Origin of the sequence: Nostoc sp. UHCC 0870, from assembly GCF_022063185.1 — a bacterium.
In the GTDB taxonomy this organism is placed as follows: domain Bacteria; phylum Cyanobacteriota; class Cyanobacteriia; order Cyanobacteriales; family Nostocaceae; genus Trichormus.
Window position 1 is genome coordinate 1,643,244 of record NZ_CP091913.1, and the last position, 57,671, is coordinate 1,700,914.

A 57,671-nucleotide genomic window follows, 5' to 3' on the forward strand; every position below is an offset into this window, starting at 1 on the left:
AAACCAATGAATATTCTGATTATGGGGATTGAGCCAGTCAAAGGTGCTGTAGATGGCTCACCGGAAAGTTTTTCTGGCAATAGCGATACTATGCTTCTAACCAGAATCAACCCCAGCAGTAAAACCATGCGGGTACTGTCAATTCCTAGCGATACCATGATTGCTATCCCAGAACAGGGATTAAATAGGGTGTCTGAAGCTAATACTAAAGGAGGGCCAGTTTTAGCAGCACGGACAGTCAGCCGCACTCTAAATAATGCCCGCATTGACCGCTATATCCGCATTTCTACTAGTGGCTTAAGGCAATTAGTTGATCAGTTGGGTGGGGTAGAAGTTTTCGTCCCCACAGCCATGTCATATCAAGACCCCAGCAGTGGCTCAACGATAAGTTTAGTTAGTGGCTGGCAAACTCTCAACGGCGAACAAGCAGAAGTGTTTGCTCGTTACCGAGAAGAAGGTTTAGGGGATTTACCCAGGGTACAACGACAACAAGTCCTAGTGACAGCTTTGTTGCGAAGGCTTACTAGTCCTACAGTATTACCCAGATTGCCCCAATTAACCCGGCTGATGCGGAAATATTTTGATACAAATCTGAAGATAGAAGAAATGATGGCTTTGGTGAATTTTTCCGTGAACTTAGAACGGGATAATTTCCAAATGGCTATGTTACCCGGTACATTTAGCAGATTTAGTAAAGATCCCAATAGCTATTGGCTGAATTTGAACGGTCAGCAAAATTTATTGAATAATTATGTAGGCGTAGATATACCTAGTCTGAAGCCAGATTCACGACCAGTTTCTAAGCTCAAAATTGCTATTCAAAATGCTTCTAATCAACCTCAGCTAACTGAAAAAGTTATTGCTTACTTGAAACAGAAAGGCTTTACAAATATTTACACCGTTCCTGCTTGGCCTGATACCCAACGCCAAACCCAAATTATCGTGCAAAGAGGCGATCGCTCGGCAGCAATTGACCTCCAAAAAATCTTAGGATTGGGTTTAGTTGAAGTCAAATCCACAGGGGATTTAGAATCAGACATCACAATCCGCATTGGGAAGGATTGGAAGTAGTGAGTAGTGCTGAGTAATGAGTAATGAGTAATGAGTAATGAGTGCTGAGTAGGAAGAAATTTCCTATAATTCACTCATTACTCTTAATTTTTTAGTCATAACTTAGGGCTAATACTGTTTCTTAATGAAGATCCACTTTATTCTGCACTGTAGAGACTTTGCATACAACGTCTCTAAATCATTTATTTGAGGCAACTTTATAGATAATTGCTATAAAATTCGTAAATTTATGAAGAAGATTTGGCTGAGATTGTTTAGTTTAATTGTAATTTTACTGCTGGCTTGGTTTTGGATCATCATCAATCCCAAGCCGGCTTTTGCTCAAGTTAATACAATTAATTACAGCAATACCAATCTGGAAAATCGTGATTTTACTAACACTGATTTAACAGGTGTAACTTTTGTAGCGGCAGAAATGCGGGGTACAAATTTCCAAGGTGCAAATTTAACTAACGCTACTCTGACTAAGGGTGTGTTGTTAAAGGCTAATTTAGAAGGCGCGAATTTAACAGGTGCTTTGGTAGATCGGGTGACTTTAGATGGTGCAAATTTGAAAAATGCCATTTTCACGGAAGCTACTTTAATTCGCAGCCGTTTCTATGATGCTGATATTACTGGGGCTGATTTTACAGATGCTATTATTGATCGCTATCAAGTATCTTTGATGTGTCAAAGAGCAGATGGTGTAAATTCTGTGACTGGTATTTCTACACGCGAAAGTTTAGGTTGTCGCTGATACCAATTCAAAATACCCGATGGGTGATCGCAGTAGTGTCTCTTTTTCGTAGCAATTGTGTAAGTTCTACTAATATGGTCGTTTTTATTGGTGTTTCCTTAAACCCCAATAATCAGTACGCCATGTTCGTCATGATCACTTAAAATTAGCCTGACAGACTGCAAGATTTCCGGTTTAATTTAGTCAGATATGCAGTCTGCAAGAGTTGTCGGGTATTATTTGTGAGCAATCAAGACCAAAAACCCTCTCGTTCTTTCGCTGGGATTGCGGGCATTGTTGCCGCAGCCACATTAATTAGTAAAGTATTCGGTTTAATCAGACAGCAAGCGATCGCAGCTACTTTTGGTGTAGGTGCAGCTGCTACGGCTTATAGTTACGCCTATGTCATCCCCGGATTTTTATTGGTATTACTAGGGGGTGTGAACGGGCCGTTACATAGTGCCATTATCAGTGTTTTAGCCAAGCGTAAAAAAGAGGAAGCAGCCCCCCTGGTGGAAACGGTGACGACTTTGGTGGGGGGTGTGTTATTGCTGGTAACGGTGGCGCAGATTTTCTTGGCAGATAATATTGTTGATATTGTCGGTTATGGTTTGGATGCCAAAACTAGAGCGATCGCCATTGAACAGCTAAAAATTATGGCCCCAATGGCTTTATTTGCTGGATTGATTGGCATTGGTTTTGGTACTCTCAACGCTGCTAATCAATACTGGTTACTTTCCATTAGTCCACTGTTATCTAGTGTGACGGTAGTGATTGGTATTGGTGTATTAGCTTTACAGTACGGCAAAGACATCATTAAGCCAGAATACGCCCTCATCGGTGGGATGGTATTAGCTTGGGGAACTTTAGCTGGGGCTATTCTTCAGTGGGTGGTGCAGTTAATTGTACAGTGGCGGCTAGGACTCGGTACATTAAAGCTCAGGTTTGATTTCAAATCCCCTGGAGTTCAAGAAGTGATTAGAATCATGACTCCAGCAACGGTTTCTTCCGGGATGATGCCGATTAATGTGGCGACTGACTTGTATTTTGCCAGTCCCATTCAGGGGGCGGCGGCTGGTTTTAACTATGCCAATTTATTAGTACAGACTCCCTTGGGGATTATTTCTAATATAATTTTGTTGCCCCTATTACCCATTTTCGCCAAACTTGCCGAACCAGAAAACTGGCCAGACTTAAAGTTACGCATTCGTCAGGGCTTATTACTAACTGCTGTGACAATGTTACCTTTGGGGGCGTTAATGGTGGCGTTGTCTGTGCCGATTGTGCAGGTGGTTTATGAACGTGGTGCTTTTAAACAAGAGGCTACGCAGTTAGTTTCATCACTGCTGATCTCCTACGGGATTGGGATGTTTGCGTATTTGGGGCGTGATGTTTTGGTACGGGTATTTTATGCTTTGGGTGATGGACAGACACCATTCCGTATCAGCACCTTTAATATCATCTTGAATGCTTCCCTAGACTGGATTTTGGTCAAGCCTTTTGGTGCGCCTGGTTTAGTGTTAGCTACAGTCGGTGTAAATTGTAGCTCAATGTTAATGTTGTTATGGTTGCTTGACCGTCGCCTCAATGGTTTACCGTTACGTGAGTGGAGTGTGCCAATTTTAGGGTTGACGGCTGGTAGTATCGTGGCGGGAGTGGCTAGCTTTGCTACCTTGGTGGGGACACAGAAGTTATTGGGTACGCAGGGTTTAATCATTCAACTATTGCAGTTATGCGTATCTGGGTTAGTGGGGATTTTGGTATTTGCGGCGATCGTTTCAGTTATGAAAATACCAGAGGTGAATAGTTTCGCCGTGCGGATGCGTCAGCGATTTTTGAAGAGATAAATATAAATTGTTCACGTTCGCATCTTGCAAGAAAGGATGAGGTCTTCCGCATTACGTTAAACTGAAGTCAGCCTTTGTAATGTAGCGGTTGTGTCCCACATCAGTAAGAGTGCGGTTCACGCAGTTCACTGCATAAATCCCGACTGTCAACGTCCCTATCCCCAACCTTGGGGAAACAAGTTTTGTAACAGCTGTGGCGCAGTGCTACAGATGTTAGATCGTTATGTGCCAATACAACCCTTGGGTTCGGGGGGATTCGCCCAAATTTACACAGTCTGGGATGAAGTGACACAAAGCGAAAAAGTGCTGAAAGTTTTGGTGGAAGAGTCACCCAAGGCACTAGAATTATTTACACAAGAGGCGGCGGTTTTGGTGAGTTTGCGGCATCCGGGAGTGCCGAAGGTGGAAGCAGATGGAAATTTTCAGATAAATTTGACCAATCCCAAACCGCGCCAGTTAGCTTGTCTGGTGATGGAAAAAATCAACGGGCCGACTCTGGCAGAGATTTTAGAAAATTATCCCCAAGGTTGTCCAGAGGATGTTGTTGTCAACTGGTTGATCCAAGCACTAAAAATTTTACAGGAATTGCATAAGCGTCAAATTATTCACCGCGATATTAAACCTTCAAATTTGATGTTGCGGACTCCTGTATCAACAACATTACCAAATCAAGGCGGGACTGGCTGGGAACAATTGGTGCTAATTGATTTTGGTGGGGCAAAACACGTTAAAGCGGCAAGGCTGCGTCATGAATCTAGTTCTACAAGGTTATTTTCTTCTGGTTACAGTCCACCAGAACAGGTGAGTGGGGGAAACGTCGGGCCAGAAGCTGATTTTTATGCCCTTGGTCGAACTATGATTGAATTGCTGACAGGGAAGTATCCCGCAGATTTGGAAGATCCGCAAACAGGGGTTTTGCAGTGGCGTAACCGGGTGAATGTAAATCCTAAGTTGGCAGATTTATTAGATGAGATGGTAAATGAGGATGTGCGATCGCGCCCCACCAATGCTGCTATCATCCAAAAACGGCTAGCCAAAATTACTCACCCATCGTCATCATCACTAGAAACTAGTATCCAGCGAGTTTTAAGCCAAATTGCTCACCAATTTCAACTCTTACTGCAAGGGACTGAACAAGCATTAGGCGACTTTGGTCAAACTGTTCGCAAAATATGTTTGTGGATAGTTAAGACAATATTTCAAATTTTCACAGCTTGTGTGGCGACAATTTGGGCGATGCTACTGACTGGTTTGGGTGCTGGTGCAGGCACAATCACCGGGTTTATTTTGGCATATCAGACCAGCTTAGGCGATCGCTTTGTTGAATTGATCTCTACTCAGCTACCCGAATTAGCGACTAAATCTCAACCTGCTGTAGGTGCAGAAATCTTAGTATTTGCCGCCGCAGGCTTAGGGACAGCCTGGGGACTAACAATTTCCGGTTGCTTTGGTCAACGGCGGCGGTTTTTAACAGCATCATTAATGGGTACAACCAGCTACGTCTTCGGCTGGTTATTATGGCAAGTTATCACATCTACTAGCGATCGCGGTGAAGGTTTAGTAGCAGCAACTGCGATCGCTGTTTTTTTGTTAGCACTGAGTACCGGTTTTCGTAGTCATCACATAGTTTATGCCGTAATCGGAGGCTTTGGTGCAGCAATGGGTTTTGCCGCGTTGCTAATTTTAGGATTTCCCACCACTGTCTTACAATTTTCTAGTCGTCCCCTGTGGTCGGAATTATCCTTACCCATAGCCTTTTTTAGTTCCGTCGGTATCTTTACTAGCTTTTGGTTAGCAGTAAGTTATTACCTAATTGTCCCCAGTTTAAAGTTTTTAGGCTGGCGATAGAGTGAGTAACTGGGGATAAATCAAGTCAAAAGTCAAAAATAAATTGCATCTGATGACCATAGATTCATTTCTATGACCAGAAACACTACCAGCCCAGAACGATTCGCACTTGCACGTATCTCGTCCATACCCATTCACAGCTTATACAGAGAGAGCTTTTTTACCTCCGTCCCGACTTTTCAAACATCCTCTCAAAGTCAAAGCATATGACTATAGTGTTGCATATATGTTGCGATCGAGTATCTCATTTGCATAATATGAATTTCAACTGCAAAGGGATGAAATAGCAAATAGTTGAAAATAACCAGTTATATCAACTTTTAATGCTAACTTTGTCCATCGTTGCAAGAGTGAGCAAATACATCAAATAATGTGCTTTAACGCTTTTATCAGGTGTTAGATAATCCTGGGAATATAGCCTTTTCATTTTATATGGAACATCAGGTTATATCGAACAAAAATTAATTTCTTTTATATCCTATGCTTAACAATCACAATTAAATGTGATTATTTAACGGTGGTCATTAAATGCCATTTTGACACTTAACTAGTCAATAGCTGTCAGTCTAATTTTTGCTGAAAATTTAGTGATGGCACATTGATTATCTGAAAACAAGGCTTTTTCAACATTAGTAAATTTAGGAGATACGGATGACAACACTCAAAGGGAAGACAGTTCTTTTAACTGGTGCTTCACGCGGTCTGGGAGTATATATTGCCCGTACCCTGGCAAAAGAGCAAGCAACTATAGTTGGTGTTTCTCGTTCAAAATCAGAGCTAGATCAAGTATGTTCTCAAATCAATGATTTTGGTGGCAAAGGGATCGGTATTCCCTTTGACATGACAAACGTGACAGAACTTTCTACTTTAGTACAGCAGGTTGATAGAATTGTAGGTCCAGTTGATATTTTAATTAATAATGCTGGCATAGAAGTTTATCGTGTTTTTGTAAACTATTCTCTAGAAGAAATACAGTCAATAGTGACAACTAATCTACTATCTGCGATTGAACTAACTCGTTTATTACTACCAAGTATGTTAGAACGAGGTAGTGGAAAAATTATTAATGTTGCCTCCATAGCAGGTAAAAAAGGCGTTGCCTACAACAGCATTTATTCTGCAAGTAAAGCTGGTTTAATTCTGTGGACTGATGCCATACGACAAGAATTAGCTGGCACTGATGTAAATATATCGGCAATCTGTCCAGGATATGTAAGTAAAGTCGGAATGACTGTTAACAGTCATGTACCAATACCCAGATTAGCGGGTATCTCCACACCAACATATATAGCAAATGCCATCCTCAAATCTCTGCAAAAAAAACAACCGGAGTTAATAGTTAATGAAAATATTTTAACCGAAATTATGACAAAATTTTTGTTTGCGTTCGGACAGATTTATCCCGAATTTGTAGACAAAGTTTATCGACTCATTGGCGTAGTCAAACTTAATCAAAGGCGTGCAGATAAATTGAACGATATGGCAATTATGTCTAATAAAATACCGACAATCTTGACTAATACTGCTGTTTTAAAATAATAGGCTAATCTAAAATTTTATAATTCTCAAACTTGAGGATTATAAAAAAGCTAATACTTAATTAGTTCATTTTTGCCATTAAGAGTTGGACGTTACTTGAGCCTCGCCCACAAATTATTTTATATGGATATGTTGCAACCTGGAAGCTAACATCTTTAAGACTTAAAAGAACGTAACTCCTTATCCACTCTTTTCTCATTTATGGTTGATATGCCTCGTTTCATGAAATTGGTCAAAGAGCTTCCTTTGAATCTCCAATGATAGTAGGTAATCAAAATTTTGCCCCCATAATTCCGATATCTACTTAAGTTATGAACCTGATCCGCCTTCTGTTTCGTACTTCTTCTTTTCACCTTAGTCTCGCAATCATGGCTGGTATTCTCGGCGGTGCTACTGCTGCTGGTTTAATTGCCCTAATTAATCAGGCATTAAATCAAAACCAGCCATCGACAAGTACGTTAGTTTGGAGTTTTGTCGGTCTTTGTCTGCTGCGGCTGATTGCTAATTTTGCTTCTCAAATTCTGTTAATCAATCTCTCGGAAAAAGCCATTCTCGACTTGCGGATACTCTTAAGCCGCCGCATTCTTGCATCACCTCTGCGTAATTTAGAACAAATCGGTGCTTATGGTCTTTTAGCCGTCCTCACTGAAGATATTCAAACAATCTCTAACATGGCTATTACTATTCCCTTTTTGTGTACAAATATCGCCATAGTAATTGCATGTCTGATTTATCTTAGCTACCTCTCTAAAATGGTTTTTATGATTGGTATTAGCTTTATGTTCTTGGGAATACTCAGCTATTCACTACCAATGATTAAAGCCATGTCTTTTCTAAAATTGGCTCGTGAGCAGGAAGATAGATTATTTAAGCATTTTCGCACTGTAACTCAAGGCGCAAAGGAACTCAAGTTACATCGCCAGCGACGGCAAGCATTTATCTCTGAAGATTTACGTAATACTGCCCTCAAGTACCGCAGTCATAATGTGGTGGGTATGAGTATCTTTGCTGGTGCTGCTAGTTGGGGACAAATTCTGTTTTTTGTAGCTATTGGTTTGCTCTTATTCATAATTCCAAATATCAGAGAAATTCACCCTAAAGTTCTATCTGCATATGCTCTAACTATCATCTATTTGATAGCACCGTTAGAATACATTATTAGTCTTATGCCTAGCATCTTTCGGGCTTTAGTTGCTTTAGATAAAGTCGAATCTTTGGGTTTGTCATTGGCAAATTATTCAAATGAAACTGTTTCTGATGATTTGCTGAATTCAAATAAAGATTGGAAAGATATAGAACTAGTAAATGTAACTCATACTTACTATCAGGAGAGAGAAGATAATAATTTTACTCTTGGACCTATTAATCTCAAGTTTTATCCAGGAGAACTTATTTTTATTGTAGGAGGTAACGGTAGTGGTAAATCTACTTTAGCTAAATTAATTACTGGGCTTTACACCCCTGAAAAAGGAGAGATTTATTTAGATGGTAAGTCTATTAATAATCAGAATCGAGAATGGTATAATCATCAGTTTTCTGTAGTATTTTCTGATTTTTATCTTTTTGATCGCTTGCTGGGTTTGGATAGTAATGATTTGGATATTCAAACTCGAAAATATCTTACTCAATTACAACTTGACCATAAAGTTAAGGTCAGTAATGGTGTGCTTTCAACCACTGATCTTTCTCAAGGACAGCGTAAGCGTCTTGCTCTGATTACAGCTTACTTAGAAGATCGCCCCATCTATATGTTTGATGAATGGGCTTCAGATCAAGATCCAGTATTCAAAGAAATTTTCTACACTCAACTTCTAGCAGATTTAAAGAACAGAGGAAAAACTGTACTAGTTATCTGTCACGATGATCAGTATTTTTATTTGGCAGATCGGATTATCAAGCTGGAATACGGACAGATTAAAGATGAAAATTTAGCCATTGCAAAGGAGGAAAATAATGTTTACAACTAAACTCTTGTTACTATCTGAGCAACCCACTAAGTTTTTAAGAGGGAAAGAAATTACATTAAGAGAAAAACAAGATAGAACTTTAGAAGCAGATGTAAAATCCGTTTTATCTTACAAAGCATGGATTAATGCCAAAACTAATAATCTTTTGGACAATACAAGAATATTAAGCATAGTAGCATCTGCCAAAGGAGCAGAAAATTATTTACCTTATACTATCCCAAAAATCATTCAACAAATTTCTGAAATAGGAATGAAGGCTGATATAGTAATTGGTCTGAATAATGGTTTTGAATGTCCGACTGTTATCAAAGGTTTAACTTCACTTTCAGATGTCCAAGTAATTCATTTATATACTGGAGATAAGGTAGCCAATAATATCCCAGCAATAATATTTGACAATTCGATGTGCAAAGGTAAACCCTATTGCATAACTAACATAAAATCTCACCAATCCAGGCACAGGATATTTGTCGTTCATCAGAAACAGGGGGAACACGCAGCTGGTAAAATTCGAGTTTTAGGGGATATTTATGGTTCATTGCTACTGGAGAGTATAAATAATGGATGGATACCACCCGCAATTTTAATAGCTTTTGATGCTGAATCTCAGTTTTTAGTTGAGCATAAGCCTTCATCAATTGAATTAGACTCTAATGGTTTAAGTGTAATAGTTAATCAACTAAAAAAATATCCACAAATAGATATTTTAGGAACAAGAAATAAGTTTGCTGTGTATCAAAAATCCATGTTCAATGGTGTTGATATTTTACTACCTAATCTAGCAGAGCAAGTACCTCCGATTCAATGGTTTATAGATATTAGTCATGGAAAATTTAGCGGATTTAAGTATCACCCAGGAGGCGGTACATTTGGTAAAACTGATGTGATGGTTAGCTTATTATTACTAATCTCTGAAAAATATCCTGGTGTCAGATGTGAAGATACTCAACTCTCGGTATTAGCCCACTATGCTGGCTTTATAAGCGATATATTTTTAGATGTTATTTCTATAAATAGAAGCCCTAGTATGGATGAGATGACAAATGATCAGACACCAAAAAAGGCTTGGATAGAACAAATTTACAGATGGTTAGTTTCCATTTATGGATTAAAAATTGTTTACGGTGAGCATAACGTTAAAAGGTTCGCTAATAGTGGTTTTCCTTTGTTTATTTTGACGAATCCATTGGTATTTCTCAAAAGTGTTATGGAAAACGAAAAAATACAATTATATACAGTAATCAAAAAAATAAGATTTTTGCTAATAGCTTTTTTGACATTTCAGCAAATCCTTAAAAAGAGTAGAAAACATCCTGACATACTACAAGGCAATAAAACAAAAGCTTATTGGTAAAAGTAAGGATGTCACCATAAATATATTGAGCCCTTTTTACTGAGTTCGATCCAGTGCTAAGATTCTTGCTACACCTGATCTTCAACTGCAAAAATTAAAAATGTCGATCACCCTGTTTGAGCCATTTCACTATCCACCTCATCCAAACACAATCTTTGTGTTCACACTACCTGCAAATCTGCTGCTATCATGCCTTTGGTGCAAAAATCATCTTAAGCATTACCCCTCAAGGCATTAGGAAACACCAAAAAATAAATTATCCGCAATTGATGGTTGGTAGGGTGCGTCAGTATGAATAATTTCTGAGTATAGTTAGGTTCTATCGCACTGACGCACCCTACAGTTTGAATATTTTTTTATCTGGAAGTCCCTTAATTCCTCTCACCCTGACAAAATCAGCGAACGTACAGAAATTAATACCCCCTGATGGTATTTCTTTGGCCATCAGGGGGTTTATATAGGTGATAGACTATAATTTGTTCGGTATAGTTGATTACGATTCGATTGTAAAACCTAAATTAGTTTTTGACCAGTATGATAAGCAGAATTAATCTTATTTTTATAAGTTCTTTATAACCGCTTCATTCACGTTATTTACTGAGAAAACTAGATACAATCGTGTACGTATATCACAAATTATAATTTGTCATCCATAATAATACCTAAAAAATATAAAATTTAAGTTATTCATTGCTGTATAGTTGTTAACTGGCCATGAGTTATGGAGTGCAGTAGAGGCGGATTTACCCGAATCATCGTGAATATTTGAGGATATTTCTGAAACCGTCCCTACTAAAATCTAAAATTGGTTAACTTTTGACTTGATTTATCCTCAGTTAGAAATACATCATTTAAAATACGTTTATTTGCTATTGCTAAACTTAAAAAAGACTTGCTACAGTATCAAAATTATGTTGCAAAAATTATATTTTCACTGGTGTAATCAACCATAAATTATGTTCATCAAGTGGTAAAGATAGTTTTTGGAAAATGTTATCTTGTGGTACAAAATTTATCTGCAAAAATGGTATTTTGATGATAATTGTGGTAAAAAGTCTCCAAAAAAGCCCAATAAAGTCATATAGATTGCAGAAAATTTTGGCAGAGTTTGACAAACTGAAATCTATCTGCAAAATCAGATTGTCTAACTCATAACTTACGCACGAAAAGATATAGCTAACCTAAATCATTCGTGAGAGCCAAGAATCTCGGTTTCTCAAAGCAACCAGGGTTCTGAAGTCTGGATGGCTATAGATAGTTAACATCATAAATTTGCATCTCACCCTCATAGCCTGTTATTAGCAATGGCGTACCCACCCAGCGTAGGCGATCGCCATTTAAAAAAGCTGTGAATTTAAATATTTATCAGGCATAACATCTAAAACTCGATAAAGTCGGAAATTCTTAATTACGAATTTGTAACCTCGCTTTTTGACTTTCATCAACACAATTTCAGATAAACGGGTAAAAAACCATGTCAAGGGTGACTGAGCAGCCAAGCTCAAGAGAGCAGCCACTTGAGCTAGAACAACCTAAGATTTGGTGGGGTCTTGCTGTAGCCCTACCAGTAGCAGTGGCTGCTGGCTTATTAGCTACAGCAAAATTTGAGCAAATCAGCAAATTCAACCCATCTGTACCCATCAAACCAGTCGCTAGTAGTATTAGTGCTTTGGGACGCTTAGAACCACAAGGCGAAGTGATTAGACTTTCCGCACCAGCAGGAGGATTGCAATCATCTTCACGAGTCAAGCAGCTCTTCGTCAAAGAGGGAGAACGAGTGAGAAAGGGACAAGTGATTGCAATTTTAGATAATCATGATACTCAACTAGCGGCTATGGATGAAGCAAAAGCACGACTTCAAGAAGCCCGTGCTAGCCTGGCGCAAGTTAGAGTAGGGTCGCCTAGAGATATTCAAGCACAAACAGCAGTCATTGCTCGCTTGCAAGCTCAGTTACGGGGAGAAAGCGAAGCCCAGCAAGCGATGATTACTCGCATAGCCGCCCAATTAAGTGCTGAAAAAATTGCTCAACAAGCCACAGTCAATCGTTTAGAAGCGGAACTCAGAGGACAACAAGATAGTTTAAGAGCCACACTCAATCGCATCCAAGCCGAGCAACGTAACGCTCAGGTGGATGCTGGACGCTACGATTTTCTCTACCGAGAAGGGGCAATTTCTCAGCAAGAACGAGATAGAAGGCGATTGAGTGCGATTACTGCTAATCAACAAGTAATTGAAACCCAAGCCGCCCTCCGTCAAGCAGTGGCGACTATACGACAGCAAGTAGCTGAGGCTAGAGCAAATCAAGTCAAAACTTTATCAACTTTGCAACAGCAGCTAGTAGAAGCTAGAGTTACGCGAGAGAAAACTATCAACACCTTACGAAGACAAATCGACGAAGAAAAAGCCAGACTCAAAAGACTGGTGGAAGTTAGTCCTACCGATGTGCAGATGGCGCAAGCTCAAGTTAGTAATGCGATCGCTAACGTCAGAAAAGCCGAAGCAGAACTAAAATTAAGCTACGTGCAAGCACCAGCAGCTGGGGAAGTTTTAAAAATTCACACCAAGTCAGGCGAATCCATTAGCTCAGAAGGTATTGCTGAGATGGGTGAAACTGAACAAATGACAGTGATTGCAGAAGTACCTGAAGACGGTATTGGTAGAGTGCGTGTTGGTCAAAATGTCACAGTCTCTAGCAACAATGGTGCTTTTAGCGGCGAATTAAAAGGAACTGTCACTGAAATTGGTAGAAGAATCGGTAAAAAAGACGTGCTAAACACAGATCCCGCAGCTGATGTTGATGCCAGAGTTGTAGAAGTAAAAATTACCTTATCACCAGAAGATAGTGAAAAAGTTTCTGGTTTAACCTACGCCAAGGTAATGGTTGAAATTAATAACTAATTAGGTGACAGAAGACAGGTGACAGGTGACAAGGGAAGGAGTTTTGACTGTGGACTAATAGCTAATGACATTTTTTGAATTCAAAATGCAAAATTCAAAATGAAGAATGGAAATAATTTTGAATTAATTCTGGGTACAATCCCCCGCCACAATTTTCTCTACGTTCCCTGCGGGACGCTTAAGCGAACAATTAGCAGTGAGTAGCCTACGGCAAGTAAGCTCCCACTAATTATCTTTAATTTTGAATTTTGAATTTTGAATTTTGAATTGGAGCGAAGCGACTTGACTAATTTCTTCACAGCAATTAATCGTAAAAAAATACCTCTGGCTTGGCTACAACTAACACGAGAAAAAACTCGCCTAGCTGTAGCTTTAGCAGGAATCGGCTTTGCAGATATTTTGATGTTTATGCAGCTGGGTTTCCGAGATGCTCTGTACTACAGTAACGTCCGGTTACATGGTAGCTTGCAAGGTGAAATTGTCTTGCTGAATCGTCAATCTAATGCTGTACTGGCGATGAAAAGCTTTTCACAACGACGATTGTATAAAGCTTTAGAATTACCGTCAGTACAATCTGTACATCCTATATATTTAGATTACTCGATTTGGAAAAATCCTGATACTGGTAAAACTAGAAGCATTCTTGTTTTTGGAATTAATCCAGAAACTAATATCTTTAACTTAGAAGGAGTGCAAGAAAATTTAGATAAACTCAAACTGCCTGATACTGTTTTATTTGACCGTTCTTCTCGACAAGAATATGGACCAATAGCCAAATATTTTGATGAAGGCAAAAATGTCACAGCAGAAGTTCGCGGAAGACGCGTTCAAGTTGGTGGATTATTTACTTTAGGTGCTTCATTTGGGGCAGATGGTAATTTAATCACCAGTGATGTTAATTTTTTGCGATTATTTCTTAATCGTCAACAAGGATTAATTGATATTGGTTTAATTAAATTAAAACCGGGAGCTAATACTGAGGCTGTTGTCCAAGAATTGCGAAGTTATTTACCGGAAGATATCAATGTTTTAACCAAGCAGGAATTTATTGATTTTGAGCGTCATTATTGGGCAAGTAGCACAGCAATTGGGTTTATTTTTAGTTTAGGGACAATCATGGGTTTTATCGTGGGAACTGTGATTGTTTATCAGATTTTGTACACAGAAGTAGCAGACCATTTATCTGAATATGCTACTTTGAAAGCCATCGGCTATACCCATAAATATCTATTAGGTGTCATTCTACAAGAAGCAATAATCTTGGCTCTTTTAGGTTATATGCCCGGCTGGGCTTTTACAATGTTCATGTATAAAACTGCCAGAGATGCTACATTATTACCTGTTTTCATGAGCTTAGAACGTGCTATTACCGTATTGATTTTGACATTTATCATGTGTGTTGTTTCTGGTACAATTGCTGTCAGAAAATTAAAATCTGCCGACCCCGCAGATATTTTTTAATATGTTGTCATGAAAGTGCATAAATTAAAGATTACCCATTAAAAATCTTTATTTACGCCAGAATGTAATAGTTAAAAAATATTTTTAAATTACGAATCACAAATTAAGAATTACGAATTTCTTACACCTCGCCCAAAAATAATCATGAAAAATGAACCTGTAATTGCGATTAGCAATCTTAATCACTACTATGGTAAAGGCGCACTCAGAAAACAAATTTTATTTGATATTAACCTTGAAATTTATCCCGGAGAAATTGTGATTATGACCGGGCCATCAGGTTCAGGTAAAACTACATTACTGAGTTTGATTGGTGGTTTGCGTTCTGTGCAAGAAGGCAGTTTAAAATTTTTAGGTGTAGAATTATCTGGTGCAAATCAAAATAAATTGGTGCAAATTCGACGCAGCATTGGCTATATTTTTCAAGCCCATAATCTGCTAGGGTTTTTAACTGCTAAACAAAACGTACAAATGGCGGTGGAATTGAACGAACACATTTCTCAAGAGGAAGCGATCGCACAATCACAAGCCATGCTCACAGCCGTAGGATTAGAAAATCGCGTTGAATATTACCCTGATAATATGTCTGGTGGGCAAAAACAAAGAATTGCGATCGCCCGCGCCCTGGTAAATAATCCCCCACTAGTATTAGCCGACGAACCCACAGCCGCTTTAGATAAACAATCAGGACGTGATGTGGTAGAAATCATGCAACGTCTCGCCAAAGATCAAGGAACATCTATCTTGTTAGTCACCCATGACAACCGCATTTTAGACATCGCCGATCGCATTGTCGAAATGGAAGACGGAATCTTAGCCCGTGACTCCCAAACCGCAATCATCAGTTACGATGCTGGAGCGTGGACTGAAAACAATAGTTGACTATCGTTTAGTAGAACTTGATGGATTCTGTGGTGTGGAAACATTGGGTTGGCGGCTGGTGCGGAAAGTCACATTTACGCCTTCATTTGATTGTTCCAACACCAATAATGGCGTAGGTTTAGCTTTTTGATCCCAGTGCATAGTGGCAATCCTTCCTTGAATTGTGGGTTGCCAGTTATCTTCCCCTTCTACAGGGCTAAGATATGTTTCAATACAGTCAATAATTTGGCTAATCGTGGCAGAAGTTGCTTGTGTTGGTAACTTCATCAAGCGAATTTGAATCCGAAATAACACGCGTTTAGCTATATTAGGTGGAGTACCTGATTCATATTCAACATCAAAAATTTCATCTATTTGCCGTGCCGCATTGTTAGCAATCCCTACTGTTCCTTGCTGTGATTGACTGGGGCGTAAAGCTTGGGTAATTTTGTCTTTAACCCTAATTTTAGTTTGATTAACAATGGCAAAATGAAATACTTCCTCAGACATCCGCATCCGCAGGTAGTCTAGGTTAAAGTCCCGCGAGTTAACTAAATCGGGATTAGTTTCCATTTTGCGAATTGTTTCTAGAGCTAGTTTAAATTTTTTCTCTAATTCTCTCGCACGGAATTGCTCAAATTTGATTTTTTTCTCAAATTTAGTAATTTGAAGTTTCCCAAAAATAATCAATGCAATCAACGCTACAAATAATCCTCCAGAAGTCATCATTAAAATTGGTGGGATTGGAGAATCTTTTGCTGGTGCTGGCTGTGTCGTCCCCTTTTTCGTTTTTGGTGGCGATTGAGCAAGATATATGGGAGTTAGCATAGGTAGTAAACGGAAACACTGGACTTATTATTTTTAGGATGCCCATATTTTGCCTGTGAACTTGCTGTATTATTGGTATTTTTTACAGCTTGTCTCCCACTGCATATGTACAGAAACCCAAGTGTTCCGACTGGGAAGTCTCCAAGTCTTAAACCACTTTCCTCAGATGCGTCTGCTGATTTGAGTAATATTCGCCTCATCGCTACGGATATGGATGGCACACTGACGAATCAGGGAAAATTTTCTACTGCTTTACTGCAAGCATTGGAAGATTTACAAACGGCTGGAATTAAAGTCATTATTGTTACAGGACGTTCTGCGGGTTGGGTGAATGGATTAAATAGCTTGATGCCAATTGCTGGAGCGATCGCAGAAAATGGCGGCTTATTCTATTTATCTGGAAGTGAGGAAACAGTAGCATTGACACCCATTGCCGATTTCACAGCCCATCGCCAACACCTAGCTGTCATCTTTACCCAATTAAAAGCTAAATTTCCCCAAATTCAAGAATCGGCCGACAATCGCTTTCGCATCACCGACTGGACATTTGATGTAGCGGGTTTGAGTCTAGATGAACTACAAACCCTAAGTAATCTTTGTCACGATATGGATTGGGGATTTACTTACAGTAATGTGCAGTGTCACATTAAACCCCAAGGGCAAGAGAAAGCCATTGGTTTATTACAAGTATTGCGAGAATACTTTCCTGATTATGCCCCAGAACAAATTGTGACAGTTGGTGATAGTCCAAATGATGAAAGTTTATTTAATCAAAGTTATTTCCCAATGTCTGTAGGCGTGGCGAATGTGTTGAAATATGCCAACCAAATACAATATCAGCCAGTTTACATGACGACGGCGGCTGAAGGAGAAGGTTTTTGTGAATTAGCAAGTTATATCTTGGAAAGCAAGAGAAAAGCTAGGGCTACTTAGTGGTCTATCAAGTTAGTTTGGACGGTTCGTAGTAAGGACTTTAGTCCTGACTTTTCTAAGGACTAAAGTCCTTACTACAAACTTACTTATCCCTCAATTAAAATTTGATAACCTACTAGTCCCCAGTCCCCAGTCCCTACACCAAATAACTAGTATTCGGCACAATCGGAAAGAAAGCATACTCATACCAAGCAGTCCAGATAAAACTACGTATCCAGCGATCGCGTTTTTCTGGACTTAATTCATACTCAAATGCTCCTTCAGATAAATCAATCGCGGATAGATGCGAGTTACAACCGCAACCATGCTGATAAGTAAAACCATATTTAGAAGCGATACTTTGCACCTTCATTTGCACTGCAAATACTTTACACGCATGAAGTATGGCATCCCAAGAACGCTTGTGTTCTATATCCCGCTTGTCAAATCTCAAAGCGCGTTCTTCAAACACATGATCGCGATAAATCGGTGCTAAATGCACATGATAAAAACTGGCTGGAAGTTCGTAACCAAACTCATCGAAGAGTTCTAACCCAATCCGCGCCACTTTGATTTCATCAGCGTAATCAGACCCCTTTAACTCTAAATTACGCAAAATTTCCCCAAAATTGGGATAGTTCTGAGTCAGGAAATCATAACCGTAGAACTCTAGAGTTTCTCGCCCTAATTGCCCAAACAACTGACAAAATGATGGCTTGAGGTGAGCAAGTTCTGGGCGTTCGTTAAACAAGTCAACATTACCCTGTTCTAACTTGTATAAGAACAACTGCGCCATCTCAACATAAACCTGTGGATTGCAGAGTCCAGTATTGACTGCACCTTTAGCAATATCTTGCCATATAGGAGGAAGTTGAGTCACAGCCACAGCATTTTCGCCTGCTATAACTGCGACACTGGGGAATTCAAGAACCTGCATTAACAATCTCCGTAAGTAAGCTTTAGATTGATGTTTGCTGAAAATACTTACAAGCGGCGTAAGCCATTGTGACAACTCCTGTCACAATAGCAGATTCATCCACTTCAAATTCAGGGTGATGTAAGGGATGATTGATAATTCGCTCAGAGTACCCTACACCCAAGCGAAACATTGCACCGGGGACGTGTTCCAAATATACCGAAAAATCTTCCGCACCTAGAGACGGTTCTGGTAAAACTTGAACGCGATCACTACCCCAAGCTGCTTCACCTGCTGATTGTAATATTTGCGTCAGCGCATAATCATTATTGACACCGGGTACACCTTGGTGATAATTTACCTTATACCGCGCACCGTAGGAATGACAGACATTAGCCACAATTTTTTCAATCCAGCTTGGAAGTTGAGCGCGGGTTTCTGGATGGAGCGATCGCACTGTTCCCAATAACTGTACTTGATCAGCAATAATATTAGCCGCTCTCCCGCCGCTAATTTTACCAATACTCAACACCACCGGACGCAATGGATTTTGAGTACGGCTAATAGCTTGTTGTAAGGAAGTAATCACCTGCGCCGCAATCCAAATCGCGTCAATCGCCTCATGGGGACGCGCACCATGACCAGATTCCCCGATAATGATAATCTCCAAATCATCAGCCGCCGCCGTCAACGCCCCATAACGCACACCAATTGAACCAGCCGGGATAGAAGGGAAAACATGAACCCCTAAAACAGCCGCAACATTTTTCATCACCCCATCTTGAATCATCCAGCTTGCGCCTTGGGCAATTTCCTCCGCAGGCTGAAACAAAAACCGCACATTTCCGCCTAATTCCTCCGCCATTTGCGAAAGTATCATCGCCGTTCCCAAACCTATCGTAGTATGGATATCATGACCGCAAGCGTGCATGACACCTTTTGTTTTAGAAGCATATTCCAACCCCGTAGATTCTTGAATCGGCAAAGCATCCATATCAGCACGAATTGCCAAAAAACACTCATCCTCAGCAGCAGTTTTAATTTCTCCCACTACCCCCGTTTTGCCGATACCTTCTTGTACACGCAGACCGCTAGAAGATAAGACACCGGCCACAAACGCAGCAGTTTGATACTCTTGACCGCTAAGTTCTGGATGAGAGTGAATATGACGACGAATCTCAATCAGGCGGGGTGCTAGTTTTGTGGCTAAGTCTTGAATATGGGTCAGCATTGCTTGATATTAATTAAAAGGCTTTGTTCCATCATAAAGAGGGATTAGGGATTGGGTAATGGGGATTGGAAATAGAGAAAACAATTCTCACCCTCTCACTCTCTGCGCCTCTGCGCCTCTGCGTGATCATTTATAAATTCACTGAATCAAAGCCGAAAACTCTATGGATTCATAATTAAACTTAAATCCAAAACAAACCCAGGTAATACATCTTCCCCAGAAAGCTGTGGCGGTTGCTCAACAGAAAAATTAATGGTTTCTACCTCAACACCAGGGCGATAAATTTCTACTAACGGCGTTTGGGGGTCAATCAACCAACCCAAGCGAACACCATTATCCCGATACTCCTGCATTTTTGCCCGTAATGTCTTTAAAGAATCAGTTGCAGAGCGCAACTCAATCACAAAATCTGGACACATTGGCGGAAAGCGTCGCCTTTGTTCACTAGTCAAAGCCTCCCAGCGTTCTGTTTTCACCCAAGCAACATCCGGCGAACGAAAAGCACCATTAGGTAAACGAAACTCAGTTGAGGAGTCAAATACTTTACCCAGTTTTGTTTGACGATTCCACAAGCCAACTTGTAGATTGAGATCCGAATTTCTAATACCGCTTTCGCCGCCAGTTGGTGGCATAATAATTAATTCTCCTGCGGCTGTAAGTTCTATCCGCCATTCATCATTGGCTATGCACAGTTGATAAAACTGCTCGTCTGTCAGACCTACGGCTGGGGGAATGTTGAGAGTCAGAGTTTCCATAGGTATTTAATGGGGTTTATTTTATTATGAGCGATACTTACGGCAAGCAGGTACGCTAACGCTTCAATACCTAATAACGCCGTGTGCAACTTTCTCTCAAACCTAACCCCCAACCCCTTCCCTACAAGGGAAGGGGCGCAAGAATCAAAGCCTCTCTCCTTGCAGGGAAGGGGTTTGGAGAGGGGTTTCAAAAATAAGTTGCACATCGCGTTATATAGAAATATGAATAATTTGAAGAGTCAGACGACTGTTCAGCATTTTTTGCTTACCAAGTCATCTAACTCAATTTGATTTTCGGATGAAGTCACCCCCATCACTGGAATAGGTCTGGACTCCCCTTCTGTACGCTTGATAAATTCCCATCTACCAATTCTGACCGAGAGGAGCAATCGCGGGGGAACAAACAACCCGCAAACCGATGTTGTTGTTCCTGTTGTCCGGCTCGTTCCTGTTGCGATATGCACAGCGACAGTTCCTAGGATTGTTGTTCCAAGAACCACCGCGCAGCAGCCGGAAGTGCCTATCCCATCTTCAATTTCTTGAAAAAACAAGAGAATTGAATATCTTTTGACGTAATGTCCAAGTATTACCTTGGTCTAAATGGGCGTACCAGCTTTGTAGAGATGCAGACACTTTTTCATCGTCAATTTTACCTTTGGCATAGTCTATCTGCATTTCTCTAAGTCTGCGTCTGGCACGGCGTAAATTTTCTGTTCTCACGCGAATAGAATTTGGTAGAACACGAAACCCCAGAAAAGTCGCTCCCTCTTTAGTTGCGAACAGTTGACTTTTAATGGGATGAATTTTCAACCTTAAATGTATCAGGTATTCTTCTATGGCATATCTGGCTGTTTGCAAAAATTCATAGTCATCAGAAAATAAAGCAAAATCATCAACGTAGCGTAGATATTTACTCGCTTTTAGTTGCTGTTTGACAAAGTGATCTAAGCCATTAAGATATACATTAGCGAAAAACTGGCTTGTTAGATTGCCAATTGGTAAACCGCGTCTACGTTCTAGCGGTGTGAGTAAATCATCATTGGGGAAATAATGTATTATTGGTTCTTGTTGATTACTGCCATCAATAATAGTATCAATTAACCAAAGTGTATCAGGACATTTAATCTTGCGACGTAAAAGAGATTTTAAAATAGTATGGTCAATACTAGGAAAATATTTTTGGATATCACATTGCAGAGTATAATTACTGGAACGAGCAAATTTAATGAAGCAATTTAAAGCCCGATGTGTGCCAAAACCGATTCTGTTGGCATAAGTATCATGGATAAATGTTGGCTCAAAAATCGGAACAATCACATTGCAAAGAGCATGATGTACAATTCTATCTCGATAAGGAGCAGCAGAAATTAAACGGGGTTTTGGTTCTTTGATTTCAAAAGTTTTATATCGACCTGGGCGATAAGATTTTGATTTTAAGTCTGTTTGGATTTTAATTAATTCTGCTTCTAAGTTATAGTTAAAATTAAGAATATTCTCTCGATAGCGTTTACCTTTTTGAGCTTGTCTTGCAGCTTGTATTAGGTTGGCAAAGTCTGTGATTTGATGCCATAAGTTGCCGTGGCGTTTCATAGTTTTGTATTATGGTTTGTGCTGTATTTATTGAATCTCAGCCCTTAATACCTATTAGGAAAAAATACTATAGTGTTTCCTAATCCCATCAGGTATATCATAGCCCCCTCCCTGCTGGCGGGGAGGGGGTTGGGGGTGGGGTTCTTGTACCTTCTACTTCTAGACACGAATGATTTTAAAAAATTGTAGGTTGGGTTGACGCAAGGAAACCCAACACCGATATCAATATTGAGTCGCCAAGACCTGTGTTGGGTTGCGCTACGCTTAACCCAACCTACAAAACAATGGCTGTTTGTTTTTGTTGTTTAATCCAAGCACCTAAATCAATACCAATTTCGTTAATTAATTTACTTGCGTATTCATAACGCGGAGATTCGATTAATTCTAAATCTAAAAGTAAGCGAGTTTGATAACGTAAAATATCTAGTTTAGTATTTAAGGTTTGTAAAATTATTAATCTATCTTTGCTATAGCGTGCTGTAATTAGATTGTCTAGGAGATCGTAAAGCCCAGAAATAATTCGGTTGCCTAAAATAAATTTGTGATCGCGGGGTAAACGGTTGAGAATCGGCACGTACCAGCGAATTAAATCGTAAATTCTTTGGATAATTGGTAATTCATTCATGCAAAGTATGATATAGTAAATTAGGCAATAAATCCCACTTAGTTGTCAATTTCGTAAAAAAAATATCCGCCTGCGGCGGAGGGTTAAGAAAATTAAGAAATGTAAAGAGCAAAAGGGCAAAAGCGAAAAGTGCTAGGGAGTCCTCGCGGGGGAACAAACAACCCGCAAACCGATGTAGTAGTTCCAGTAGTCCGGCTCGTACCTGAGGCGATATGCACAGCGACAGTACCTAGGATTGTAGTGCCAAGACCCACCGCGCAGCAGCCGATAATGATTATCATTCTCTTTGCCTTCTATTAACCATGCACTACCGTCAGTGGGTGCGCCTTGATAATTTTCGTGCCAATGGTCAAAACACCATTCCCAAACTAGACCGTGCATATCATACAGACCAAAGGCGTTAGCTACACCAAAGCTCCCTACATCTGTAGTTTCTTTTCTATATTTGCCTTTTGCTCCAGAACCATAGACATAATCACCGTCATAGTTCACTAAATCGGTGCTAATTGTCTCACCAAAATGAAATGGTGTTGTAGTTCCTGCACGACAAGCATATTCCCACTCTGCTTCAGTCGGCAGGCGATATTCCCGTCCCAATTTTTGGGAAAGTCGCTGACAAAATTCAACGGCATGAAACCAGGATACCATTTCTACAGGACGATTTACACCTTTAAAATTAGATGGGTCAGATTCTAAATCATGGTTAACCTTGGGTAAACTAGCCACAGCACGCCATTGAGCCTGAGTCACAGGAAATTTACCCATGAAAAAAGGCTGAACCTTAACTTGATGCTGAGGACTTTCTGTGTCACTTTGCTCTAGTTCCTTATCTGGCGAACCCATCAAAAATTCACCTCCAGGGATGGAAACCATATCTAAGGTGACACCATTCCCCAAGTCAGCCGTAAAATATTTCGCCTGTCCTTGACTACGGCTAGTTTCCTTACCTTTGGCGTTGACAGTTACTATGTCAAATTGAAATTGACCTAACCCCCCCATCCCCCCTTCCCTACTAGGGAAGGGTGGTGTTTGACTCCCGGTTGGGGGAGAGGTATTTTTCATCGGTATACGAAGGCGTTGATGAATGGGTTTAATATTCTCATCCCTGAGTCCTAAATCATGCTGATAGGCTTGCAAGTCATTGGATACAATTTCATCGTCTGGATATCCTTCCTCAACAGCCTCTAGTAATGCTTGCTCATACTCCTCTAATTTTCGTTGAAATTCTCGGTAAGGCTGCAACACCTCAAATTCAATTGCTGCTGCTTCTTCTGGTAAAAGGGATAACTGAGTTTGTTTAGAATTTAAGAGCCTGCGTGCAACCTTGGAAATTTTTCCATGATTTACCCGAAGCTCTACTTCTTTACGGTACATCAACTTAGGATCATTAACAGGTGCTTTCGCCAACCAAATCTTGTAACCTTCTTTGACAGGATAAAACTGCGGTGTCATAGCCGGAGAGACTTCTCGCACTTTACCACTAGCATAATTATGCAACTCATCTACCGAAATATTGCCATCTCCATCTTGATCTGCTGCGCCGTTGGTAATACCTTCTACTAAATAACGAGTATAAATAGAAAGGTCAGATCCTGCCTTTTCAAAGGAATATTCAGTTGAGGTAGAAGAGGTGAGAATTGCTCTACCCTCACTATGTAACTCCTCTGCAATAATATCTACAGAATCTACAATACCAGCAGATTTAGCATTTAACCCTTCAGCAAAAGCCCCACTAAAGCAGGAGTCTAGAATGATTACCTGCTGCTTTGACTTGCTCGCATTCATGCGGTCATGAAGATATCTAGCTTCGACTGCCGTTGGTGGAACTAGCCTACCATTGTCTAGAATCGTTTCACTGGTAGATAGGTAAAGTTTACGCCTTTCGTCCTTCAACCCATGACCAGAAAAGTAAAACAGCACCAAGTCATATGTTTTGCGACCAGTAAAAATTTTGTCAATAGCTATTTCCATGTCCATTCTATTAGGATTAGGTAGCACTGTTACATTTGATTCAGGAAATTCACCCATATCAGGGTTAATCAAAACCTGTTTGAGTGCTTCCACATCCCTAACAGCAGAAGGAATAGCTTTCAAGTCTGCTTTATATTCACTCACACCAATCAGCAGGGCAAATTTAGCCATCGGTCTTGGTTACACTAACTTTGATCTTGGAGAGCCGTTCAATTGCACCGACAGCATTTTCTAGCTGTTCTTGATTGGTGTACTCTACGATATATTTTGCCCCATTATCTTCATATTCCACCTTCAAAACTCTACCATAAAAGCGATTACCCACTGAATCTAGCAATTCTTTGGCTTTTTTGGGGTTGACCAAGGTTTTCAAAATTCCTGGGACAAATCCGGCTAAACCTGGTTTACTACCGTCGGGTATTTCCGATTCTCTAACTTGTGCGACATCTTCAACTATTTCGCTAATTTCCTGAGCTAGATTAGCTGTTAAGGCTTCTAACTCTTCTGGGTCTAAATCAAGGTCAGCATCAGTTAAGTCAATTAAGACTTCAAGATTACTCACTATATGTTTACCTTTACAATTTCAGTATATTTAAGTAGATTATCGTAATTTTTGCTAAATTGGCAATGATATAGCGTTTTTCAGTTGAGTGAGCGGGAAGAACGCCACCCCCAACCCCCTCCCCACAAGCAAGGAAGGGGCTATGATCGTTGTTCTCAGTTATGATCAAACATAGAACCAAGTCAAGCACACATCATAATTATTCGCTGACATTGGTGAAGGTCAACAATGGTGACAGTGGTTGTTGTAATTAATACGCTTATTTCACTAATGCTGCTCTACGTAGCTTGGCGAGTGTGGCAACTAAAACAAAAGATAGCATTTATAGGCGATCGCCTCACAGAATACGAACGCTGTACCCATGACCTACTATATAAAGCACCGGAAAATATCTACCTAGGACAAAACAGCATTCAGCAATTACGACAAAGTAACCAAGTTCTACAGTTGCAAATCCAACAAATAAGACAAATTATCAGCATACTTTTACTGGGACGGCGAACTTGGCAGCGTTATTTTCGTAAAATGGATTTCATCTCTAGAAAATAGGATATGAAAGCAACAGTTATTGCTGATTTGCCACAATAGATAAATTAGATAAAATCATTGAAGTTTTGCAAGGAAAGCAAACCCACCTAAAATGGGTGTAAGGAGAAAAATAGTAAAAATGTCTAATAACCGTTCTGGAGTATTTATTGGTGGATTGATGCTAGGAGCTACTATCGGTGCTTTAGCAGGATTACTTGCAGCTCCACGCACAGGACGCGAAACTCGTAAACTTTTGAAAAAATCTGCCGATGCTATTCCTGAATTGGCGGAAGATTTATCAACAAGTGTACAAATTCAAGCCGACCGTCTTTCTGCCAGTGCCTTACGAAATTGGGATGAAACTTTAGATAGACTGCGGGAAGCCATAGCTGCTGGCGTAGATGCTAGTGAGCGTGAAACTGAAGTCTTAAAACGCCAACAAGCTAACACAGACTCAGACTCTCTCGCCCAAGAATTGGAACGCTGATAATGGTGACGTTGATATTGATATAGCATATACAGCAGGTATTGTTTTTCTTAGACCTAAATGAGATGTGTCATGCTAAATGAAATGTATAATCTTTGAGATGTTTCGCTTCACTCAACATGACACCTTCAGCATTTATGCAAGAGGTCTATTAAGCACAACAAGGCCAATTTCCCATTCCCATGTTGAACTTTAAATTTTAAATTTTTTATTATTGTGGTTGACCCCCTGTTTTGGTTGGGACTTTCTATTCTTCTAGTCGCTGTCAGTCTGACGGCTGTTTTAGTGGCGGCGATACCAGCTTTGCAGGAATTAGCAAGGGCAGCTCGCAGTGCCGAAAAGTTATTTGATATGCTATCGAGGGAATTGCCCCCTACCTTAGAAGCTATCCGCACTACAGGGATAGAAATCGCAGATTTGACTGACGATGTTAGTCAAGGTGTTAAAAGTGCCGGTCAAGTCGTGAAACAAGTTGACCAGAGCATAGATAGTGCAAAAAAACAAGCTCAAAACCTACAATTAAGTACACGTAGTATTGTAGTGGGTGTAAAAACTGCCTGGAAAACCTTCACCCGTCAAAAAATTACAAAGCGAACAGTTGAACGGTTATCAATAACTGAACAATCTTCCCTCACAATCAGAGAACGAGAAACTCTCAAGTCAGAAACTCGCCGCCCGAAAGCAGAAGCCTATCGCGTTCATGACGGCTACAATGGTTCTTCCACTCGGCAGAACAGTCTTGATGATGAAGAATACTAAGGGTCTAGAGATGACAGGTGATAGGTGACAGGTGATAGGTGACAGGTGATAGGTTAGTGTTATCTACTCCTCACTCACAACTCATTACTCATTACTCAGCACTCATTACTCAGCACCGGCTAAACGCCGCGCTACCGCTAACAGCACTCATTACTCACCGAAACCTCCGCGACGAGGGAGCCCCTACATTCATGTACGGGGGTAAGTCGCGGGCGAATTTATTCGCCGTCTTAAAATCTATACGAGTATCCATCTTTTTTGTGAGTTGCTGAACAATATTTATGGCTGATGCCAGTTATCCTTCCCTCCTTAGTAGCAATATCAAAACTACCTGTAGCACGACACAAAACACGACCAACATATTCGCCAACTTTCTTCCCACTAGTAACAACCGCTTTGATAATGTCTCCAGTTTGAAAACCAAAATGGATTTGTTTATTCGTGCGGTGACGACTTGGAAAACCAAACTTGTCAGTACCACACATCTGTCTAGTGCCATGACCATTAGCTGTAATTAATAAAGGTTTGATACCTTTGATATTTAAAATAGGTGTTGATTTTCCAACACAAGCGGCATCTAACCAATGAGTTTTAGGCAAGTTTTGATTATTGCGAGTGAACTTTGTTAAACCTCCTGAACCCGTTTCTACAGGTAATCCAGTTTTCTTTAAAACTTCCAGTAATGCAAGTCTAGTTGTGTTTACTGCTGCTGCATCAGCTAAGGGTCTTTTAGCTTGTTTCAAAATTTTCTCCAATCTTGAAGGGTCTTTTTTAAGAAATTCTTTAATATCCTGAGTCCCCTTTTTTTTGTTGCATTTTTCGCAACTTAAAGTAAGGTTTGTAATTGAATTACCGCCTCCTTTGGCTCTTGGGTGGATGTGTTCAATCTGAAAAGGAACGTCTTTAATACCACAATAAGCGCATTGCCTACCCCATTTTTCCAGTAAATATTCTCTAGTTTCGTAACCAGCAAGAGTACCTTGTTGATACTCTTCCCCTTGAATTTCTGGGTTACGCATTAGCTGCATATCAAAGCGAACTAACTCTTGGCTAATTGCTGCAATTGATGCAAGTTTGCGTAATTTTTCAACCCAAGTTTTGATATTTTCAATGCGACTTTGTAGACTAGGTGCTAACCATCCACCTGGACGTATTCTGTTTAAGAATCTTGGCGCACGATATCTAGTTTTTCTAGCACGTCTACTACGTCTTAGTTGTCTTCTGGAGGTTAAAGCATCTCTGATTGCAAAACCTCTATGCTTTAATTCAGCAGCAAATACGACCTCACCCGTTGTATCGTCAACTAATACGATTCCTGTTGTTTTTGCTCCAGGGTCAATCTTTAATCTTAGAGGTGATACCGGAGAATTAGGACGTGATTCTTTAAGGATTAAAGTAAATGGAAAACGTCTAACGACTGCCGCTTTCTTATTCCTTAATAACTGTCTTGCTTGTGCTGAATGAATTGGGTTTAATGGTCGTTTGTCGGTGTCTAAAATGAATACTTTGCACATAAAGTGCCTCCTTGCGGGTAATGTTAGCTTCGTCAATGTTTAAGGTCGGTACTATGCAAACGACACTGGTTTAACCCTTTAAGCCTGTTTAATCGTTCGCTTCTAGAGCAGAGAACTAGCTACGCATTCTCTGGTAGGTCTTGAACTCTTGCCTTAAACGTAGTCAGTTAAGACTGAGACTGGTCAGATTAGGACTTTTTCAAGCCCCTGCCTTTAGGCATGGGGTTTCTGACAAAGAAGCTTTGCTTTCTTCCCTAAAATTAGAGTAAAGTAAACAAGTGTAACAAAGTATCACTTTTCTCGTACTCTTTTAAAGCAACTTGTTCACTTCTACTGTTGATATTTGTATAAAAACGTCCATGCAGTCCTGTTTTTGGCGAAAAATCTTAGTATCTATTTCAGTATTTTTCTTGGCTGGGTCACTGTGGGTTATGCACTCCCCCCCAGCATTGGCTTATGACAATCCCGAATTGTTACCTAGTTATTTCACCCCAGTTATAGACTTAGCTAAAACTCTTCCTGACCCCCAGGAAGAAAGGCTAGTCGAGGAAATTGAGCAATTTGAGACTGATACTGGTTGGAAATTGCGGGTATTGACTCAGTATGACCGCACTCCTGGTAGAGCAGTTATCAATTATTGGGGTTTGGATGATAAAAGCATTCTTTTGGTTGCTGACTCCCGTGGTGGGAATATCCTCAGCTTTAGTGTGGGTGATGCAGTTTACGAACTTCTCCCCCGCACTTTCTGGATAGAACTGCAAACCCGCTTTGGTAATTTGTATTTTGTGCGGGATGAAGGGGAAGACCAAGCAATTTTACAAGCTTTAAATTCCGTAAAAGGCTGTTTAATTAAGGGAGGTTGCACCGTTGTTCCTGGACTACCCAGGGAACAGTGGATTTTAACTTTAATTACCTCAGTTATTGGTGGAATTATTTGTGGATTTGCAGGACAACCCCGCACTAAAGGACAGGTGTTTGCTTGGCAATGGGCGTTAATTTTCTCGCCATTGTGGGGTATTTTGTTCCTTGCTTTCGGTATTGGCCCTGTGGTAACTCGTACTAGTGATTGGTTGCCTTTAGTTCGGAATATCTCCGGTTTTCTAATTGGTGTATTGGTTGCTTACTTGTCACCTGTTTTCAGTCGTCCATCTTCTAGTGCGGAGTCTTGACCCGCATTTCTCACAAACAGTAGGGGCGGGTTCACAGATAAGCTCAATTACTCATGAATATCTCGCTAAACCCGCCCCTACAGACTTTGGGATGAGGTTGCAAGAATCTTGTGAGAAATCCGGGTTGAGAGTGCTGAGTAATGAGTAATGAGTGCTGAGTAAGTAATTCTTTAATTTTGAATTTTGTTAGCGCAGCGTTAGCGAGTCCGCGTTCGCGCAGCGTCTCGTAGAGAGCGTCATTTTGAATTTTGAATTGACTAGTCACCTCTTACCTAGCGATCGCACTAGCTGATAAGCTGAAGGCTAGTCTCTCAGAATTAAATCGCAATGGAATGGCACGTAACCGATGCTCAAAGTCTAGCAATCATTGATGGTGAAATTGGTGATCATGTTTTCTCGCCGGCAGAATATGAAATTGTCCGGCGGGTAATCTATGCTACTGCTGACTTTGAGTATAAATCTTTAATTCGATTTTCTGAGCGGGCTTTGCAAGCTGGGGCGGCGGCATTAGCGGCACGTACTGCTATTGTGGTTGATGTGCCAATGGTGCAAACAGGTATTGCTTACGAAATTCAAAATACCTTTGCTAACCCGGTGTATTCTAGTACGGACACCTCAACCCGTCCCCAAACAGAAAAAACTCGTGCAGCTTGGGGTATTGAAACTCTAGCCAAACGTTATCCAGAGGGCATATTTATTGTTGGTCAAGCCCAAACAGCATTAACAACACTGGTAGATTTAATTGAAGCCGAAGAAATCAACCCGGCTTTACTAATTGCAACTCCTGTGGGATTTGTGGATGTGGATGATGCTAAAAGACGCTTGCAAGATTCTCTAGTGCCGAATATCACCATTGATAGCAGTAAAGGTAATGCAGTTGTTGCAGCTGCGATCGCTGACGGTTTGATAGACTTAGCATGGCAAGCCTACGGTCAGAACAGATAATGAAGATAATAATGAATTAATCACTATCATTTTTTGTCCCATCGGGCATAACGGCATTTTGAAAATTCACGCCAGTTAGGTTAGCATCAGTCAAATTTGCTCCTCTGAGGTTAGTATCTCTCAGATTCGCACCTGCCAAGTTAGCCCCTTTAAGATTTGTCCATCCCAAATCAGCACCCGTTAAATCAGCTTCAACTAAGTTAGCTTTAAATAAGTATGCACCACTTAGATGAGCCTTGTGAAGACGGGCTTTTTCTAGATTAGCTTTGTAGAGATAAGCACCTACTAAGTCTGCTGCATACAAGTTAGCTTCACTCAGATTAGTCCCTATTAAGTTAGCTTCAATGAGATTAGCAAAACAAAGATGAGCGCGGTTTAGCTGTGCTGCATCTAAATCAGCATTTCTTAAGTTAGCACCTGTGAAGTCAGTCCCAATCAGGTTAGCATTAACAATAGTAGCCCCCCTTAGATCCGCCTCACTCAAGTTAGAGCCAATGAGGGTAGTCTGGCTCAAATTGGCTTGGGTAAGTATAGCCTGGCTCAAATTCGCCACACTCAAATGAGCCGCACTCAGATTAGCTTCGCTGAGTTTGGCTTGATGGAGATTAGCACTACTGAGGTTAGCATAGCTGAGGTTGGCACGCACGAGTAAAGCATGACTTAAATCAACTCTGCTAAAGTTTACCCCCTGGAGGTTTGCCCCTCGGAGGTTATGTTTTTGCAGGTTGGCGGTACTGAGGTCTGGTTCAATTTGGGGATTTGTTGTTCTCCACTCAATCCATCGAACTGCACCAGCTTGCAACAAAGCTAGATGCTCTATATTTGCCATTTGCTCTCCTTTATCGGAAAAAGTTAGGTTTAATACCTCGCCCCTGGTGGGCGTTCGCGTTAGCGTCTCGTAGAGAAAAAAGCCTTGTTTCCCTTGGCGCAGCCTCTCGTAGAGAAGGTAGGTAAAAACCTCGCCCCTTGTGGGTGGCTGAAGTTTAATTGCGAATTGCGTTAGCGGAGCGGGACGTTAGTCCATTGCGAATTGCGAATTGAGTTTATTCCTGGCGACCAATCTGGGAACTAGTTCGCCCAGCTACATTTTCAATTGCTGCTTTAGCACCAGCTGCACCAGCAAGGATATCGCGTTCGTATCCACCCAAGTACAGCCTGCCAAAACTCCCGACAGCTTGCACTTCCAGGATATTAATCATTGCTGCTTTTTCTGCTTCATTAGCAGCTAGGGCAGCATAAGCAGCAGGTTCAACTTCTAAGACATATAATGTTTGTCCAGCTAATAGTAGCTGTCCTCGGCGCGTCCGGTTGATGAGTTGTGCTTGGTAAGCATCTATATTACGGATAATCTGGCTAGAAACTACACGAGGTTTGAGACATTCCTCTTTTTTGACTCCCAGCATTGCCAAAATCGCCTGACCTGCGGCTCGTGTTTCTCCTTGAGAACCTGAATGTATTTCTAATAGACCGTATAATCTTTCCACTACCTGCACTCCAGGACGAACGGAGGCAGCTTTAAGGGCGACATCTGTAATCCGATTAATTTCGATACCAGGAGAGATTTCAATCCATAGAGACGTATCACCTGGTAATGGTAAAAAACCTGGGGCTACTGTTCCTATATATGCGGCGTGTTGTGGTTGCAGGCTGTCGAGAAATACGAAACTGCGTAGTTCTATTCCCAAAGTGATGCTCTCCAGTCATGAAGGTAAAGTTATATTTCGCACAGGTAACTTTAAATTACCACAAGCCTGGATACTGTCTCAGTTTTTCCTTGATTGACAGGTGATAGGTGATAGGTGACAGGTGACAGGTGACAGGTGACAGGGGAAGCGGGGGGAGAAGTTATTCAATAGACCTGCCTTGGAAATAGGGAGTGGGGAGTAGGGAAAATAAATTTTCATTGCTCCTTGTGAGTGCAATTCATGGAGTCTCTTGCATAAATGCTGAGGCTGTCATGTTGAGCGAAGCGAAACATCTCAAAGATTATACATTTCATTCACAATTACACATCTCATTTTCGGACTTTTGCAAGAGGTCTAATTTTGAATTTTGACCATTCACTTCGTTCGAGGGCAAGATTTTGAATTGATTTATATGACCAATCTGAATTACTTGTTTGCTTCCTCTTTACTATGAAGAAGTTCTGTGGCTTTATCAGCAGATAGAGGTCTGTGGAAAAAGAACCCTTGGACATCTTCACAATTGATAGATTTTAAGAAATCCAGTTCTTCTTGTTTTTCGACTCCTTCGGCGGTGAGCTTTAATCCTAAGCTTCTACCTAAAGTCACGATCGCCTTAACAATGTGAGCTACTCTAGTATCGGTGGTCAACTCTCGGATGAAGGAACTGTCAATTTTGAGATTGTGCAGTGGTAAAAGTTGTAGCCGTGAGAGGGAGGAATGACCTGTACCGAAGTCATCAATGGAAAGATGAACGCCCATCTTTTCCAACTCATACAAAACCTTTTTAGTAAAATCTATATCTTCAATCGCTGTTGATTCTGTAATTTCTAACTCTAAAAATCGGGCTTCTAATCCAGTTTCTGCTAAAATTTGGGCAATAATTTCTACCAATTTGGGTTGGTGAAATTGCTTAGGAGATAAATTCACCGCAATTGTTAAAGCAGGTAATCCTGCGTCTTGCCAAGCTCGATTTTGAAGGCACGCTGTCCGTAATACCCATTCCCCAAGAGGAATAATTAATCCACTTTCTTCAGCTAAGGGAATAAAAACACTCGGTGCTACTACCCCCATCTCTGGATGTTGCCAACGCAACAGTGCTTCCATCCCAGTGATTTTGTTGTTGTGAATGTTTACTTGGGGCTGGTAGTAAACTATGAATTCTTGACGTTCTAGAGCATAGCGTAAGTTTTTCTCTAGATTTAAAAGATCGGGAGTTTTGGAACTTAAGGATGTGGTGTAATACTGATAATTATTTCGTCCCTCATCTTTGGCATGATATAAAGCTGCATCTGCGTGTTGAATGAGTTTTTCGGCATCAGAGCTATGTTCATCTAGCAAGGCTATGCCTAAGCTAGCACTCACGTAAAGTTCGTGTCCTTCCAAATAAAAAACGCTCTCGAAAGACTTCAAAATTCTCCAAGCTACCTGAGTCACTTCTTCCAGATAATTAATCCGGGGTAGCAGGATGGTAAATTCATCTCCTCCCCAACGGGCAACAGTGTCTCCACTTCTCAGGGATAGTTCTAATCTTTGTGCTACACTTTGTAGCAGGCGATCGCCTAATGTATGACCTAATGTGTCATTTATCATTTTGAAGCGGTCAAGATCCAAAAACATCACGGCTAGACTTTCGCTACTACGTGTGGCGTTGGCTAGGGCTTTAGCCAGTAATTGATCGAATAGCAAGCGGTTGGGTAATCCCGTTAATAAATCATGGAGGGCTTGGTAGCGAATTTTCTCTTCTACCTGCTGACGATGCCAAGCACCACTGATACTAGCGGCCATTGTCAATAGTGTAGACTCTTCATGCTTAGACCAAATACGTTCTTGGGTACAATCTGCCAAGCCGAGATAACCCCAAAACTGTTCTTCTAAACGCAGGGGTACTAACAGTAAGGATTGAATCCCATCTCGTGTTAAAAGTTCTTGTTCGGTGGCGGGAAATTCACTGGTAATGCCATTAATTGACTGTCCGTTAGAGAGGATGGTGTACCAACGTGATAAAGCAGGCGAGTTATAAAGCTGATTTTGCCAGTGATGTCGGGCAGATTCCAGGGGGGAGCGAGTCCATTCACATTGCATACTCACAGATATTTCCCCTGTCAGAGGATGAAAATGATTTTTAAATAAATAAGCGCGATCTGCGACGGCTGCTATACCTAACACAGCTAAAGCTTTTTCAACCCCCGTTTCATAATCCATTTCTACGAGCAAGTAATTAGCTGCTTCTGCTACTGCTTGTAACAAGCGATCGCGCTGGTAAAGTTCCAATTCGGCTTGTTTTTGCTCAGTAATATCTCTTGTTATATAAGTTCTAATTAAATCACTTTCAGGGAGGAAATGCACTGATTGTTCAAAAACTTTTTGACCAAATTTGATTTCCCGGACAAAAGAGTTAACTTGCTGATTTTTTACCTCTGTTAGTATGCCTTCCAGAACAGGATGATGCTTTCCCAGTTCTCTTAATCGAGGAAATTGCAAAGTGGCAGCAGGGTTAAGATAAATTAAATTACCCTCTAAATCTGTCTCAATAATGGGATTGGGAATGAGTTCTGGGAAAGAGGCTAGGCGAGCTAGAGCAGTGTCACCTGCTCCTTCAAAATCAGGATCTACTACTAGGGTTTGAAAAGGAGTGACAGGATTAGATTGGTCAGTCAAAAAATCAGAGAGGTTTTCTGCATTGGCTGATTCGTAAAAGGCTTGTTCGGAAAGGTTAGATATAGCATAATACTTGGCCTGAGCTTGATTACTGCCGAAGTGGATGATATCTCCATGTCTGAGATTATGGGAGATACATCTTTCTCCATTGACAATCAAACCATTAGTGCTTCCTTGTCCTTTGAAGTTACCATCAATAATCCGAAAGCCATATTGTTCAGTTCCGGGAACTGTGACCCGCAATAAAATTGCATGTTGTCTTGATACTGAGCGAGAATTAAGGACAATAGCATTGCCTTTATGCCGTCCCACAGAATATGTAGTTTCTTGCAATAGGATAGTGCGTTGCCCCTGCAAATCGTGGACAACTAATAGGTGACGTATTTTTTCCCGCTCTTTAACAGTCATCACCATTCCTCACATTCTGATATCTTGGAATCTTAAAATTTAAAAAATATGATAATTTCAACAAGTTTTAATTTTTGAATTTTAGAAAAGCTATTTGCTTAAAACAACTACAATCTGTGAGGAAACCGATGTTTTTCTCAATAGGCTACCGTATAGAAATTAAGATGCTCATTTGCTAGCTGGTCTTATCATTATAAATGTTGTCAATTTTTTTCCTTGATAACGGCAATATGGGGAAACTTAAGTTTAAATTTTCCTAATCATTCAGGATACTATTAATGAAGTAAATTATACACAGTATAATTACTAGTTTTTAAGAATAAAAGTGTAGCCCCTGGCTAGGGTGTTGACTTTGGGTATCTTATGATGATATTTCTTCATACAGGATAGACACCTAAAAATATCAAATTGAGGTTGGGTGGTTAATGAATAAATTAAAAAGTTCCTCCAGCCGATTAATTCGTCTGTTTAAACAAAGTAGAGAGAATTGGAAAGAGATAGCCCTTGAGAGACAAAAAAAGCTCAGAGCATTAGAAGTAAAAGTTAGGGATTTATTGCTCTCAAGAGAGAATTGGAAAACACGGGCGATGAAAGCAGAAAAAGAACTACGTATCCTTCATACCAATTTGGTTGATGGACAAAAAAAGGGGAAGAAAATTCCGAAAAAATAGAGATGGTGGCAGCGTTCGGGCATCAATATAGCGTTCAAACAGTACAAAAAGCCATACAACAAAGCATTGATTCTGGAAGTAGCTTACGAGGAGTTGAGAATAACTTGAAGTGGGAAGCATCGGCGGAGGAAGTAAAAACTCCCTGCTTCAGTAGTGTGAGAAGTTGGTTAGGAAGAATTGGTTTATATGAACTACAACGAGCCAAAGAATACCGAAGTGATTGGGTGTTTATTATAGACCTAACAGTAGAATTAGGAAAGCAAAAGTGTTTGGTGGTTTTGGGAGTATCTCAACAATACTTAGAATCGGAAGTTTTCCCATCAAAAAGAGGATTAAAACACCATGATGTTCAAGTATTAGCACTGGAAATCATGGATTCGACCAGAGGAGAATTGATTGAACAAAAGCTTTGTGAACTAACTACTAAAGTGGGCTGCCCAGTACAAATAATAGCAGATCATGGTAGTGACATTGAAAAAGGAATTAAGCTTTACATACAAAAATATCCAGATGTAGTTTATACGTATGATGTAACTCATGCAATGGCTTTATTACTCAAACATGAGCTAGCTAATTCCGAAAAATATCAATCTTTTATTCAAAAATGTAATCAGTGTCGGCATCAACTTCAACAAACCGAATTAGCCTTTATATCTCCACCATCGCAACGCTCTCAATGTCGTTATTTCAATGTAGAGAAGTTGATTAATTGGGCAGAGAAACTGTTGAAATGTCCAATTGAGACTTTATTAAAATTAGCAGAAACTTCTGACCCGGACATTTTCAATCAAAAATTAATTATGAAGTTTGGATGGTTAAAAGATTATCAAGAAGACATCCGGATTTGGAGTCAAATGGTGATGATGACCAGAGCCTTAGAAATTCAACTTAAACAAAACGGTATTAATCAAGAATCTCTAGCTGAATTCCAGTTAAAAAACAATTCAACATTTCTGGATATAACTTTCCCACAAAATATTTGGTTATATATAAAAACTGAAATCGAACAGATTCCCAAGGATAAAACTTTTTTGGCAGCTTCTGATATCATTGAATCTATTTTTGGTAAATACAAACATTTTTCCTCTAGATGCCCTCTCAAACAGATAGGTCAGATGATTTTAAGCATTTGTTTATGTACGATGAATTTGACCACATCTGTGGTTAAACAGGCATTAGAAAATGTTCGCTATATAGACCTTAAGGATTGGTCATCTCAAGTTTTTGGTCAGTCCATGCTCTCGAAAAGAAAAATCGTATTTTCGACCTTAGATAACGACGCAGAATTTGTATGAACTTTTTTTAATGCTTTTCCTACAAAGTCAACACCCTAGCCCCTGGCTGCAAGATTTTTTTAAACATCACTGTGATGATATAAAATCCAAATTTAGTTAGGTTTAATGTAAAAGCTTTTTCAGAAAAAATTAGCATAGATAAATTTGGGTTTCCTAGCTAATAGAAAATAATTACCCTAGACATTTATAACTTTATAACTTAGGATTTTTATTTTGTGCTACTGAATTGATAGTTTGCTCAATTCGCTTCATCCTTGTTTCTGGACGTTTAGCATTGGCAATCCAGGAGAGGATATTCTTTTTAGTTGAGTTGCTGAATGCTGCAAAATATTGATTAGCGTCTGCATTTGCGGCTAATGCTTGCTGTAAGTCATCGGGGATGATTAATGCTTCTATGGCATCTAAACTAGTCCATGAACCGTTTTGTTTGGCTGCTGTAATTTTTGCCAACCCAGCCTCATTCATCAAACCTTGTTCGATGAGTTCTGCGATATATTGCTTATTTAATTTTGACCAGACACTTTTCGGTTTACGAGGCGTAAATATTTGCATATAACGGTCTGCATCTAAGGATTTAACTTTACTATCAATCCAACCAAAACATAAGGCTTCTTTAACGGCTTCACTATATTTAATGCTGGGTTGACCACTTTTTACTTTGTAATAAATTAGCCATATACCAATATAATTTTGATGGTTATTCTCCAACCATTCCCGCCATGCTTGGCGATTTGGGGCATGAAAAGTTTCTAGTTGGTTATCGAAGTTAGCCATAAAGTTTCCCACAATCTTTGCACCCCACAGGTCGCTTCTAAACTACCCAAGGGCAATTCCCTAAGCAATTGGCAATGTTAATAAGAACTCAGTTCCCATACCTAGTGTAGAGTTAACCGCGATCGCTCCTCCATGTTTCTCCACGATAATTTGCTGGGCGATCGCCAATCCTAAACCCGTTCCTTTGCCTACTCCTTTTGTGGTGAAGAGGTGATCGAAAATTCGTGCTTTTACATCTTCTGGTATTCCGTTACCATTATCACTGATGGCAATTTTGACCTGTTCACCTGCAACCGTTGTCTGAATTGTAATTCGACTGGTTTTGGCTTCAATCTCAGTAAAACTACATCCCTGATTCGATTCATCCAACGCATCGATCGCATTGGCCAGAATATTCATAAATACCTGATTTAATTGACCGGGAAAGCATTTCACATGGGGAATATTACCGTATTCGGTGACAACTTCAATGGCTGGGCGGTGTTCGTTGGCTTTGAGGCGATGACGCAAAATCAGTAGGGTACTATCGATACCTTCATGTAGGTTAAAGGGCTGCTTTTGGTCGCTGTCGGTGCGGGAGAATGTACGCAAACTTCTACTGATAGCTTTGATGCGATCGCCTCCATCTTTCATCGCCTTGATGAGTTTTGGCAAATCTTCCCGCAGATATTCCAGGTCAATCGTCTCTAGTTCATCTTCAATTTCAGTACCGGGTTGGGGAAATTTATCACGGTATAGGTCAATCACTCCCAACAGGTCATTAACATATTCTTGCGCTGCACCAATATTACCAACAATGCAGCCGACGGGATTATTAATTTCGTGAGCAACGCCTGCAACTAAGTTACCCAAAGCAGACATTTTTTCGTTCTGCACCATCTGCACTTGCGCTTGCTGAAGATCCTCTAAAGTATGTTGCACCTGACGATAGAGACGAGCATTTTCGAGGGCGATTACGGCTTGGCTAGAGAGGAATTTGAGAACCAGGAGGCGATCGCTGTTAAACACGTTACTGGTAACTTGATTTTCGAGGTACAAAATGCCGATTAAATGACCCTGATTAATTAACGGCAAACATAGCACGCTTTTGGGCTGATGCTGATGAAGATAATTGCTGATCATACCAGGTAGATCAGTTTTTAGATCATGGATGACAACTGTTTCTAAGGTATTTTTGACGTAGTGAATCAGCTTCACAGGAACGCTAGGATTGTTTTCCAGGGGAACAGATTGTAAGGTGCTTTGCTCATAGTTAGCTATCACTCGTACCTGCAATTTGCCCTCTTGACACAGCATCAAAGCACAGTAATCAGCCCCAGAATTTTCCAGCATGGTCTGAGTCAAGGTTTGCAGTAATTTATCTAGTTGAATAGTGCTAGACATTGCTTGAGATACTTGCAGCAGTCCAGTAAAATCGAACATATGGTTAATGCTGGTGCTGGAAGAACTCTGGTTACGGGTGGAGTGGAGGTCGTAAGCAGAAGTCGCAATGCTGGCGAAGGTTTCTAAAATGCTCAGGGGCTGAGTAGTTTGTTGTAGTATGGGGCGCAGCAGTTGCGGATAACGGGTTTCTAAATCATCAGTTTTGGCTAGGCTACCCCAATGAGCGTAGCAGTAATAGGCTTCCTGCATATAGCCTGCGGCAACTTTTTCTTTGCCCCATTGTAGGTAGAATTTAGCCGCAAGTTCGTTAGCTAGGGCGGCTTCTTGGATGTAACCGTTGGTTTTGGCCAGGGCGATCGCTTGGTCGTATAGGTCTATTGCAGCTATTTTGTCTTCTAAAACTCGATATCTTTCAGCTTCCACTAAATAGAACTTATGTTGATAATTTATAGGAGCATAGCCTGCCCATTTTTGCATTTTTTGTTGATTGTTTGTAATCTTCTCTAAGTAATTAGATTGTTGATCAGCATCCAATTTTGGATATAAAGAAAGCATACTCAGAGATTGATAGAAATTCTTCAACGGCACAATCAATAAACCAGCCGCGCCCTGTTCATACTCTTCAAATAGACTGGCGTATTCAATAGCTGCTTGATCTGCACCAAACAAATAAGCTAAAAATGATTTAGCCAAATAAACGTAACAAATTCCATTGGTATTGCGACTCTGAATTAACGAGGGGAGCGTTACTATTTCGTCAAAACATTCACCAACTAGCATTTGAGGATTATCAGCCTTAGCTCTTAAATTCATGACAGTTTGTCGCCATGTATTACCCCAAATTAAAGATACATCTTGTTTAATATCCTGCATTAAAGAGCAATACTTATTAGCCTCAGCTTCGGCAAATTCTAGATTGTTCCCTGTCCAAAATAAAAATTGAGCATAACAATTTGCACAATAACCAACATATTCTAAATCACCAGTTTCTAGACCAGTTTTCAGACCTTCTAAAAATATATCTAAAGTGGAGTTAATGCTATCTTGCCAATGTTTAATAAATAGCCCAAAGGTCAGATAAACTTTACTTTTTAATTCTTCGGCATTAAACTTTTCCAAAATTGTCATAGCTAGCTGGCCGAATTGATAGCCATCTGTAATTTCTTCCGATGCACACAAAAATAATCCATACAGACTGTAGGCGATCGCAGATTGGGGAGAGTTACCATATTGAATACAGATTTTCACCATTGTGAATATCTTTAAAGGTAACAGCATGGGTTTGGCAAGATAAATAGGGGCAAATAAACCACATAAAATTCTTAAGGCTGCACCTTGCTGTAAATCACTCAGTTCTGGTAAATTTACTAAGTCTTCAATTAAACGTTCGCCAAATAGCGACTTCAATCGACCATGTTCAGCGATGATGGTTTCCATATCGCCATCTTCGGGAAAATCGATACCCAGTAAACCTAAAACTTCTCTACCTATATTGATTGCTTCTATAAGTTTATTTTGAGCAGTATAAGCCTGAATTTGAATCTCGTAAGCTTTAATTTTATCTAAGGTATGTTCGGTGTGTATAAGTATTTCTTTAACTAGAAATTCGGAGGTAGGAAAATTTGTGTTTAAATATTCAGCCTCCGCTACCAAATCATACAAACTCAGGGTAAGCTCATATTGATTTTGCCAACTATCAGCTTCGAGGAGTTTTATTCCCGTATTTAAATAATCGACAGCGACAGCGTAAGCAGTAGCAACTTTAGCTTTACGTCCAGCTATTAAATTCAACTCAAGTAACCGCTCTTTTTGATGCTTTTTAGTGAAATAATCAATCCCTACATTTAACTGATTAACTATATCAAAAATGCGATTTTCTAATTCTGCTTCAGGAGTAGAATTTAAAAGAAGTTGACCAATTCTCAGATGAGTTGCTTTTTTTTGCTCTTGGGGAATTAGTGAATAAGCCGCTTGTTGGACACGATCATGCAAAAACTTATAACTGACTGTGATTTGATGATGATCTATTGTTTGATTTGGGCTAGATTGGAAGAATTTATATGTTTCACTCAGAGGAAGAGTTAACTCTTCTTGTAATGCCTTCCACAAGATTGTAGCTGTTTCTGTCTGAGATAATTTCGAGACGATCGCCAGGGTATCTAAATCAAATTGATTGCCAATACAAGCGGCTAACTTTAAAATATCTTGGGTGGATGGTGGCAGTTTTTGCAACTGCAACGCCATAAACTCAACCACATCATCAGTTAAAGCTGCTGCCTGCACCTGGACAATATCACACTGCCAATATCCTGCGGCTAAATCAAAACAAATCAGTCCATCCTGATACAATCCCTTGAGAAATTGGGTAGCAAAAAAAGGATTACCCTGGGTTTTTTGGTTGACTAATTTAGTTAATGGTTGCGCTAAGGTTGCTGTACAATTGAGGGTATCGGCAGTTAGTTGATTGAGACTGTTTAAACTCAATGGTTGTAGAGTAATTGTATTTGTTGTTGCTCCTGTTTTTTCGATTGCTTCCAGAGTCAACATCAACGGATGAGCAGGGTATACTTCATGGTCACGATACGCCCCAATCACCAGCAAATAACCTGTTTTTGACTCCGCCATTAATCCTTGCATCAAGTTGAGGGAAGCGGAATCTGCCCATTGTAAATCATCTAAAAATATAACTAAAGGATGCTCCGGTGTGGTGAAGACATGAATAAACTTTTGGAACAACAACTTAAAGCGATTTTGTGCTGCATTCCCAGATATTTCTAGTGCGGGTGGTTGTTCTCCAATAATGTGTTCCAATTCGGGAATCACGTCAATGATGACTTGTCCATTTTCGCCGACAGCCTCTAAAAGCTGGGTTTTCCAAGTCTGCAATTGTTCATCACTTTCACTTAGCAATTGACCCATTAAATCGCGGAATGCTTGCACAAAAGCCGAGAAGGGAGTGCTGCGATTAAATTGGTCAAATTTACCTTTAACGAAATAACCGCGTTTCTCGACGATTGGCTTATGAACTTCATTCACAACAGCAGTTTTTCCAATCCCAGAGAAACCCGCCACTAGCATCAGTTCTGATGTACCGTTACTAACGCGATCAAATGCTTGGAGTAGGGTAGTAACTTCCTCCTCCCGACCATAGAGTTTTTCAGGTATCAGGAAGCGATCGCAAATATCCCGTGTAGCAATCTCAAATACCTCAATTTTACCTGTGTTTTGCAGTTGATCCAGACAATTTTGCAAATCATGCTGCAAACCCAATGCACTTTGATAACGATCCTCGGCGTTTTTCGCCATTAATTTGGCAATTATTGGTCCAATCACCACGGGGAGTTCTGGCTGCAATTCACACGCTGAGGGTGCAGATTTAGCAATGTGACAATGCACCAATTCTAAAGGATCATCTACTGGAAATGGCAACTGTCCCGTTAACAGTTCAAACAACGTCACACCCAAAGCATAAAAATCACTACGATAATCTATCCCTCGATTCATCCGTCCAGTTTGTTCTGGTGCGAGATAGGCGAGTGTTCCTTCTAAAACATTGGGGTGTTTAACTGCTTCGGTTTCCTTGGGTAGCAGTGAGGCGATGCTGAAATCAATCAGCTTAATTTCTTTGGTATCAGGATGAATCAGCAGGTTAGCGGGTTTGATGTCTTTATGGATAACCCGGTGTTGATAGAGATCGTGTAGAATATTCGTCAGTTGAATGGCGATCGCTAATACATCTACCAAAGACAAAGGGTGGGTTTGACTATATGCTCGCAATGATACCCCACTAAAATCTTCCATTACCAAGGCATAGCTGTTACCATAGGTTTCTAGGCTAGTAGGGCGGACAATACCGGGAATATGCAGATTTTTAGCGATCGTATATTGGTTGCGAAACTGCAATAGTTCACTGAAGCTAGGATAGTCCCGCCGGAGTAGCTTAATCACCACAGGTTGCTCTGTACTATCTGCCAGTCTTATTCCACGATAGACAAGCGTTTTAGAGCCGTGATAAAGCTGCTCAATCAACTGATATCCAGGCAGCAAAACGGTTGTATCTACGGTTGAATTCATGGACAACGACCTCATCTTACAGGTTACACTGTGTAGGATATTTAAGCCTTAGTATGCCCATAATTTCAGTAGGTCTAACGCTGTCCAAGACCAAACAAGGCGAAGGAAAGAATGGTGTTGCTGATTGATACCATGTTCACTTGATTGCTGATGTGTCTCCCCTCCCCGTGAACGGGGAGGGGTTGGGGGTGGGGTTTAAACTTGAGTGAATTCTTTTACTACTAAATCTGCTTTTTTGATGGGTGGTAAATCAAGTTTGTGTTGTGGTAGCATCTTGGCATAGCGGTTAGTCAAAAAACAATTGAGTTTTCTATCCCACTTTTTTAATAATCTTTTTAATGGCTTATTCTCATTGCCAAAGCTGAGTTTACGAACCAAAGGTTTAATAATCGTTGATACTCTGCGTACACCTAATTTTTTGTATTTGGTTTGAAAGTAACCATCCTCAGATAAATCCCATTTGGCGCGGATGCGTTGTAAGCTACTTAAAGTCCAAGCATCACTCCAACGCAGCATATAGAAGTGTAAATCACTCCATTTTAGAGGCGGCCCTGGTACATAGGTGATTAAACTATCAGGTTCAAAATAAACTTTACCACCTGCCTGTATAACATTCATACAAAAATCAAGGTGTTCTTTGGTGTTGAGCATTTCTTCATCTAAATAGCCAAGACGCTCAAATATTTCAGTGCGAACTAGGGTGCAGTGAAATTCTGCTAATTCTGTTTCAGTCTGCTTGAGTTGGGGACGTAATTCTGATACTTGATGACCTTGCTTGTACATTTTCTCCCGTAGATGTCTCCGGCCTTTAATATCAATTACAATGTGGCTTTCTCCACCTGCAAAGTGAATTCTTTGGTGTATTGGCTGCTTTTCACACATTAAAGGTCCGACAACAGTTGCATTTGTTGTTTCTGCACAGTTAATTAAGGCTTCTAACCAACCAGGAGAAACTATCACATCGTTATCAATGAATACTAAATATTTAGTATCAACATGACTCAAACCGATATTACGCGCATGGTTGGGAGACAGATAGTAATCTGTGCGAATTAATTTAAAGTTATTTTCTTGGGCTTTTGTTTGTAGATAACGATGTACTTTATTAGGTGAATTACCATCAACATAAATTAATTTGAAGGGAATTTTTGTATGTTCGTAAATACTTTCTAGGGATGCTTGAGTGCAGCTAAAGCGTTCGCGGGGGACAACAATTAGGGTGACAATGGGTTGTGACATTTTTGATAACTCCATTTTGATATGTGTTATGATTTAGATACCGTTTATCTAGTTTTTACAAGGTATTTTTGGGCAAGTTGATTATGTACAATCTGTTGGTAGATGTCTACTAATTCATCATTTAGCTTGTTCATGTCGTATTTTTCTGCAACACACGCACGTCCTGATTCCCCCATTGCTTCCCAGACTTCAGGATGTGTGATTAAATAGGTTAGTTTAGTTGCGATCGCATCTGCATCTCGTTCTGGGACTAAAAATCCTGAAACCCCATCCTCTACCAACTCTGGGATTCCGCCATGTCTGGTACTAATTACAGGTAAACCCATCGCCATCGCTTCTTTTAATGTATTAACTGGCGCATCTTGATTTCCATCTTTACCAGTCACACTAGGAGCAACGAAAATATGGCATTTATCCAGAACTTCGACAATTTCTTTTTGCTGTTTCCAGCCTAATAATTTAACAATGTGGTTAAGATTTAAATCAGCAATCAGTTGTTGAAAATGTTCTTTTAGTTCTCCATCACCGATAATATTGTACTCAAGATGAGGGTGATGTTTAGCTACTTGAGCAATGGCTTTAATGACATATTCAATCCCTTTTTTTTCTACTAAACGTCCAGTGGTAGCAATACGGATAATCCCATCATTGGGAAAATAACGTTCTTTAAAGAAGAATTTACTACAGTCAATTCCTGAACCGTGGACATGAATTTTGTTAGCATCACAACCCAAAGCAACTGCTTTATTTTTGAAAAATTCGCAGTTAGCTAAAAAGTAATCTGTCTCTTGAAATAATTCCTGATAAACTTTTTCACCCCACTTAGGGAGAAACTTACTAATATCTGCACCCCGAAAAGTAGAAATTAATTTACCCTCGATTAAACCAAGTTGACGAAACCACACACCGAACACGCCCAAGGTGCTAAATTGACAGTGGATGATGTCGTAAGATTTTTTTTCTAAAAATGGTAATGCTCGATAGAGCATTTTTAATGATTTGGCTTGACTAACGTAGCGGGAAGTATTCATTAATTGCAGACAAACAGCAGGATTTTTGGGAAAATTTAGTAGCAGTAAACTTAACCCTTTTACCCATCGCCATAATTCGTTATTTGGTCGAGTGGGAGCGTAAATTGTTCGTTCTATTAATTGATATTGTTCAACTAACGGATGTACTTTAGATATATTAGTAGGACGACCATCAAGAGAGTAGATATCAACCTCGTGTCCCCGTTCGATAGTACCGACAATTTGATTGACAATAAACGGCTCAGATAACACAGGGAAATGTGCTACAAAAAAGGCGACTTTCATGATTTTATATTTTAGATATGAGTTAATTCTTCTCTCAAAACTGGTAGAGGTAATTCAGGTTGCAGAACTTGTTGATAAATGGCGACTAATTCATCATTTAGCTTGTTCATGTCGTATTTTTCTTCAACACGCGCACGTCCAGCTTGACCCATTGTTTCCCACAATTGGGGATGCTGAATAAGATAGGATAATTTAGTTGCGATCGCATCCGTATCTCGTTCTGGTACTAAAAACCCTGAAACCCCATCCTCTACTAATTCTGGGATACCGCCGTGTGTCGTGCTAATTACAGGTAAACCCATCGCCATCGCTTCTTTTAATGTATTGACTGGCGCATCTTGATTACCATCAGCAGCCGTCACACTAGGCGCGATAAAAATATGAGCATTATTGAGAACTTCAACGATTTCTTTTTGTTGCTTCCATCCCAATAATTTGACGATATGACCAATATTTAGTTCCGCAATTAGTTTTTCAAAATGTTCCTTTAACTCGCCATCACCGATTATTTTGTATTCAATATTTGGATATTCTTTAGCTACTTTAGCAACTGCACGAATAGCATATTCAATCCCCTTCTTTTCTACTAATCTTCCAGTTGTCGCAATCTGCACCTTACCATCAGCAGGGAAATAACGAGGTTTAAAGGCGAACTTACGACAATCTAAGCCAGAACCATGAACAACAATTCTATCAGAATCACAGCCTAAATTAATCGCGCGATCGCCAAAAAATTTGCAATTCGCCAAAAAAAACTCCCCTTCCCGAAACAGTTGCTCATAAACATCCCTGCCATTTTCCTCCACATATTTACTAATATCAATACCCCGAAAAGTCGTAATTAACTTACCAGAAATTATCCCCGCCTCCCGATAAGCAAGAGCAATAGGTGCTAACGTGCCAAATTGACAGTGAATAATATCATATACACCATCTTCAAGCAGAGGTGAAATTCGATAAAAAGTTTTTAAAGTAGCTACTTCCTTGTCATACTTCCCTAACTGAAAAAAGCGCAAACTTTTTAAAGAACCCAGATAAATATTCCTGACTAATAATCCAATACCCTTAAAAAAACGCCAAACAATATTCTCAGGAACAGCAGGAGGAAAAAAGGTACAATCCATCAACTTATATTCCTCCACAATCGGATGAACCTTACCCGTATAATTCTTAGGTAAACCATTCACAGGATAAATATAAACCTCATGTCCCCTATCAATCAAACCCGTAATTTGATTAAGAATAAAAGCCTCAGATAAAACCGGAAACCGCCAAACAATAAAAGCCACCTTCATAGTAAAACCTCCGCGTCACTCCGCGTAAACCTCCGCGATACTTTGCGTTTAAAAATCCTTCCTCTCTTCTCCTTCCTCAAAAAATCCAAATGACTATTCAAATTCATCACCTCCAACGCCCCAGAACCCAAACAACCATCAGGAAAATGCAGTATACTAATCCCACAATTAGACTGTTGAAAGCGGTGATAAAACTCAGGACTTATACCCAAAGCAGTCCCAATCAAAGCCCGATTTGTACCCCCATGTGCAACCACCAGCAAAGTTTTATCAACCTGATTTGGTAACACCTCCTGCCAAAAATCTTGTACCCGTTCATATAAATTTAGAGCTGGATAAAACCGTTGTTCAGTATCTACTAGCATCCAAAACTCATGGGGGCGTTGTTTCCAGAGTTGATACGCTTCCGGGAATATTTCCCGCACATATTGAAACGCTAAACCCTCCCAGGCAGGCATATCATTTTCTCGTAACTTCTTATCAATAAAAACTGCATTTTCTGGAACATCAATTACCTTTAAAATCTCCTTAGCGGTTTCCTGCGCCCGCTTCAAAGAACTAATATAAACAGCATCAAATGCAATTCCCTGGAGAAACTCGGCTGTAATTCTTGCATCCCTGCGTCCAACTTCAGTTAATACTGACTCATCACTACTACCTTGATATAAACCCAAAGCATTAAACGTACTTTCTCCGTGGCGCAAAAGAACCACGCGAGTTCCTGAGCTTTTTTCAAGCTTCAACTGCATAGATATCTCCTTCTGGTTCTACAATGCTTTGTATCTGGTATAAAGTGGCATAACAGCCACCAAGTCGCATCAATTCTGCGTGCGTACCTTGTTCTACAATACGTCCCCCATCGACGTAGAGAATCATATCTGCATTCTCTACCGCCTTAAGGTTGTGAGAAATAATAAACGTTGTCCGCCCCTCGGTTAGTTTATTGAGTGCAGCGTTGACGATATATTCATTCTTTTTATCTAAACCTGTAGTAGCTTCATCCAGAATAACTATTGGTGCTTGACGTATTGCAGCACGAGCGATCGCAATTCTTTGTCTTTGTCCTCCTGATAGTGTACCACCGCGATCGCCCAAAATTGTATCGTAGCCTTGGGGCAATTTCAGAATAAATTCGTGAGCATTCGCCAACTTTGCAGCTTTTTCTACTTCTTTATGGGAGCATCCTAATTTACCGTAAGCAATGTTTTCTCTCACACTCACAGCAAATAACACACTATCTTGCAAAACTACGCTGATTTGCTGTCTGAGAGAATTTAAAGTATATTCACGAATATCTTGACCGTCGATGACAATCCGCCCCGCTTCTGGGTCATACAGTCGTAATATTAAACTGAGAAGCGTTGATTTACCGCTACCAGAAGCCCCGACTAACGCTACTTGCTGTCCCGGTTGCACTATACAATTAATATCTTTTAAGATTTTGTTCCCTGTGTCGTAGCTGAAAGCCACATTTTCAAACCGCACCGCACCAAATAAAGGATGCGCTGGTTTCGCCCTAGGTAAATCTTTTACATTTGGTTCATAGTCGAGAATTTCCACCACCCGTTCCCCGGAAGCTGTAGCTTTAGCAATTTGTCCGATTTGGTTAGATATTTTCCGCATCGGTTCAAAAGCATTTTTCAAATAAGTCATAAACACCAACAGTTCCCCAGGAGTGAGTTGCTTGTTTAGTACCACATGAGAACCACGCCACAACACCACAGCAATAATAATCGCCATTAAAATTTGTACAGCCCTTTCAAGTGCGGCTGATAGCCTCAAAGATTCGATAGCTTCATCTAAACTCTTCTGATTTTGCGTTGAAAAAACACCGTGTAGCATTTTCTGAAGAGATAGAACTTGCACCACCTTAATTGCACCCATAGTTTCGCCCGTAGTTGCGGCTAAAACACCTTCAGAATCACGATGTTTTTTAGCAAACTTGCGAATGCGGGTAATCATGTTGCTAGTCAATAAAATTAATAATGGGAAAATCGCCGTAACTACTAATGCTAATTCCCAATTTAGCCAAAACATAATAGCTAACATTCCCAAAAGGGAGAATGTATTAGTAAATAAAGGTAAAGCTGTTTTCACCGTCACCGTCCGCATCTTTTCAATATCGGCGGTGACACGGGTGATTAAATCCCCACCTTTAGACTTTTGGTGAAAGGATAAAGAAAGATGTTGTAAATGATTGAAAACATCACCGCGTACCTCCGACAATACCCGCACCACAGCCAAAGACATTCCATAGGTGCTGAGGTATGCAGCAATGCTACCCACTCCAGAAATAACTACAATAGCTACAGCCGATAAAGTTAATAATACAATTGGACTAAATCCAAATGTATTAGGAATATTTACAGTATTAGTATGAGCAGGTATCAGAATATAATCAAATACATATTTTAAAGGCCAAGGTTCAAGCAAACGTAAGCCTGTTTCTATTAACAGAGCCAGAAAAGAACCAGCAATTAAAAGTTTTTCTTTGCGGATATAAGCCGAGAATTTTGCTAATATCCGCAAAATACCTGGGATAACTCCTGTTAATTCCTTTTCTTTGGCACGCTGTCCCATTAATTATCTCTCTCCTTGACTAAATATAATTTCTCTCAATTTATTCTCCTTCGAGTGTTAGTGTAGCCGGGCGTAACCTGACAAATATTGATTCTCATTCAGAAAACTTTTCAGAAAAATAGCCGTTTTCTCCGCACCCTGCAAATCGAAGTTTTGAGAAATATCTAAAACTGTGTTTTTATTTAAACAAGCAATCATTCTTTCTGCTAGATGATATGCTTCTAACTCTTGTGGAAGAAGACAATCAACAATTCCCAACTGCTGTAATTTTTGAGTTCTGACTAATTGTTCTTTATCTTGATTTTCATGGCCAATGGGAACAAGAATGGCACGAACACCTGTACTCAAAATATTCATTGTAGTGTTATAACCACTTAAACTGAGAGAAATATCTGCCGTTCTCATGTAAGCAAGTAGTTGGTTAGTATAGCTTGCGATATGAATATTTACTTGATTACCAACAGCTTGCTTTAATTTGACTAGCTTCTCTTCTGGCATAAAAGGTCCAGTAAATATTTTAATGATATGTGGGGTAATTTTTTCTAAAATTGGGCTTGCTGCTATGACTGTTTCTAAAAGTTCATAGCCAATTCTTCCCCCGCCGATACTCACCAAAATTTTTGCTGTCTCTGGTTTTATTTCACCCCATAATTGATCAATATCGTCGATATTTACTTGGGGTGATTGAGTGACAAATCCAGTATGGTAGATTTCGCTTTTAATATCTTTATATCTTTTAAAACTTTCAGAAAAACTTTGAAAGTTGGGATCTGAATGAAACAGTAATAGGTCAAAGTAACGATTCATTAAATTGCAAATAGTTTCTTCTTCCTCCTGATCACTTTCTTTACCAATGACATCACGTAAACTACAAATAATTTTCGTTTGAGGACTTTGAGCTTTGATATATTCAACTAAAGGAATCAATTCAAAAAATAGTTTGTGTCTACCAAAAGGAAAAAATTCAGTAATTAAACAATCTGGTTTGATTCTGTCAACTTCAGAAATTAAAAGATTTTTTCTGATTTCCTTTACTTCTTCCACACTTTGGTAATTATCCCCCACGGTAAATTCACCGTCTTCTAACCACAGTGCAGGTAGTCTAATTAATTCTACCTGTGGCGGAATTTCAAAACCTGTTATTTCCGGCCCACCACAAATAAAATAAACCTGAAAATATTTGACTAAACTCCGTACTATTTCTGTACTTCTAACTAAATGCCCCATACCGCTAAGGTACTGGCAATAAAACATGATTTTCTTCATAATTGAATTGACGTTCCCAGCTTGTTTGCGTTAACAGCAAAAAAATGCAATCTTTGACGTTAGATAACCCCCGCATATTTAACTTGTACTGGGTTACACATGACTGATTTGTGAGAGCCTTTTTTAAGGTTTCTGGATGACAATCTTCTGGATTAATTGCCTGAAATAAACCTAATGCTGCCATTTTTTCTGCGCGAATTAATTGCTCTTTTGATGGATGACAACGTGGTATAATTACAGCAGGCTTATTTGCCGATAAAATTTCGCAGACAGTGTTATAACCAGCCATTGAAACTATTGCATCTGCTGCTTGTATATAACTCATTAAATCGTCTGTAAATTCCCTAATCTGCACTTGGGGATTATTGGCTGCTGCTTGGTAAATAAGTTGTTTTTGGTTTGTGGGCATTTCTGGTCCACAAATGATTAAACTTTTGCAGGGATTTACTGCACCTAATAAGTTAATGGCTTGAAGATAGGTATCAACCAATTCGTAACCATCTTCACCACCACCAGGGGTAACTAAAATCAAACGTTCTTTTGATGATACTTGCAATTCTGCTTTGATAATATCAGGTGATTTTAATCCTGGTGGACGACTGATATAGCCACAATAACGGGTTTTATGGGCAATAATTGGGGAAAATTGATATTCCTTGACAGTATCAAAAACTTCTGGTGTACCAACTATTAAGACTTGATGGTAAAACTTTTCTATAGCTGCGTAATAGCGATTTTTTTGCCAATCAGCGATAGTGACTTCTGGCGAGTCGAGAATATCGCGCAGTAACAGAACTAACTTGGTTTGAGGACGTTTGTGATGGAAATAAAGAATCGTATCAGCTAACTCATTTTTCAGTCCGTATGGTTTTTTATCTACCAGAAATAAGTCTGGTTGAAAGTTAATTGCAGCTGAGAGAATTAATTGCGATCGCAATCTCACTGTCTCTTCAATACCCATCCCCAGATACTTTACCGCAACTTCCCCATCTGTGCCTCTGTTTAAGCAAGGAAGTTTGATGTAATCTAAACCCTTCGGTAAGCGAAACCCCTGTAACATGGGTGAACCCGACACCAATAAAATCGAGAGTTCAGAAATTGTCCCCAGTAGGTGTTCGCAGATAGCCAACATTCTGCGGATGTTACCAAGTCCGTATGCGTCATGGGAATATACCAGCAGTCGCATAATTTTTACCAATTAAGTTGGAGTATGGATAGGAGAAACATTCGTTTGATGTTCTCTTGCTAATACACATGATTGCTCATGTAGATGAATTGTTCATGAAACTTTAATGAGAAGTTTCTCATCAATCTGTTAAGTAGATTTACCATAATTATCCCGTTGCAGAGAAGGGATGTTAACCATTTTTTGATGAAGTGAATAGTCAATATCTTTTATCTGGTGGTAGTTTCATGAGAAGTTTCTCATCTTTTGTTCATTATCTTCTCATAAAAGTTTGATTAAACTTACCTTAAGACAAAGTTAAGTAGCACTCAGTATTAATTCACTTTTCATAAGGAGGCAAGCAGATTAAAAGAGGCGTAAATAGAAAAAATGAAGCCCACCAGCTACTAACATCATATTATCATGTTCAACGCGTAAGTAAATAGATTTCATCGAAATTTTTGATTCTCAAGCCGTTGTAAACAGTTTTCTCCCAATGCTCCACAGCCAAACCCATTAGAAGATATTGGCTTACAAGCAAAAAGACTGATTAGAGAATTGTATTTTTCCCTGCTTTTCTTCTGTTAACTCCCTCAATAGTGTGTGTTCTCATGTACAATTTGCTACCTCACTCTAAAAAATTCACCAGAACATCGCCTACTATCGTGTCTTCGCAGATTAGTAGTTTATCTAGTAATACTCGTAAGTGCCGTATTGCGTTGTATTCCCACGACACAATGGGTTTAGGACACAAACGCCGTAATTTATTGATTGCCCAAACTTTAGGATTTTCACCCCTAAAAACCGATATTTTAATGATTAGTGGCATTCCAGATGCCAACAGTCTACCAACACCACCAGGGGTAGATTGTTTGACACTCCCGGCTTTGCACAAAAATATTGATGGGCAATATCAAGCCAGAAAATTGGATCTATCATTGCAAGAAATTATTGCACTGCGATCGCAAGTTATCCTAGCAACGATAAAAACCTTTAAACCTGATATCTTCATTGTGGATAATGTCCCACGCGGAGCAGTCAGAGAACTAGATCCCACCTTAGAATACTTGCGTAGAGAAGGTAAAACCCACTGCATTCTAGGTTTGCGCGATATCTTAGATGAACCCGCTTCTGTACGTCGAGATTGGAAACGAGCAGCCAATGAAGAGGCGATTCAAACCTACTATGATCAAGTTTGGGTGTATGGCGATCGCAATATCTATGACCTAGCCAAAGAATATCACTTCCAGCCCAAAACCGTTGCCAAATTCCGCTACACCGGCTATCTTGACCAACGTAGCCGCCTCAAATATTTGAATTTAGACACCGTTCAATCATTTAAATCCCTCAATCTACCATCTGAACGCCTAGTATTATGCTTAGTAGGTGGTGGACAAGACGGAGCGCAGTTAGCAGAAACCTTTGCTCATGCTGAACTACCACCAGGGATGAATGGTATCATCTTGACAGGCCCCTTCATGCCGCGAGAAGTCAGGCAAAAACTCCACAACTATGCAGCGCAACGTGATAATTTGCGCGTGTTGGAATATTTAGCCGAGCCGACAATGTTACTACACCAAGCCGAACGCGTGATTGCAATGGGTGGTTATAATACCACTTGCGAATTATTATCATTTGGCAAGCGATCGCTTATTTTACCCCGCGTCCAACCCCGAAAAGAACAATTAATTAGGGCTGAACGATTAAAAGAACTAGGCTTAATTGATTTCCTACACCCAGATAAACTGACATCGGCTGCATTAACCGACTGGCTAAAGCTTGACATTGAGCCACCACCAGTCCGTAAATTCGTCGATCTCAAAGGACTAACTCACATTCCCCAATTCGTCGATGAAATCCTCACGCCTGCTCATCAAGAACCCCCACACGCAAAAGCTTCTTAAATAGTCATCAGTCATCAGTTAACAAATATGTCCATGTCCGTCGCTTACGTTCTCAAACGTTATCCCCGCTATTCTGAAACCTTTGTCGTCAATGAAATTTTAGCTCATGAAGCGGCTGGCTTAGATATAAACATTTTCGCTTTAAGACCACCATCAGACACGCACTTTCAAAATATTATTTCCCAAGTGCGCGCACCTGTCACTTACATTCGCAAGCCACTTCAAGGACGGGTGAGCGATTCACTCAATAGTCTTGCACCTACAGCCGCTAGCTATTTTTGGGCAGAATTACAAGAAGCAAGTAAGGTTATCCCTGATTTTTGGTCAAAATTGGCATTTGCTCAAGGGGAAAAAGCTAGCACGGTTTACCAAGCTGCATGGTTAGCACGAGAAGTCAAGCTCAAAGGTATCACCCATTTACACGCTCATTTCGGCACTGTAGCCACTAGTGTAGCTCGCCTAGCATCCCACTTTACAGGCGTTCCCTATACTTTCACTGCTCATGCTAAAGATATCTTTCATGAAAGCGTGGAATTTGCGGATATGGAACGTAAGCTAAAGGATGCGGCTAGGGTGGTGACTGTCAGTGACTATAATCTCAAATATCTGGAGAAAATATACAATCTAGCTGCAAACCAAGTTCAACGCATCTATAACGGGTTAGATTTGCGACAGTTACAATATTCTTCTCCGGCTGAACGTCCACCATTAATTATCTCAGTTGGTCGGTTAATCGAGAAGAAAGGGTTATCTGTTTTAATAGATGCTTGCGCGATTCTCAAGCAGAAAAATTATGAGTTTCAGTGTCAAATCGTCGGTACTGGTGCTTTAGAATCAACTTTGCGGCAGCAAATTATAGATTTAGGACTGCAATCTTGTGTGCAAATTGTCGGTGCGCGTCCCCAAAATGAGGTGTTTCAATTAGTACAACAGGCGGCTGTGTTTGCTGCGCCTTATGTGATTGGTAAAGATGGTAATCGTGATGGTTTACCTACGGTTTTACTAGAAGCGATGGCTCTGGGAACTCCCTGTGTTAGTACGGTTGTTACTGGTATCCCTGAAGTCGTGCGTGATGGGGAGACTGGGTTGATTGTCCCGCAATATGATGCAGAGGAATTAGCGATCGCTCTTGGGCAACTTCTCAAAGATCCGGCTTTGCGGGTGAGGTTGTCTACTCAGGCTAGGAGTTTGATTGAGTCTGAGTTTGATATTTGTCGTAATACGGAAGTTTTGAGGGATTTATTTCTCACGCAGAGGCGCGGAGGCGCAGAGGAGGTATGAAGGTGAGAGTTGCTTATGTTTGTGCTGATGCTGGGATTCCTGTTTTTGGGCAGAAGGGTTGCTCAATTCATGTGCAGGAGGTGATCCGGGCTTTAAAAGGGCAAGGTGGACAGGTTACATTGTTTGCTACTCGGATTGGGGGAGAGTTACCGGCGGATTTGGCTGATGTGGTGGTGCATCAACTTCCACCTGTTCCTAAGTTAGAAAGGGAGGTGCGAGAGCAGGTTGCTTTGGGAATGAATCCTGATTTACGGTTGAGTTTGGAGAAATTTGGCTCTTTTGATTTGATTTATGAGCGTTATTCTCTTTGGAGTTATGGCGCGATGGAATATGCCCAAGATAGGGGAATTCCTGGTTTGTTGGAGGTTAATTCGCCTCTGATTATCGAACAGGCACAGCATCGGGGTTTAATTGATCTTGATGGTGCGGAAGTGGTGGCGCGTCGGGTGTTTTCAGCCGCTACAGCATTGATTGCTGTTTCCGATGCGGTGAAAAGTTATTTGCTGGATTATGTGGATGGTAGCAAGGTTCATGTCATCCCTAATGGTGTCAATCCTCACCGCTTTTCTACTCTGCGTTCTGTAATTCAATCAGATAGTTTTACGGTGGGTTTTGTCGGTACTTTGAAACCTTGGCATGGATTGCCCATCTTGACGGAAGCTTTTAGTTTACTGCATCAACGTGTTCCCCATGCCAAACTTTTGATTGTTGGTGATGGACCTGAACGGGAAAATCTCGAAGCTGAATTAGCTGCACGGGGATTAGATGCTCATACTCAATTCACTGGTGCGGTGAATCCTGATGAAATTCCTCAGTTATTAGCTGCAATGGATGTGGCTGTCGCACCCTACGCTGCACAAGCTGATTTTTACTTCTCGCCGTTGAAGGTGTATGAATATATGGCGGCTGGTTTACCTGTAGTGGTTAGTCAGATTGGACAATTGACAGACTTAATTGATCCGGGGGTGAATGGTATGCTTTGCCCTCCTGGTGATGCGATCGCCTTAACAAACACATTAGAACAATTATGGCGATCGCCTCATCTGCGTCACAGTTTAGGACAAGCGGCGCGAGAAACAGTTATAGCTCATCATACTTGGGATGCGATCGCAGGGCAAATTCTGCATCTAGCATCTCCATTACCGGTGGAGGTGAAACGATAAATGCTAAAACCCAAAAAATCAGCTGTTCCCGGTTTGTGGGGAGTGTTGACTTATTTCTGGCCTGATATTCGTCCCCAGTATGGACTACTTTTAGTTTCGGCGATCGCTTTAATTGCAGATGTGGGACTGAGAGTATTAGAACCTTGGCCGCTCAAGTTTGTCTTTGATTACGTTCTGCTGCGTGGCGAAAGGGTTAATACTCTTCCCCTGATTACTAGTCTAGAACCAATCGCATTACTGACACTCTCAGCCGTTGCAGTCCTGATAATTACAGGGTTACGCGCCCTTGCTGCCTATTGGAGTACCGTAGGATTAGCCATAGTCGGTAGCCGAGTTATGGCTAAGGTGCGGAATCATTTATATTGTCATCTGCAAAATTTATCTTTGGCTTATCACACCAAAGCTCGTAGCGGTGATTTAATTATCCGTGTCAGTAGCGATGCTAGCCGTCTTCAAGAGATTATGATTACGGCAGCATTACCGCTAGTAGTCAGCATTCTCTCTCTATTTGGCATGATTGGGGTGATGTTCTGGATGAATCGCAGCCTCACCCTGCTGTCACTCATCACACTACCGTTCTTTTGGTTAGTTACAAACCGACTCAGCCAGCGCATCAAAGCTTCTTCATTAAAGCAACGTCAACAAGAAGGGGCTGTAGCAGCGACGGCGGCTGAATCTATTGCGGCGATTAAATTAGTGAAAGCCCTCTCCCTACAGGATGCTTTTGCTCGTGTATTTGCTCAACAAAATCAGAGTAGTCTAACAGAAAGCGTCAAAACCCAACGGTTGGCGGCTCACTTGGAACGTACTGTAGATGCGGTGATTGCAATGGGAACAGCAATTATTTTATGGTACGGCTCTTGGCTGGCGTTGCGAGATGCTTTAACCCCTGGGGATGTGCTTGTATTCCTTACCTACCTGAAGAATGCCTTTAAGCCAGTGCAGAACTTCGCTAAGTACACTGGACGACTAGCTAAAGCGGCGGCTTCTGGTGAGCGTATTTTAGATGTGTTAAATCAGAAACCAGATATCAGTGATTCACCGGATGCCTTCCCCGCCCCAATTTTCCGGGGTGCGGTGCGTTTTGAACGCGTCCATTTTGCCTATGACTCAGGACGAGTGCTACTAGAAGATATCAATTTAAACGTTCAATCGGGACA

44 protein-coding genes (2 of these 44 cut by a window edge) are annotated in these 57,671 nt (G+C 40.4%); 22 read left to right on the forward strand and 22 right to left on the reverse strand.

Features of this window, described 5'->3' with window-relative positions:
* The 10 genes from L6494_RS07270 to L6494_RS07315 form a co-directional block, all read left to right on the forward strand.
* On the forward strand, positions 1 to 1,071 hold the 3' portion of the coding sequence (locus L6494_RS07270; protein WP_237993157.1) for an LCP family protein. It extends 435 nt beyond the left edge of the window; the window shows 1,071 of its 1,506 coding nt (coding positions 436–1,506); its start codon lies beyond the left edge, outside the window; the stop codon is at positions 1,069 to 1,071.
* A gap of 229 nt (positions 1,072 to 1,300) precedes the next feature.
* Positions 1,301 to 1,807 (forward strand): pentapeptide repeat-containing protein, encoded by a 507-nt coding sequence (locus L6494_RS07275; RefSeq protein ID WP_237993159.1) that lies wholly within the window; start codon positions 1,301 to 1,303, stop codon positions 1,805 to 1,807.
* 221 nt (positions 1,808 to 2,028) lie between these two features.
* The gene (gene murJ / locus L6494_RS07280; RefSeq protein WP_237993168.1) at positions 2,029 to 3,633 is read left to right on the forward strand and encodes a murein biosynthesis integral membrane protein MurJ; all 1,605 of its coding nucleotides are present in this window, start codon (positions 2,029 to 2,031) and stop codon (positions 3,631 to 3,633) included.
* Positions 3,634 to 3,723: 90 nt separating this feature from the next.
* Complete coding sequence (locus tag L6494_RS07285) at positions 3,724 to 5,481, forward strand: serine/threonine protein kinase (RefSeq protein ID WP_330911070.1); 1,758 nt, start codon at positions 3,724 to 3,726, stop codon at positions 5,479 to 5,481.
* A 651-nt stretch (positions 5,482 to 6,132) separates the two neighbouring features.
* Entirely contained in the window at positions 6,133 to 7,020 is an 888-nt protein-coding gene (locus L6494_RS07290) for an SDR family NAD(P)-dependent oxidoreductase (RefSeq protein ID WP_237993186.1), read from the forward strand.
* Between the two features lie 311 nt (positions 7,021 to 7,331).
* Positions 7,332 to 8,987 carry a cyclic peptide export ABC transporter gene (locus tag L6494_RS07295; protein WP_237993188.1) on the forward strand — a complete coding sequence of 552 codons (1,656 nt, stop codon included), beginning with the start codon at positions 7,332 to 7,334 and terminating at the stop codon, positions 8,985 to 8,987.
* Complete coding sequence (locus L6494_RS07300) at positions 8,974 to 10,341, forward strand: hypothetical protein (RefSeq protein WP_237993190.1); 1,368 nt, start codon at positions 8,974 to 8,976, stop codon at positions 10,339 to 10,341. The genes L6494_RS07295 and L6494_RS07300 overlap by 14 nt, the downstream gene beginning before the upstream one ends.
* Positions 10,342 to 11,815: 1,474 nt before the next feature.
* Complete coding sequence (locus tag L6494_RS07305; protein WP_237993192.1) at positions 11,816 to 13,240, forward strand: HlyD family efflux transporter periplasmic adaptor subunit; 1,425 nt, start codon at positions 11,816 to 11,818, stop codon at positions 13,238 to 13,240.
* Between the two features lie 303 nt (positions 13,241 to 13,543).
* Complete coding sequence (devC, locus tag L6494_RS07310; protein WP_237995869.1) at positions 13,544 to 14,701, forward strand: ABC transporter permease DevC; 1,158 nt, start codon at positions 13,544 to 13,546, stop codon at positions 14,699 to 14,701.
* A gap of 144 nt (positions 14,702 to 14,845) precedes the next feature.
* Complete coding sequence (locus L6494_RS07315; RefSeq protein WP_237993194.1) at positions 14,846 to 15,583, forward strand: DevA family ABC transporter ATP-binding protein; 738 nt, start codon at positions 14,846 to 14,848, stop codon at positions 15,581 to 15,583.
* Here L6494_RS07315 and L6494_RS07320 read toward each other — a convergent pair whose 3' ends face one another.
* Positions 15,584 to 16,390 (reverse strand): hypothetical protein, encoded by an 807-nt coding sequence (locus tag L6494_RS07320; RefSeq protein WP_237993196.1) that lies wholly within the window; start codon positions 16,388 to 16,390, stop codon positions 15,584 to 15,586. It abuts the gene before it with no gap.
* 105 nt (positions 16,391 to 16,495) lie between these two features.
* Here L6494_RS07320 and L6494_RS07325 point away from each other — a divergent pair, with 105 nt between their 5' ends.
* Entirely contained in the window at positions 16,496 to 17,323 is an 828-nt protein-coding gene (locus L6494_RS07325; RefSeq protein ID WP_237993198.1) for an HAD family hydrolase, read from the forward strand.
* 136 nt (positions 17,324 to 17,459) lie between these two features.
* Here the strand turns inward: L6494_RS07325 and L6494_RS07330 are convergent, their stop codons facing one another.
* The 8 genes from L6494_RS07330 to L6494_RS07365 all read right to left on the reverse strand — a co-directional run bounded on the left by L6494_RS07330 (position 17,460) and on the right by L6494_RS07365 (position 24,952).
* The gene (locus tag L6494_RS07330) at positions 17,460 to 18,239 is read right to left on the reverse strand and encodes a hypothetical protein (RefSeq protein ID WP_237993200.1); all 780 of its coding nucleotides are present in this window, start codon (positions 18,237 to 18,239) and stop codon (positions 17,460 to 17,462) included.
* Positions 18,240 to 18,261: 22 nt separating this feature from the next.
* The gene (locus L6494_RS07335; protein ID WP_237993202.1) at positions 18,262 to 19,449 is read right to left on the reverse strand and encodes a M20 family metallopeptidase; all 1,188 of its coding nucleotides are present in this window, start codon (positions 19,447 to 19,449) and stop codon (positions 18,262 to 18,264) included.
* A gap of 161 nt (positions 19,450 to 19,610) precedes the next feature.
* Positions 19,611 to 20,204 carry a Uma2 family endonuclease gene (locus L6494_RS07340; protein ID WP_237993204.1) on the reverse strand — a complete coding sequence of 198 codons (594 nt, stop codon included), beginning with the start codon at positions 20,202 to 20,204 and terminating at the stop codon, positions 19,611 to 19,613.
* A 363-nt stretch (positions 20,205 to 20,567) separates the two neighbouring features.
* Positions 20,568 to 20,714, reverse strand: coding sequence for an SUMF1/EgtB/PvdO family nonheme iron enzyme (locus tag L6494_RS07345; RefSeq protein ID WP_330911085.1), 147 nt, complete (start codon positions 20,712 to 20,714; stop codon positions 20,568 to 20,570).
* 21 nt (positions 20,715 to 20,735) lie between these two features.
* The gene (locus tag L6494_RS07350) at positions 20,736 to 21,794 is read right to left on the reverse strand and encodes an RNA-directed DNA polymerase (protein ID WP_237993206.1); all 1,059 of its coding nucleotides are present in this window, start codon (positions 21,792 to 21,794) and stop codon (positions 20,736 to 20,738) included.
* Between the two features lie 274 nt (positions 21,795 to 22,068).
* Positions 22,069 to 22,419, reverse strand: a complete 351-nt coding sequence (avd, locus tag L6494_RS07355; protein WP_237993208.1) for a diversity-generating retroelement protein Avd — start codon at positions 22,417 to 22,419, stop codon at positions 22,069 to 22,071.
* A 132-nt stretch (positions 22,420 to 22,551) separates the two neighbouring features.
* Positions 22,552 to 24,561, reverse strand: a complete 2,010-nt coding sequence (locus L6494_RS07360; RefSeq protein ID WP_237993217.1) for a caspase, EACC1-associated type — start codon at positions 24,559 to 24,561, stop codon at positions 22,552 to 22,554.
* Entirely contained in the window at positions 24,554 to 24,952 is a 399-nt protein-coding gene (locus tag L6494_RS07365) for a hypothetical protein (protein ID WP_237993219.1), read from the reverse strand. The genes L6494_RS07360 and L6494_RS07365 overlap by 8 nt, the downstream gene beginning before the upstream one ends.
* 228 nt (positions 24,953 to 25,180) lie before the next feature.
* Here L6494_RS07365 and L6494_RS07370 point away from each other — a divergent pair, with 228 nt between their 5' ends.
* The 3 genes from L6494_RS07370 to L6494_RS07380 all read left to right on the forward strand — a co-directional run bounded on the left by L6494_RS07370 (position 25,181) and on the right by L6494_RS07380 (position 26,726).
* Entirely contained in the window at positions 25,181 to 25,501 is a 321-nt protein-coding gene (locus L6494_RS07370) for a hypothetical protein (RefSeq protein WP_237993221.1), read from the forward strand.
* 118 nt (positions 25,502 to 25,619) lie between these two features.
* Entirely contained in the window at positions 25,620 to 25,967 is a 348-nt protein-coding gene (locus L6494_RS07375) for a YtxH domain-containing protein (RefSeq protein WP_237993223.1), read from the forward strand.
* Positions 25,968 to 26,183: 216 nt separating this feature from the next.
* Positions 26,184 to 26,726: a DUF948 domain-containing protein gene (locus tag L6494_RS07380; RefSeq protein WP_237993225.1), complete on the forward strand. Its 543-nt coding sequence runs from the start codon at positions 26,184 to 26,186 to the stop codon at positions 26,724 to 26,726.
* Between the two features lie 230 nt (positions 26,727 to 26,956).
* Here L6494_RS07380 and iscB read toward each other — a convergent pair whose 3' ends face one another.
* Entirely contained in the window at positions 26,957 to 28,240 is a 1,284-nt protein-coding gene (gene iscB / locus L6494_RS07385; RefSeq protein WP_237995882.1) for an RNA-guided endonuclease IscB, read from the reverse strand.
* A 359-nt stretch (positions 28,241 to 28,599) separates the two neighbouring features.
* Here iscB and L6494_RS07390 point away from each other — a divergent pair, with 359 nt between their 5' ends.
* Both L6494_RS07390 and L6494_RS07395 read left to right on the forward strand, forming a co-directional pair.
* Complete coding sequence (locus L6494_RS07390) at positions 28,600 to 29,409, forward strand: TPM domain-containing protein (protein ID WP_237993227.1); 810 nt, start codon at positions 28,600 to 28,602, stop codon at positions 29,407 to 29,409.
* A gap of 327 nt (positions 29,410 to 29,736) precedes the next feature.
* Positions 29,737 to 30,354 carry a precorrin-8X methylmutase gene (locus L6494_RS07395; protein WP_237993229.1) on the forward strand — a complete coding sequence of 206 codons (618 nt, stop codon included), beginning with the start codon at positions 29,737 to 29,739 and terminating at the stop codon, positions 30,352 to 30,354.
* 16 nt (positions 30,355 to 30,370) lie between these two features.
* Here the strand turns inward: L6494_RS07395 and L6494_RS07400 are convergent, their stop codons facing one another.
* The 3 genes from L6494_RS07400 to L6494_RS07410 form a co-directional block, all read right to left on the reverse strand.
* Positions 30,371 to 31,183 (reverse strand): pentapeptide repeat-containing protein, encoded by an 813-nt coding sequence (locus tag L6494_RS07400; protein WP_237993239.1) that lies wholly within the window; start codon positions 31,181 to 31,183, stop codon positions 30,371 to 30,373.
* Between the two features lie 214 nt (positions 31,184 to 31,397).
* Entirely contained in the window at positions 31,398 to 32,039 is a 642-nt protein-coding gene (locus L6494_RS07405) for a hypothetical protein (protein WP_237993241.1), read from the reverse strand.
* A 426-nt stretch (positions 32,040 to 32,465) separates the two neighbouring features.
* Entirely contained in the window at positions 32,466 to 35,105 is a 2,640-nt protein-coding gene (locus L6494_RS07410) for an EAL domain-containing protein (RefSeq protein WP_237993250.1), read from the reverse strand.
* Between the two features lie 425 nt (positions 35,106 to 35,530).
* On the opposite strand from L6494_RS07410, the gene L6494_RS07415 reads away from it, so the two are divergent.
* Entirely contained in the window at positions 35,531 to 35,776 is a 246-nt protein-coding gene (locus tag L6494_RS07415; RefSeq protein WP_237988609.1) for a hypothetical protein, read from the forward strand.
* 2 nt (positions 35,777 to 35,778) lie between these two features.
* Positions 35,779 to 37,071 (forward strand): hypothetical protein, encoded by a 1,293-nt coding sequence (locus tag L6494_RS07420; RefSeq protein WP_237989459.1) that lies wholly within the window; start codon positions 35,779 to 35,781, stop codon positions 37,069 to 37,071.
* Positions 37,072 to 37,263: 192 nt separating this feature from the next.
* Here L6494_RS07420 and L6494_RS07425 read toward each other — a convergent pair whose 3' ends face one another.
* The 9 genes from L6494_RS07425 to L6494_RS07465 all read right to left on the reverse strand — a co-directional run bounded on the left by L6494_RS07425 (position 37,264) and on the right by L6494_RS07465 (position 52,184).
* Complete coding sequence (locus tag L6494_RS07425) at positions 37,264 to 37,845, reverse strand: YdeI/OmpD-associated family protein (RefSeq protein WP_237993258.1); 582 nt, start codon at positions 37,843 to 37,845, stop codon at positions 37,264 to 37,266.
* Positions 37,846 to 37,905: 60 nt separating this feature from the next.
* Entirely contained in the window at positions 37,906 to 43,302 is a 5,397-nt protein-coding gene (locus tag L6494_RS07430) for an ATP-binding sensor histidine kinase (protein WP_237993260.1), read from the reverse strand.
* 195 nt (positions 43,303 to 43,497) lie between these two features.
* Positions 43,498 to 44,541, reverse strand: coding sequence for a glycosyltransferase family 2 protein (locus tag L6494_RS07435; RefSeq protein ID WP_237993262.1), 1,044 nt, complete (start codon positions 44,539 to 44,541; stop codon positions 43,498 to 43,500).
* A gap of 44 nt (positions 44,542 to 44,585) precedes the next feature.
* Positions 44,586 to 45,857, reverse strand: coding sequence for a glycosyltransferase (locus L6494_RS07440; RefSeq protein WP_237993264.1), 1,272 nt, complete (start codon positions 45,855 to 45,857; stop codon positions 44,586 to 44,588).
* Between the two features lie 11 nt (positions 45,858 to 45,868).
* Complete coding sequence (locus L6494_RS07445) at positions 45,869 to 47,152, reverse strand: colanic acid biosynthesis glycosyltransferase WcaL (protein ID WP_237993266.1); 1,284 nt, start codon at positions 47,150 to 47,152, stop codon at positions 45,869 to 45,871.
* Entirely contained in the window at positions 47,149 to 47,901 is a 753-nt protein-coding gene (locus L6494_RS07450) for a histidine phosphatase family protein (protein ID WP_237993268.1), read from the reverse strand. The genes L6494_RS07445 and L6494_RS07450 overlap by 4 nt, the downstream gene beginning before the upstream one ends.
* Complete coding sequence (locus L6494_RS07455; RefSeq protein ID WP_237993270.1) at positions 47,885 to 49,732, reverse strand: ABC transporter ATP-binding protein; 1,848 nt, start codon at positions 49,730 to 49,732, stop codon at positions 47,885 to 47,887. Before L6494_RS07455 ends, L6494_RS07450 begins: the two co-directional genes overlap by 17 nt.
* A gap of 57 nt (positions 49,733 to 49,789) precedes the next feature.
* Entirely contained in the window at positions 49,790 to 50,986 is a 1,197-nt protein-coding gene (locus L6494_RS07460) for a glycosyltransferase family protein (RefSeq protein ID WP_237993272.1), read from the reverse strand.
* Entirely contained in the window at positions 50,964 to 52,184 is a 1,221-nt protein-coding gene (locus L6494_RS07465; RefSeq protein ID WP_237993274.1) for a glycosyltransferase family protein, read from the reverse strand. Before L6494_RS07465 ends, L6494_RS07460 begins: the two co-directional genes overlap by 23 nt.
* 644 nt (positions 52,185 to 52,828) lie before the next feature.
* Here L6494_RS07465 and L6494_RS07470 point away from each other — a divergent pair.
* The 4 genes in view from L6494_RS07470 to L6494_RS07485 are tightly spaced (at most 27 nt apart) and all read left to right on the forward strand, a layout consistent with a single transcriptional unit that may run on beyond the window.
* Positions 52,829 to 54,067 (forward strand): glycosyltransferase family protein, encoded by a 1,239-nt coding sequence (locus tag L6494_RS07470; protein WP_237993276.1) that lies wholly within the window; start codon positions 52,829 to 52,831, stop codon positions 54,065 to 54,067.
* Positions 54,068 to 54,094: 27 nt separating this feature from the next.
* The gene (locus tag L6494_RS07475) at positions 54,095 to 55,348 is read left to right on the forward strand and encodes a glycosyltransferase (protein ID WP_237993278.1); all 1,254 of its coding nucleotides are present in this window, start codon (positions 54,095 to 54,097) and stop codon (positions 55,346 to 55,348) included.
* On the forward strand, positions 55,345 to 56,511 hold the full coding sequence (locus L6494_RS07480; RefSeq protein WP_237993280.1) for a glycosyltransferase family 4 protein: 1,167 nt from the start codon (positions 55,345 to 55,347) through the stop codon (positions 56,509 to 56,511). The genes L6494_RS07475 and L6494_RS07480 overlap by 4 nt, the downstream gene beginning before the upstream one ends.
* Positions 56,512 to 57,671, forward strand: partial view of an ABC transporter ATP-binding protein gene (locus L6494_RS07485; RefSeq protein WP_237993282.1) — the 5' portion only. Its footprint extends 643 nt past the window's final position; the window shows 1,160 of its 1,803 coding nt (coding positions 1–1,160); its start codon is at positions 56,512 to 56,514; the stop codon falls past the right edge of the window.

What these genes read in the sequence shown, in the direction of transcription:
- L6494_RS07455 (WP_237993270.1), bottom strand. Translation starts at nt 49,732, where the DNA reads ATGGGACAGCGTGCCAAAGAAAAGGAATTAACAGGAGTTATCCCAGGT.
- L6494_RS07320 (WP_237993196.1), bottom strand. Translation starts at nt 16,390, where the DNA reads ATGCTAACTCCCATATATCTTGCTCAATCGCCACCAAAAACGAAAAAG.
- L6494_RS07450 (WP_237993268.1), bottom strand. Translation starts at nt 47,901, where the DNA reads ATGCAGTTGAAGCTTGAAAAAAGCTCAGGAACTCGCGTGGTTCTTTTG.
- L6494_RS07340 (WP_237993204.1), bottom strand. Translation starts at nt 20,204, where the DNA reads ATGGAAACTCTGACTCTCAACATTCCCCCAGCCGTAGGTCTGACAGAC.
- L6494_RS07305 (WP_237993192.1), top strand. Translation starts at nt 11,816, where the DNA reads ATGTCAAGGGTGACTGAGCAGCCAAGCTCAAGAGAGCAGCCACTTGAG.
- L6494_RS07335 (WP_237993202.1), bottom strand. Translation starts at nt 19,449, where the DNA reads ATGCTGACCCATATTCAAGACTTAGCCACAAAACTAGCACCCCGCCTG.
- L6494_RS07440 (WP_237993264.1), bottom strand. Translation starts at nt 45,857, where the DNA reads ATGAAAGTCGCCTTTTTTGTAGCACATTTCCCTGTGTTATCTGAGCCG.
- L6494_RS07460 (WP_237993272.1), bottom strand. Translation starts at nt 50,986, where the DNA reads ATGTTTTATTGCCAGTACCTTAGCGGTATGGGGCATTTAGTTAGAAGT.
- L6494_RS07370 (WP_237993221.1), top strand. Translation starts at nt 25,181, where the DNA reads ATGGTGACAGTGGTTGTTGTAATTAATACGCTTATTTCACTAATGCTG.
- L6494_RS07330 (WP_237993200.1), bottom strand. Translation starts at nt 18,239, where the DNA reads ATGCAGGTTCTTGAATTCCCCAGTGTCGCAGTTATAGCAGGCGAAAAT.
- L6494_RS07390 (WP_237993227.1), top strand. Translation starts at nt 28,600, where the DNA reads ATGCAGTCCTGTTTTTGGCGAAAAATCTTAGTATCTATTTCAGTATTT.
- L6494_RS07415 (WP_237988609.1), top strand. Translation starts at nt 35,531, where the DNA reads ATGAATAAATTAAAAAGTTCCTCCAGCCGATTAATTCGTCTGTTTAAA.
- L6494_RS07410 (WP_237993250.1), bottom strand. Translation starts at nt 35,105, where the DNA reads ATGACTGTTAAAGAGCGGGAAAAAATACGTCACCTATTAGTTGTCCAC.
- avd (WP_237993208.1), bottom strand. Translation starts at nt 22,419, where the DNA reads ATGAATGAATTACCAATTATCCAAAGAATTTACGATTTAATTCGCTGG.
- L6494_RS07300 (WP_237993190.1), top strand. Translation starts at nt 8,974, where the DNA reads ATGTTTACAACTAAACTCTTGTTACTATCTGAGCAACCCACTAAGTTT.
- L6494_RS07465 (WP_237993274.1), bottom strand. Translation starts at nt 52,184, where the DNA reads ATGCGACTGCTGGTATATTCCCATGACGCATACGGACTTGGTAACATC.
- L6494_RS07360 (WP_237993217.1), bottom strand. Translation starts at nt 24,561, where the DNA reads ATGGCTAAATTTGCCCTGCTGATTGGTGTGAGTGAATATAAAGCAGAC.
- L6494_RS07290 (WP_237993186.1), top strand. Translation starts at nt 6,133, where the DNA reads ATGACAACACTCAAAGGGAAGACAGTTCTTTTAACTGGTGCTTCACGC.
- L6494_RS07475 (WP_237993278.1), top strand. Translation starts at nt 54,095, where the DNA reads ATGTCCATGTCCGTCGCTTACGTTCTCAAACGTTATCCCCGCTATTCT.
- L6494_RS07350 (WP_237993206.1), bottom strand. Translation starts at nt 21,794, where the DNA reads ATGAAACGCCACGGCAACTTATGGCATCAAATCACAGACTTTGCCAAC.
- L6494_RS07325 (WP_237993198.1), top strand. Translation starts at nt 16,496, where the DNA reads ATGTACAGAAACCCAAGTGTTCCGACTGGGAAGTCTCCAAGTCTTAAA.
- L6494_RS07375 (WP_237993223.1), top strand. Translation starts at nt 25,620, where the DNA reads ATGTCTAATAACCGTTCTGGAGTATTTATTGGTGGATTGATGCTAGGA.
- iscB (WP_237995882.1), bottom strand. Translation starts at nt 28,240, where the DNA reads ATGTGCAAAGTATTCATTTTAGACACCGACAAACGACCATTAAACCCA.
- L6494_RS07295 (WP_237993188.1), top strand. Translation starts at nt 7,332, where the DNA reads ATGAACCTGATCCGCCTTCTGTTTCGTACTTCTTCTTTTCACCTTAGT.
- L6494_RS07445 (WP_237993266.1), bottom strand. Translation starts at nt 47,152, where the DNA reads ATGAAGGTGGCTTTTATTGTTTGGCGGTTTCCGGTTTTATCTGAGGCT.
- L6494_RS07395 (WP_237993229.1), top strand. Translation starts at nt 29,737, where the DNA reads ATGGAATGGCACGTAACCGATGCTCAAAGTCTAGCAATCATTGATGGT.
- L6494_RS07420 (WP_237989459.1), top strand. Translation starts at nt 35,779, where the DNA reads ATGGTGGCAGCGTTCGGGCATCAATATAGCGTTCAAACAGTACAAAAA.
- L6494_RS07480 (WP_237993280.1), top strand. Translation starts at nt 55,345, where the DNA reads ATGAAGGTGAGAGTTGCTTATGTTTGTGCTGATGCTGGGATTCCTGTT.
- L6494_RS07315 (WP_237993194.1), top strand. Translation starts at nt 14,846, where the DNA reads ATGAAAAATGAACCTGTAATTGCGATTAGCAATCTTAATCACTACTAT.
- L6494_RS07400 (WP_237993239.1), bottom strand. Translation starts at nt 31,183, where the DNA reads ATGGCAAATATAGAGCATCTAGCTTTGTTGCAAGCTGGTGCAGTTCGA.
- L6494_RS07435 (WP_237993262.1), bottom strand. Translation starts at nt 44,541, where the DNA reads ATGTCACAACCCATTGTCACCCTAATTGTTGTCCCCCGCGAACGCTTT.
- L6494_RS07425 (WP_237993258.1), bottom strand. Translation starts at nt 37,845, where the DNA reads ATGGCTAACTTCGATAACCAACTAGAAACTTTTCATGCCCCAAATCGC.
- L6494_RS07275 (WP_237993159.1), top strand. Translation starts at nt 1,301, where the DNA reads ATGAAGAAGATTTGGCTGAGATTGTTTAGTTTAATTGTAATTTTACTG.
- L6494_RS07430 (WP_237993260.1), bottom strand. Translation starts at nt 43,302, where the DNA reads ATGAATTCAACCGTAGATACAACCGTTTTGCTGCCTGGATATCAGTTG.